Annotated in this window: 47 protein-coding genes, 1 other RNA gene, 1 pseudogene and 1 other annotated feature (1 of these 50 only partly in view); of the genes and pseudogenes, 19 read left to right on the forward strand and 30 right to left on the reverse strand. The window is 53.0% G+C overall.

The window, feature by feature from the left end; all coding sequences use genetic code 11:
• The 6 genes from nudI to AC0LWE_RS10795 all read right to left on the reverse strand — a co-directional run.
• Positions 1 to 204, reverse strand: partial view of a nucleoside triphosphatase NudI gene (nudI, locus tag AC0LWE_RS10770; RefSeq protein WP_202693773.1) — the start only. The gene continues 222 nt to the left of window position 1, outside the view; the window shows 204 of its 426 coding nt (coding positions 1-204); its start codon is at positions 202 to 204; its stop codon lies beyond the left edge, outside the window.
• 81 nt (positions 205 to 285) lie between these two features.
• Complete coding sequence (locus tag AC0LWE_RS10775) at positions 286 to 723, reverse strand: hypothetical protein (RefSeq protein WP_219347463.1); 438 nt, start codon at positions 721 to 723, stop codon at positions 286 to 288.
• A 768-nt stretch (positions 724 to 1,491) separates the two neighbouring features.
• Positions 1,492 to 2,661 (reverse strand): beta-barrel domain-containing protein, encoded by a 1,170-nt coding sequence (locus tag AC0LWE_RS10780; RefSeq protein WP_096759592.1) that lies wholly within the window; start codon positions 2,659 to 2,661, stop codon positions 1,492 to 1,494.
• A 10-nt stretch (positions 2,662 to 2,671) separates the two neighbouring features.
• The gene (locus AC0LWE_RS10785) at positions 2,672 to 4,864 is read right to left on the reverse strand and encodes a type I secretion system permease/ATPase (RefSeq protein ID WP_059177765.1); all 2,193 of its coding nucleotides are present in this window, start codon (positions 4,862 to 4,864) and stop codon (positions 2,672 to 2,674) included.
• Positions 4,861 to 6,264: a TolC family outer membrane protein gene (locus AC0LWE_RS10790; RefSeq protein ID WP_234592874.1), complete on the reverse strand. Its 1,404-nt coding sequence runs from the start codon at positions 6,262 to 6,264 to the stop codon at positions 4,861 to 4,863. The genes AC0LWE_RS10785 and AC0LWE_RS10790 overlap by 4 nt, the downstream gene beginning before the upstream one ends.
• A gap of 79 nt (positions 6,265 to 6,343) precedes the next feature.
• The gene (locus AC0LWE_RS10795) at positions 6,344 to 16,945 is read right to left on the reverse strand and encodes a BapA/Bap/LapF family large adhesin (protein ID WP_474265421.1); all 10,602 of its coding nucleotides are present in this window, start codon (positions 16,943 to 16,945) and stop codon (positions 6,344 to 6,346) included.
• Between the two features lie 774 nt (positions 16,946 to 17,719).
• Between AC0LWE_RS10795 and AC0LWE_RS10800 the strand changes: the two genes are divergently transcribed.
• From AC0LWE_RS10800 to AC0LWE_RS10810, 3 genes and pseudogenes are all read left to right on the forward strand, one after another.
• Positions 17,720 to 18,265 (forward strand): tetratricopeptide repeat protein, encoded by a 546-nt coding sequence (locus AC0LWE_RS10800; RefSeq protein ID WP_059177768.1) that lies wholly within the window; start codon positions 17,720 to 17,722, stop codon positions 18,263 to 18,265.
• A 59-nt stretch (positions 18,266 to 18,324) separates the two neighbouring features.
• Positions 18,325 to 18,801, forward strand: a pseudogene (locus AC0LWE_RS10805) (sigma-70 family RNA polymerase sigma factor).
• Entirely contained in the window at positions 18,798 to 19,586 is a 789-nt protein-coding gene (locus AC0LWE_RS10810) for an anti-sigma factor family protein (RefSeq protein ID WP_219347466.1), read from the forward strand. The pseudogene AC0LWE_RS10805 and the gene AC0LWE_RS10810 overlap by 4 nt, the downstream one beginning before the upstream one ends.
• On the opposite strand, the gene AC0LWE_RS10815 is transcribed toward AC0LWE_RS10810, so the two are convergent.
• From AC0LWE_RS10815 to smpB, 11 genes are all read right to left on the reverse strand, one after another.
• A complete protein-coding gene (locus tag AC0LWE_RS10815) occupies positions 19,581 to 20,132 on the reverse strand; it encodes a YceI family protein (RefSeq protein WP_219347467.1) in 552 nt (183 codons plus the stop codon). The genes AC0LWE_RS10810 and AC0LWE_RS10815 overlap by 6 nt on opposite strands.
• Before the next feature lie 119 nt (positions 20,133 to 20,251).
• The gene (locus tag AC0LWE_RS10820; RefSeq protein ID WP_059177772.1) at positions 20,252 to 20,608 is read right to left on the reverse strand and encodes a hypothetical protein; all 357 of its coding nucleotides are present in this window, start codon (positions 20,606 to 20,608) and stop codon (positions 20,252 to 20,254) included.
• Positions 20,609 to 20,737: 129 nt separating this feature from the next.
• The gene (locus AC0LWE_RS10825) at positions 20,738 to 20,893 is read right to left on the reverse strand and encodes a hypothetical protein (RefSeq protein WP_174343684.1); all 156 of its coding nucleotides are present in this window, start codon (positions 20,891 to 20,893) and stop codon (positions 20,738 to 20,740) included.
• Between the two features lie 154 nt (positions 20,894 to 21,047).
• Positions 21,048 to 21,902 (reverse strand): PA4780 family RIO1-like protein kinase, encoded by an 855-nt coding sequence (locus tag AC0LWE_RS10830; protein ID WP_059177773.1) that lies wholly within the window; start codon positions 21,900 to 21,902, stop codon positions 21,048 to 21,050.
• A 571-nt stretch (positions 21,903 to 22,473) separates the two neighbouring features.
• The gene (locus tag AC0LWE_RS10835) at positions 22,474 to 23,433 is read right to left on the reverse strand and encodes a reverse transcriptase family protein (protein ID WP_474265425.1); all 960 of its coding nucleotides are present in this window, start codon (positions 23,431 to 23,433) and stop codon (positions 22,474 to 22,476) included.
• 675 nt (positions 23,434 to 24,108) lie between these two features.
• Positions 24,109 to 24,447 (reverse strand): hypothetical protein, encoded by a 339-nt coding sequence (locus tag AC0LWE_RS10840; protein WP_248200792.1) that lies wholly within the window; start codon positions 24,445 to 24,447, stop codon positions 24,109 to 24,111.
• Positions 24,448 to 24,773: 326 nt separating this feature from the next.
• On the reverse strand, positions 24,774 to 25,352 hold the full coding sequence (locus AC0LWE_RS10845; protein WP_045366808.1) for a recombinase family protein: 579 nt from the start codon (positions 25,350 to 25,352) through the stop codon (positions 24,774 to 24,776).
• 541 nt (positions 25,353 to 25,893) lie between these two features.
• On the reverse strand, positions 25,894 to 26,955 hold the full coding sequence (locus tag AC0LWE_RS10850) for a hypothetical protein (RefSeq protein WP_313843451.1): 1,062 nt from the start codon (positions 26,953 to 26,955) through the stop codon (positions 25,894 to 25,896).
• Positions 26,956 to 26,957: 2 nt separating this feature from the next.
• Positions 26,958 to 28,658 (reverse strand): hypothetical protein, encoded by a 1,701-nt coding sequence (locus AC0LWE_RS10855; RefSeq protein ID WP_474265427.1) that lies wholly within the window; start codon positions 28,656 to 28,658, stop codon positions 26,958 to 26,960.
• Between the two features lie 82 nt (positions 28,659 to 28,740).
• Positions 28,741 to 29,103, reverse strand: a transfer-messenger RNA (tmRNA) gene (gene ssrA, locus AC0LWE_RS10860).
• 98 nt (positions 29,104 to 29,201) lie between these two features.
• Complete coding sequence (smpB, locus tag AC0LWE_RS10865) at positions 29,202 to 29,684, reverse strand: SsrA-binding protein SmpB (protein WP_059177783.1); 483 nt, start codon at positions 29,682 to 29,684, stop codon at positions 29,202 to 29,204.
• Positions 29,685 to 29,846: 162 nt separating this feature from the next.
• Between smpB and AC0LWE_RS10870 the strand changes: the two genes are divergently transcribed.
• On the forward strand, positions 29,847 to 30,284 hold the full coding sequence (locus tag AC0LWE_RS10870; RefSeq protein WP_041689497.1) for a type II toxin-antitoxin system RatA family toxin: 438 nt from the start codon (positions 29,847 to 29,849) through the stop codon (positions 30,282 to 30,284).
• On the forward strand, positions 30,274 to 30,561 hold the full coding sequence (locus AC0LWE_RS10875) for an RnfH family protein (protein ID WP_174343708.1): 288 nt from the start codon (positions 30,274 to 30,276) through the stop codon (positions 30,559 to 30,561). Before AC0LWE_RS10870 ends, AC0LWE_RS10875 begins: the two co-directional genes overlap by 11 nt.
• A gap of 80 nt (positions 30,562 to 30,641) precedes the next feature.
• Here AC0LWE_RS10875 and bamE read toward each other — a convergent pair whose 3' ends face one another.
• The 3 genes from bamE to nadK form a co-directional block, all read right to left on the reverse strand.
• Positions 30,642 to 30,983: an outer membrane protein assembly factor BamE gene (gene bamE / locus AC0LWE_RS10880; RefSeq protein ID WP_015960091.1), complete on the reverse strand. Its 342-nt coding sequence runs from the start codon at positions 30,981 to 30,983 to the stop codon at positions 30,642 to 30,644.
• Between the two features lie 138 nt (positions 30,984 to 31,121).
• A complete protein-coding gene (gene recN, locus AC0LWE_RS10885) occupies positions 31,122 to 32,783 on the reverse strand; it encodes a DNA repair protein RecN (protein ID WP_219347478.1) in 1,662 nt (553 codons plus the stop codon).
• A gap of 86 nt (positions 32,784 to 32,869) precedes the next feature.
• Positions 32,870 to 33,748, reverse strand: a complete 879-nt coding sequence (nadK, locus tag AC0LWE_RS10890) for an NAD(+) kinase (protein ID WP_219347479.1) — start codon at positions 33,746 to 33,748, stop codon at positions 32,870 to 32,872.
• Between the two features lie 122 nt (positions 33,749 to 33,870).
• Between nadK and grpE the strand changes: the two genes are divergently transcribed.
• On the forward strand, positions 33,871 to 34,464 hold the full coding sequence (grpE, locus tag AC0LWE_RS10895; RefSeq protein ID WP_059177786.1) for a nucleotide exchange factor GrpE: 594 nt from the start codon (positions 33,871 to 33,873) through the stop codon (positions 34,462 to 34,464).
• Positions 34,465 to 34,499: 35 nt separating this feature from the next.
• Here grpE and AC0LWE_RS10900 read toward each other — a convergent pair whose 3' ends face one another.
• Both AC0LWE_RS10900 and AC0LWE_RS10905 read right to left on the reverse strand, forming a co-directional pair.
• Positions 34,500 to 35,786 (reverse strand): HlyC/CorC family transporter, encoded by a 1,287-nt coding sequence (locus tag AC0LWE_RS10900; RefSeq protein WP_059177787.1) that lies wholly within the window; start codon positions 35,784 to 35,786, stop codon positions 34,500 to 34,502.
• A gap of 18 nt (positions 35,787 to 35,804) precedes the next feature.
• Positions 35,805 to 36,596 (reverse strand): cytochrome C assembly family protein, encoded by a 792-nt coding sequence (locus AC0LWE_RS10905; RefSeq protein WP_041689707.1) that lies wholly within the window; start codon positions 36,594 to 36,596, stop codon positions 35,805 to 35,807.
• A 166-nt stretch (positions 36,597 to 36,762) separates the two neighbouring features.
• Here AC0LWE_RS10905 and ffh point away from each other — a divergent pair, with 166 nt between their 5' ends.
• From ffh to AC0LWE_RS10940, 7 genes are all read left to right on the forward strand, one after another.
• The gene (gene ffh / locus AC0LWE_RS10910; RefSeq protein WP_059177788.1) at positions 36,763 to 38,124 is read left to right on the forward strand and encodes a signal recognition particle protein; all 1,362 of its coding nucleotides are present in this window, start codon (positions 36,763 to 36,765) and stop codon (positions 38,122 to 38,124) included.
• A gap of 247 nt (positions 38,125 to 38,371) precedes the next feature.
• Positions 38,372 to 38,620, forward strand: a complete 249-nt coding sequence (gene rpsP / locus AC0LWE_RS10915) for a 30S ribosomal protein S16 (protein WP_059177789.1) — start codon at positions 38,372 to 38,374, stop codon at positions 38,618 to 38,620.
• Between the two features lie 15 nt (positions 38,621 to 38,635).
• Positions 38,636 to 39,172, forward strand: coding sequence for a ribosome maturation factor RimM (gene rimM, locus AC0LWE_RS10920; protein WP_059177790.1), 537 nt, complete (start codon positions 38,636 to 38,638; stop codon positions 39,170 to 39,172).
• Between the two features lie 31 nt (positions 39,173 to 39,203).
• Positions 39,204 to 39,971 (forward strand): tRNA (guanosine(37)-N1)-methyltransferase TrmD, encoded by a 768-nt coding sequence (gene trmD / locus AC0LWE_RS10925; protein ID WP_219347480.1) that lies wholly within the window; start codon positions 39,204 to 39,206, stop codon positions 39,969 to 39,971.
• A 40-nt stretch (positions 39,972 to 40,011) separates the two neighbouring features.
• Entirely contained in the window at positions 40,012 to 40,362 is a 351-nt protein-coding gene (rplS, locus tag AC0LWE_RS10930; RefSeq protein ID WP_131489437.1) for a 50S ribosomal protein L19, read from the forward strand.
• Between the two features lie 120 nt (positions 40,363 to 40,482).
• Complete coding sequence (locus AC0LWE_RS10935; protein ID WP_131489436.1) at positions 40,483 to 40,890, forward strand: DUF2946 domain-containing protein; 408 nt, start codon at positions 40,483 to 40,485, stop codon at positions 40,888 to 40,890.
• Between the two features lie 60 nt (positions 40,891 to 40,950).
• Complete coding sequence (locus AC0LWE_RS10940) at positions 40,951 to 42,318, forward strand: PepSY-associated TM helix domain-containing protein (RefSeq protein ID WP_219347481.1); 1,368 nt, start codon at positions 40,951 to 40,953, stop codon at positions 42,316 to 42,318.
• 5 nt (positions 42,319 to 42,323) lie between these two features.
• On the opposite strand, the gene AC0LWE_RS10945 is transcribed toward AC0LWE_RS10940, so the two are convergent.
• From AC0LWE_RS10945 to AC0LWE_RS10960, 4 genes are all read right to left on the reverse strand, one after another.
• Positions 42,324 to 42,809 (reverse strand): OmpA family protein, encoded by a 486-nt coding sequence (locus tag AC0LWE_RS10945; RefSeq protein ID WP_219347482.1) that lies wholly within the window; start codon positions 42,807 to 42,809, stop codon positions 42,324 to 42,326.
• A gap of 13 nt (positions 42,810 to 42,822) precedes the next feature.
• On the reverse strand, positions 42,823 to 44,043 hold the full coding sequence (gene dgcN / locus AC0LWE_RS10950; protein ID WP_174343712.1) for a diguanylate cyclase DgcN/YfiN: 1,221 nt from the start codon (positions 44,041 to 44,043) through the stop codon (positions 42,823 to 42,825).
• Positions 44,036 to 44,569, reverse strand: coding sequence for a regulatory sequestration protein YfiR (gene yfiR / locus AC0LWE_RS10955; RefSeq protein WP_131489433.1), 534 nt, complete (start codon positions 44,567 to 44,569; stop codon positions 44,036 to 44,038). The genes dgcN and yfiR overlap by 8 nt, the downstream gene beginning before the upstream one ends.
• A gap of 149 nt (positions 44,570 to 44,718) precedes the next feature.
• Positions 44,719 to 45,093: a DUF2799 domain-containing protein gene (locus tag AC0LWE_RS10960; protein WP_059177796.1), complete on the reverse strand. Its 375-nt coding sequence runs from the start codon at positions 45,091 to 45,093 to the stop codon at positions 44,719 to 44,721.
• 212 nt (positions 45,094 to 45,305) lie between these two features.
• Between AC0LWE_RS10960 and aroF the strand changes: the two genes are divergently transcribed.
• The 3 genes from aroF to AC0LWE_RS10975 are packed head-to-tail and all read left to right on the forward strand — an operon-like array spanning position 45,306 to position 48,440.
• Entirely contained in the window at positions 45,306 to 46,376 is a 1,071-nt protein-coding gene (gene aroF, locus AC0LWE_RS10965) for a 3-deoxy-7-phosphoheptulonate synthase AroF (protein ID WP_202668610.1), read from the forward strand.
• A gap of 9 nt (positions 46,377 to 46,385) precedes the next feature.
• Positions 46,386 to 47,507, forward strand: coding sequence for a bifunctional chorismate mutase/prephenate dehydrogenase (gene tyrA / locus AC0LWE_RS10970; RefSeq protein ID WP_059177798.1), 1,122 nt, complete (start codon positions 46,386 to 46,388; stop codon positions 47,505 to 47,507).
• A 60-nt stretch (positions 47,508 to 47,567) separates the two neighbouring features.
• Positions 47,568 to 48,440, forward strand: a complete 873-nt coding sequence (locus tag AC0LWE_RS10975; RefSeq protein ID WP_219347484.1) for an SMP-30/gluconolactonase/LRE family protein — start codon at positions 47,568 to 47,570, stop codon at positions 48,438 to 48,440.
• On the opposite strand, the gene pheA is transcribed toward AC0LWE_RS10975, so the two are convergent.
• The 4 genes from pheA to bamD form a co-directional block, all read right to left on the reverse strand.
• Entirely contained in the window at positions 48,437 to 49,597 is a 1,161-nt protein-coding gene (pheA, locus tag AC0LWE_RS10980) for a bifunctional chorismate mutase/prephenate dehydratase (RefSeq protein WP_202693691.1), read from the reverse strand. The two genes, AC0LWE_RS10975 and pheA, sit on opposite strands and share 4 nt — an antisense overlap.
• Before the next feature lie 29 nt (positions 49,598 to 49,626).
• Positions 49,627 to 49,752, reverse strand: a sequence feature (Phe leader region).
• Positions 49,704 to 49,751, reverse strand: coding sequence for a pheA operon leader peptide PheL (gene pheL / locus AC0LWE_RS10985; RefSeq protein ID WP_106379811.1), 48 nt, complete (start codon positions 49,749 to 49,751; stop codon positions 49,704 to 49,706). Its footprint overlaps the feature before it by 48 nt.
• 103 nt (positions 49,753 to 49,855) lie before the next feature.
• On the reverse strand, positions 49,856 to 50,197 hold the full coding sequence (raiA, locus tag AC0LWE_RS10990; protein ID WP_059177801.1) for a ribosome-associated translation inhibitor RaiA: 342 nt from the start codon (positions 50,195 to 50,197) through the stop codon (positions 49,856 to 49,858).
• Between the two features lie 269 nt (positions 50,198 to 50,466).
• On the reverse strand, positions 50,467 to 51,204 hold the full coding sequence (gene bamD, locus AC0LWE_RS10995) for an outer membrane protein assembly factor BamD (RefSeq protein WP_131489430.1): 738 nt from the start codon (positions 51,202 to 51,204) through the stop codon (positions 50,467 to 50,469).
• 130 nt (positions 51,205 to 51,334) lie between these two features.
• Between bamD and rluD the strand changes: the two genes are divergently transcribed.
• The 3 genes from rluD (at position 51,335) to clpB (ending at position 55,746) form a co-directional block, all read left to right on the forward strand.
• Positions 51,335 to 52,315, forward strand: a complete 981-nt coding sequence (gene rluD / locus AC0LWE_RS11000) for a 23S rRNA pseudouridine(1911/1915/1917) synthase RluD (protein WP_059177803.1) — start codon at positions 51,335 to 51,337, stop codon at positions 52,313 to 52,315.
• Positions 52,312 to 53,043 carry a purine nucleoside phosphorylase YfiH gene (yfiH, locus tag AC0LWE_RS11005; protein WP_202713645.1) on the forward strand — a complete coding sequence of 244 codons (732 nt, stop codon included), beginning with the start codon at positions 52,312 to 52,314 and terminating at the stop codon, positions 53,041 to 53,043. The genes rluD and yfiH overlap by 4 nt, the downstream gene beginning before the upstream one ends.
• Before the next feature lie 129 nt (positions 53,044 to 53,172).
• Entirely contained in the window at positions 53,173 to 55,746 is a 2,574-nt protein-coding gene (gene clpB / locus AC0LWE_RS11010) for an ATP-dependent chaperone ClpB (RefSeq protein ID WP_059177805.1), read from the forward strand.
• The last annotated feature ends 208 nt before the right edge of the window (positions 55,747 to 55,954 follow it).

Here is a 55,954-nt window from a genome sequence, read left to right on the forward strand (position 1 = left end):
TTTGACGTCGGTAATCTCAAGCTGCTCGCCCAGCTCCTCGCGAATTTCACGTCGCAACGCCTCTTCCATGGTTTCGCCCGGCTCCATACCGCCACCCGACAGTGCCCACTGGCCGGGAAATACGCCGCGGTCGGACGCCATTTTGCACAGCAGATAGGCCCCGTCATTCTGGATAATCGGACAGACGATAGTGCGTTGACGCATGGTAACTCCCTGATTTTTATATTGGCGGTACGGTAGCAGAGTAAACAGCCGCACTGTGCGCAAGTGCGGCTGTGCTGTTTCTTAATTAATCGGATTTAAACCCGATTCTGAACGAACCCAGCGCGGGGCTTTCAGTCTGTCGGCAAAAAAGGTGGTCAGTTCACACAATAAGTCTTCCATCACGCTGGCGGCGCGAGGCGCGAGCGCGCCGCTGATGAGCAGGTGAGTAATTTCCTCACAGTAACGGCAAAGCTCCACCGGTTCGGGATCGAATAACGGCTCATACAACGGGTGTGAATCGACGGTCAGATATTCCACAAGATGCGCAGGAATCGGGTCGAGCAGCGTCGGGCGCAGCAGAGACAGACAGGTGGAAAGACGCCCACAAAGCGCCGCTTTCGCCACGGGGTCGGTCTCTTCCACTATCGCCTCGCCATAATTTTCGCAGTTGCTGGCCAGTTCAGTGAAATCGGTATGGTGATCGAATGGGGTGGTGATAAATGCGTTGCTGATATTCATATGACAGTTTCCATTAAGTGATTTGATGACCACCACCTGAAATGCCAATTTCATGGGTGGCGGGTCTGAACGGAGTTGGCATTACCGGCCTTAATGGACACCGGCGCGTCTTGCGACGCCCCCGTCCAGCCCACCATTGAGATGTTGCCAGACGCACGGCGCAACAAGATTTTCGCACCGCCATTAAGTTTACCGAGATGCCAATCCCGACGCCAGATTTTGCTGGCGTGTGAGGAACATACGCTTCGGCGAGGCAAGCGAAAAGGGGGGATCAGAACAGAAGTTACATCCTGCGAGGCTGCTTCAGGAAAAATGTACGGTGTTGCATTTTCCCCTCCCGCTCTCCCTAAAAGGGAGAGGGGACCGATCGCGTAGAGCGATGTGACACCGGTGATTTCACTCAGGCCCTATAGCGCTGTCCTTTTCCGGCTGTAAATCGCTAAGGCGTTGACTGACGGTAGGGGCGACGCACAGGGATGTGCGTCGAGGGCGCGACTTACAGGGATGTTACCTGCGCCCATCCCCGTGAGCCGGGAGGAAAAAGACGAAGGCACCGCGTAGCGGCGATTTTCTTGCCGGGAGCAGGGGTCGCCAGGGTGGTGGCGATCGAACCACCCTGGCACGTTCACGTGTTCCGGTGGCAACAGAGAAGCAAGAAACGTGAGGTGAACGGAACCACCGCTGGAGCAGCATGTTCTCCTCAACCTTAATCTTAACCCTCTCCCCAGAGGGGCGAGGCGATCGAATGTGCAAGCAATTGCCGCAATCTTACCGCTCTCGCATCGCCTCTTTCGCGCGGTTAAACGGTTTAATCATATAATCCATCACCGATTTCTCGCCGGTTTTGATATCCACCGTCGCGATCATCCCCGGCACGATCGAGAAATGCCTGCCCGCCTTATTAACCAGATAATCCTGGCTGGTGCGAATAAACACGCGGTAATAGAACACTTCGGGCTTGGCCTCATCCTGGATGGTGTCCGGCGAGATGGTTTCAACCACGCCCTGCAACCCGCCGTAGATGGCATAATCGTAAGCGGTGATCTTCACCAGCGCCTTTTGCGCAGGATGAATAAAGGCGATATCGCGCGGCGACAGGCGCGTTTCGATCAGCAGATGATCGTCCACCGGCACGATCTCCATCAGCTCACCGTTGGGGGGGATCACGCCGCCAATCGTTGTGACTTTGATATTTTTCACGATTCCGCGCACCGGGGAGCGCACGGTCAGGCGCGTCACCGAATCTTCGCGTCCTTTCAGCACCGCCGACACCATATCCACTTCCGCATTGGCTTTCGACAGCGCCTCGCGTGCCTGCACGTAATATTGCGAGCGCACGTCGGTGAGCTTCAGCTCCAGATCGCTTTTTTGCCGCTGGAGACGCAGCGCTTCTACCCGGCTGGCGGCACCGGTTTTGATCAGGCGTTGCGTAATATCCAGCTCTTTATTCGCCAGACTTAGCGCGGCTTTCAGCTCCCGCTGGGTGTCTTCCAACTGCGCCCGCCGGGATGTGTACAGCCGCGTTTCAGTGGCGATCAGGTCCGGCCATTTTTGCAGCGAAGCGGGAAACACCAGCGGCAGATCGTTGACTTCTGCGGTCAGGCGCACGCTGGAGGCCAGCGATGCCCGGTAGCGCGCCGCACTTTCACCGACATTTGATTCCGAACGGGTGGGATCGAGGCGCGCCAGCACTTGCCCCGCCTGCACCTGATCGCCTTCGTGGACGGTCAGCTCCGCCAGAATGCCTCCGTCGAGCGACTGCAATACCTGCTCGCGGGAGCTGGGGATCACTTTCCCCGTGCCCGTCGACACTTCATCCAGAATGCCGTACCACGCCCAGATGCCGACGACGATAAACAGCAGTAGGGAGAAAATGACAATACGTCGTGCGCCGGAGTAGCCGCTTTCGGAATCGAGTGCGTTATCCAGATCGTCCATCGCGGCGACGTCACGCTGACTGATTTTCATTTTTCCACTCCCGTCCATTTGCCTGCTGTTGCTGCTGCATCCGGCTGTTGTTCAGCGCCTGCGCTTTTGGTGCATCCATCACCAGCATGCCGTCTTTAAGCACCACCACGCGCTCCACCAGTTCCAGCACCGGCACGCGGTGCGTTGCCACAATCAGCGTCCGGTTGCCGAGCCAGTCATTCAGGCGCTGGATAAATTCGCGCTCGGTGTGTTCGTCGAGTGATGCGGTGGGTTCGTCCATCAGCACGATATTGGGATCGCGCAGGAACATACGCGCCAGTAAAATCGACTGGCGCTGCCCGCCCGACAGCCCGACGCCGTTTTCCATGATGGGATAATCCAGCCCTTTCGGCAGCTTTTGCACAAAGCTCGCCGCACCGCACATCTCCAGCACGGCGACGATCTCTTCATCGGTGGCGCGCGGCATGCCCAGCGTGATGTTTTCGCGCAGCGTGCCGTAAAACAGGCGCGCGTTTTGTGTCATAAAGCCGACGTTGCGCCGCACATCCGCCACGTCCAGGTGCGGCAGGCTGAGATTATCGAGGCGCAATTCGCCGCCCGCGAGATCCATTCCGCCCGCCAAAGCCTGCAGCAGGGTTGATTTACCCGCGCCGTTGCGCCCGAGGATCGCCACTTTTTCACCGGGTTTGATCTCCAGACGATTAATACGCAGCGCCATACGCGGATCCTCCGGGTGATAGCGGAACTGCGCCTGATCGAACAGATAGTGCCCACGCAGCACGTCCTGGCGGATCGGCGTCTCTTCCCGCTGATTTTCCGTCGGCAGCTGCATAATGCTGTCCAGCCCTTCTTTCGCCGCTTTCACCTGCTGCCAGCGCGCCAGCACGCCGCACAGCGTGGCCATCGGCGCAATCATTCGCGAGGCCAGCATTGAGGCAGCGACCACCGAACCGGTGGTGAGCGTGCCCTCAATCACCATCGGCGCGCCGACCACGATCACGCCCGCGTACACCAGACTTTGAATGGTCATGCCCCAGCTGATCAGGTTTTGCGTCAGTTCGCGGGTTTTCAGTCCCGATTCGGCGGTGATCTGGATATAGCTGTTCCACTGCTGCAAAAAGCGGTTTTCCGCCTGCATCAGCTTGATGTCTTCCAGCCCCTGTACGCTTTCGACCAGCACGGCGTTGCGCAGCGTCGATTCGTGGGCCGACTGTTTTGCCAGCGCCGCCAGTTTCTTTTGCAGCAGTAAACCGGGCAGCACCATCAGCACGGCGGCGACCGGAGCGATCCACGCCAGCTGCGGTGCGATGATCGCCAGCACGATCACAAACAGGAAAAAGAACGGTAAATCGACGATCGTTGAAATGGTCGACGAGGTGACCATCTCACGGATCTGCTCCAGCTCGCGTAGCTGCGAAATAAAGCTGCCGGTGGAGCGGGGGATCGCGCTGTTGCGCAGGCGCAGCGCGTGGCCAAACACGCGATCCGACACGCGCAGATCGGCGCGTTTCCCCAGTAGATCCATAATGTGCCCGCGCGCCATGCGCAGCACAAAGCCAAACAGCGTAGCGATCAGCACCCCGATCGTGAGCACGTAAAGCGTCGGGTAGGATTGCGCGGGGATCACCCGGTCATACACCTGCATCGAAAACAGGATCCCGGAAAGGGATAACACGTTGATAAACAGCGCCGCCAGCATCACCCAGGTGTACGGCCGCAAATCGCGCATCACCAGCCGATACAGCCAGTCCGGGCGGTATTTCGAGATATAGGCATCGACGCGGCTGTCTTTCAGCGCCGCCAGCGGACGCAAGGCGACGACGTGACGGATGGCGGGCAGGAGCGCGGTCATCGACACGCGGTTATTTTGCGGCGTGGCGTCGATAAAACAGATATCCAGCGTATCTTCGCCGTCAAAATGTTCAATCACGCCGATTTTGCCTTCGTTGAGTTCCACCACCACCGGCAGCCGCCAGCTATTGATGGACTGCTGCGTGGCGGTCAACAGTTGAAACGACAGTCCCGCTTCACGCGCCAGCTGTGTGAGCGCGGGCACCATCGGTTTGCCACGCAGCCACGGTGCGCTTGCGACCAGCGCGCCGGGGGAGCAGGCCACGCGGTAACGGCTGGCGACGTAGCCAAACGCCTGCGCCCAATGTTCCAGCAACTCCTCGGAGAGATGTTCACCCTGCGGAATATCGGTTGGCTTCATGGCTGGATCTCCACGGTCTGAATCGTGCGGTTCTCGAGATCGAACGAATGACGCAAACGACCCGTGTTATACAGGCAGCTCAGCTGGAGCTGATGCAGTTGCCCGAGGGTTTGCTGCTGCGCAAACCGCGCCTGATACACTTCCTGCTCGGCGTTGAGCACGTCCAGCAGCGGGCGAGTGCCGAGATCCAGATACTGCTGCTGATAGAGCTCACGGGTACGGGCGCTGAGTGCTTCCTGGCGACCCTGAATTTGCAGCGTGCTCAGCAGGCTCATCACCTGGCTGCGCGATTCCAGCAGCTTTTGCCGCACGTCGAGGCGCGTACGCTGGATAGTGGATTGCGCGGCGTCAACGGCGTGGCCGGCAGCATTGCGCCGCGCGCTCAATCCTCCGCCCTGATACAGCGGCATCTGGACTTTGACCCATGCGGAATACTGCGTGCGATCCAGCGTTTCGTTGCCCGCATAACGTTCGTTGAGATAATGGCGCACTTCCGGCTCCAGCGAGACGGTTGGCGTCATTTGCGCGTTCGCGTAATCGAGATTCGCCTGAGCCACGTTCGCCTGCGCCCAGGCGGAGAGCACCGCAGGCACCAGACGATCGTCCGGTTCGGCGATATCACAGCTGCGCTTTAGGTTATCGGGGAAATCGTTACTGATTTGATTCAGGTTATTCCAGCCGAGAAAACTCATCAGCGTGGCGCGGGAACTCTCAAGGCTGGCCGTATATTGCATTAGCTGAGCGCGCGCGCCTTCGATACGCGCACCGGTCTGAACCACATCGGAGAGCGAGGTGGCGCCTTCGTCGTTGCGCTGCCGGGTCAGCGACCCGATAGATGACAGCGCATCCAGCTGTTCTTTGGCGGTTTCCACCATTTGTTGCCAGGTTTGCACTTGCACCATCGCCAGCGCGGTATCGTGGGCGATGGTATCAATGCTCACCAGCACGTTGGCCTGCTGCTGGGCGACACCGGCGGTTTCGGCACGCACCTGACTCGCGACTTTGCCAAAGTCATACAGCATCTGGGAGAGCGACAAAACCAGTGACGGGGTAAAGTTGTTGCCGTCCCCGTTGTGGGTAAAGCCATTGTCCATACCTGCATTAATTTGCGGGTAATATTTGGATTTGGCGATATCGACGACTTCCGATTGTTCATACAGTTTGCCAACGGCTTCACTGATGGTTGGATGCCAGTTAACCGCGCGGTTGACGGCATCGCCAAGCTTGAGCGTACCCGGCGCCGCTTTGCCGGGTACGGGGGCGATCCGGCCATTCAGTGAGGGTAATTCCTGTTCTTCGCTGAGCACGCCGGGATTGATGACCGACGCTGGATTTGCCGCGAGAACAGGGACAGATATCAGGCAGCACGAGAGCCACCAGTAAGGCATCTTTATTCCCATTCTTTGTCCCTAATAAAAAAATGCTGCCTAATGCCTGCGCCCGGGCGCTGAACGCCCGGGTCGTTTCTGACTTTTGCTATCAGGTAATGATGCTGTGATGCTGATTCACTAACTCGTCATAGGTGGCCTGGACGTTGTCCAGCGTAACAAGCGTGGTATTAGTGTAGGCACTCCCTGCGCCATCGCGGTCGATTGAGATCACCGTGTTGTTACCGTTTTGCGTGACGTGGACGTAATTACCCAGCGTTGAGGCCTGTCCATTCCAGCCCACCAGCAGATCGCCGATGTCAATTTTATCCCCCTGACTTACCGAGAAATTGGTCCAGTGATCCCCGGTGCTGTTGCCCGCCGTGGCATTCCCCACGGTGTTGTTCAGCACCTGGTAAATCAGGGTGTCACCGTAAGCCGTCCCGGTAATGAGATCGTTATGCTCCGAGCTGATAAACTGCGGCGCCATATTGATGGTCAGTGAGGCGGTGTCCGTTTTGCCCGCCGCATCGGTCAAGGTGTAGTTAAAGACCTCTTTCGATGTGATGCTGGAGAGCGAAACCCCGGTGTTGAGCGTGTAGGTGTAATGACCGTCAGCGCCGATTGAGAGCGTGCCGTAATGGCCCTGAATAGTTGCCGTCGCGGTGCCAGCGGTATAGGGATCAAGCGTCGTCACCACGCCGTTGTAGCCGGTGACGCTCAGACGCGTATCCACCGAATGCAGCTGATCCGACGCCCCCTGCGAGTCGCTACCGTCAAAGATATTGCCATTAACCGTATGCCCGCTGGTGGAATCGAACTGGCTCAGCGAATAAGCCGTCCCCGTGACGCTTGGGGTAATGACGATGCCGCCCACGCTCAACCCCGGCACGTTGCCGGTGAAGTTCAGCGTGTAGGTTCCGGCATCCAGATCCAGTCCGGCAAGATTGATATCGATTTTTCCGCCCAGCAGCGCACCGCCGGCAAACGAACCGCTGCGGATAACCGTTGAGCCATTACTGATCGACCAGTTTACCGTCAATCCACCCAGCGCCAGCAGCGATGCGACGTTGAAGTGCAGCGCCACGTTATGCAGCGCCGTGTTGGCATCCACCACAAATGTGCCGCTGCCGGTACCCTGAGTAGGGGCTAATAGCGCTGTGGTCCAGCTTGCCGTTCCCACGGTGGTATCGGAATACGCAGCGGTGTGGTGCAGGGAGGTCACGTCCATCACGGTGCTGATGTCGTTCACCGCATCCAGCGCCCGCGCGGTTGGGGTGATATTCAGCGACGCCGTGTCTTTATCCCCGTTTGGCGCAGTAATGGTGTAGACGAAGGTATCCGGCGTTTTGATGTGATCCGCGCCGATGCCGCTGCGCAGCGTGTAGGTGTAGTTCCCCTGAGCATTAATCGTGAGCGTACCGTATTCACCCTGAATCACGGTCACGCCCGTGGCGTTAACCGCCACGCCGTTGACCTCGGTGACCAGCGTGCCCTGCGGCGCAATATCGTCCGCCAGCACGTCGCCCGTTGTCGAGGCTCCCACGCTCGCCACGTTATAAACATGGTCCTCCAGCACGTTAAGGGTATAACCCGTGAGCACCGTGATCCCCGCCGCGGTGTTCAGCAGGAACAGGTATTCCCCCGCCGGCAGATTCAGCGTCAGCGTACCCGAGGTCCCCCCCAGCAGCGGCGCGCGCAGCCAGCCCGGCTGAACGCGCATCTGCTCGAAGGTCTGCGTCGCATCGTTGAATTTATAGATGTACAGATCAAATACCGAGGCCAGTGCCACGCCCCCGACCGAGGCCTGGATCGTCATGGTGCGGGTGGTGCCTTCCTGCACGCTGTAAATGATCGGATTGCTCAGATCGTCGAGCAGGTTCAGCCCCAGCGTGCTGCCAAGATTGATGCCAGCGACGGTGAATCCGCCTTGTGAAGAAGGACCGTTATTGATCGCGTGCACGCTGGTGTCATAGGTCAGCGACGCCGTATCGTCTACCGCCGTGACGCTATTGACCACGGTATTTGCGCCCAGTGAGATCACCAGTTTGGCTGAGGCGGTGGCACCGTTATGCCCGATGGTATAGGTGAAGCTTTCGGTACGACCCAACACGGCGGCGCTGGTGTTGGTCAGCGTGTAGGTGTAACTGCCGTTCAGGTTGATGGTCAGCGTGCCGTACTGCCCCTGGATAATCGTTCCGTCCGCCGTCACGTTGACCGTATTCCCTTGCGCGTCGGTCACTGCCGTGATGCGGGTCCCCGCAGGCGCGTTATCGCTGCCCGCCGTCGAGTCCTGGTCATAAATGACGTTGCCGCTTTGGGTTGGGATCCCGGTGATGGTCCCGGCGCTGGTTTCAGTCACATCCACATCGAGACTGGTGTAAGACCCCGTGGCCAGCAGGTTGGTGTTGTAGCTCAAGACGCGATACTGGCCGTTTTCCAGGCCGGTCATGTTGAGCGTCACGCCGCTCGCCCCGAGCGTAAGCAGGTTAGCAAACTGCGGCAGGCCAGTATCGACCACCGTCGTCCAGGTGTTATTAACGCTGTCCCAGCGTTGAACCACTACCTCCAGCGTGTTGAGCAGCGAGAGCACCACGCCCGTGGCGTTTGCGTTGATCGAGATATCTGCATTGCCGCCATCGGAGACCACGAATCCTACCTGCGCCGTGTCATTGCCCAGCAGCGTCAGCACGTTACCGAGTGCGCCAACCAGCAGGAAACCGTAATCGCTGTACTGAGCGTTGGTGACCGTGGCCGTGGTGCTGATATCCAGCTCCTCAACGTTATTGCTGGCCGACAGCGGAACCACCGGTGACAGCACCGTTCCTGGCGCTGAGGTGTTCCCGGCGGCATCGGTGGCGGTGATTTGCAGAGCGTTGCCTTCGGTCTGTTTGTTGATGAAGGTGTAGCTGTACGTACCGTTGCTGTTGGCGACGGTCGTGACCGTTGAATTGTCAGGCAAGCGAATCGTCACCGTGCTGCCCGCTTCGGCGCTGCCGGTCAAGACGCTACCGTCGGCGTTAAAGGTTCCGTTCGGGGCATTCGGCGCGACGGTATCAACAATAATGGTTGTGGGGGTGGATACCGGACCGACGCCGCCCACCACGTTGGTCGCTGTGGCGGTAAAGGCATGTGAACCCTGACTTAAAACCGGTGTGGTAAACGACCAGTCACCGTTGATGTCGGTGGTCGCGGTCCCCATCGCCACGCCGTTGTTATACAGCGTGACGGTGGAGTTTGGCTGCGCGGTGCCGGTCAGCGTCGGGGTGGTGTCGTCGGTCGCTTTCCCGTTGGTCAAATTGCCGGTCAGAGTGCCGACATTATCGTCAATCGTGACGATCACCGGTGCGTTTGGCAGGTTGGTAAACGGCGCAACCACCGAGGCGCTGCCGCCGACGTTACCGGCCTTATCGGTGGCAAACGCCAGCAGGGATTCGCCGTTGGTTTGCGGCGGAGAAATAGTGACGTTAAAGCTCCCTGTACCATCCGCCGTTGCGGTTCCGAGCACGGTTCCGCCGCTGGTGGTAATCGTCACGGTGCTGCCCGCTTCGGCAATACCCGTGACGTGCGTCCCGTTGGTGATCACCGCGAGCGTGGTCGGCAGGTTAGGGGCAAGGGTATCCACCACGACCGAGGAGATAGACGACGGTGCGCTGGTGTTGCCTGCCGTATCCGTGGCGGTTGCCGTAAAGTTGTGCTGGCCGTTGGTCAAAATGGTAGAGGTTTGCGGCAGCGTCCAGTTGCCATTGGCATCGGCGGTGACCGTGCCGACCAGCGTATTGCCGTCGTAAATGTGCACCACTGCGTTGGCTTCTGCGGTACCGTTCAGCGTCGGTTGTGTATCGTTGGTTGGCGTGCCCCCGGCGATCGTCCCCAGGTTCGGGACGACGTCATCGACAATAGACGTGATGATCGGTGCATTTGGTGGCGTGGCATCCAGATTGAGCACAAACGGCGTCGTCGGATCGCTGGTATTGCCCGACGCATCGGTTGCGGTGATCGTCAGCGGATGTTGGCCGTCGGCTAACGCTGGCGTTGGCGTAAAGCTCCAGGTGCCGTCTGCGGCGGTAACACTGCCGATTTGCACGCCGTTATCGTAGATTTTAATCGTTGAACCGGCCTCAGCCGTCCCACTGAGGGTGGGCTGCGCGTCATTGGTTATCTGCCCGCTGGCGATCGTGGTCGTGGTACCCACGTCATCTACCACGTTCACCAGCACCGGAATGGCAGGCGGCGTGAGGTCAATGTTCAGGCTGAACGGTGACGACGGATCGCTGGTGTTGCCCGCCGCATCGGTCGCCCGCGCCACGAACTGATGCGGCCCTTCAGGGAAGGTGGTGTTGAGCGTGACGGCCCAATTACCGCTGGCATCGGCGGTGGTTGTGCCGACGAGCGTAATGCCCTCATAAATGTTGATGGTGGCGTTAGGCTCGCTGGTGCCGACCAGGCGCGGCAAGGGGTCATCGGTGGTTTGCCCATTACTCAATGGTCCGGTGACGGTACCGACGTCGTCGATCGCCTGCGTAATCACCGGGGCCAGCGGCGCGGTGGTATCGACAATGACCGTGAAGCCTGGCGAGGCCACGCTGACGTTACCCGCCGCGTCTGTCGCGGTGGCGGTCCAGGTATGACTCCCGTTGCTCAACGCGCTGCCCGGCGTAAAGCTCCATTCACCTGATGCGTTGGCCTGAGCCGTGCCGACCTGCACGCCGTTTTCATAAATGATCACCGTTGCGTTGCCCGCCGCCGTCCCGTTCAGCGTCGGCGTGGTGTCATCGGTGGTTTTTCCGTCAGTCACCGGAATCAGTACGCTTCCGACATTATCGGTAGCGTTAATAATGACCGGTGCGGAGGGGGCGAAGGTATCGACCGTCAGTTCGAACGAGCTGGTGTTGCTGGTATTGCCCGCAACGTCTGTCGCGCTAACGGTAATGGTGTGCGTGCCTTCGGTCAGCGGCGCGGTCGGGGTGAATGTCCAGTTCCCCTGAGCGTTGACGACGGCGGTGCCGAACGGTTGTCCATCATTCAGCAGAGTAATGGTTGCCCCGATTTCGCCCGTGCCGTTAAAGGTCGGGCGATTATCGTTGGTGGTGTCACCGCTGTTGATTTCCCCAATCACCGGGCCGACGTCATCCAGTACAGTGAGCACAGTCGGCGTCGCGGGTGGTGTGGTGTCGACGGTGAACGAGAAGACTGGCGAATTCGCGGACACGTTGCCCGCCGCGTCGCTGGCGTTGACCCTGATGTTGTAAGGGCCGTCGGGGAGATTCGCAGGCGGCGTGAAATTCCACGCGCCGTTGACGACGGTGGCCGTGCCGATTTCAATGCCGTTATTGAGAATATGGATCGTGCTGCCCGTCACGCCCGTGCCGCTCAGCGTTGGGGTCGCGTCATTGGTCACCTGTCCCGGGGTTAAATTACCGAACGCGCCGCCGGCGACGTTGTCGTTAACCGTGTTCAGCACCGGGACCGCTGGAGGGGTGATGTCGATGACGACCGTGTACGCATTGGATGCAATGCTGACGTTACCCTGCGGATCGGTCGCTTTAACGGTGAAGGTGTGCGAGCCTTCGCTCAGGGCGGCGGTAGGGGTGAATGTCCACGCGCCGCTGCTGTTGGCAGTAGCGGTGCCAATCTGCGTTGCACCTTCGAAAATGGCGATGATGCTGTTGGCTTCCGCCGTGCCGGAGAGCGTCGGTGTGGTGTCGTTGGTGACGCCGTTAGTCGGAATATTTTCTATTGTACCGACGTTATCTTCCGCGCCGACAATCACTGGGGTGGTGGAGATCGTATCGACCACAATAGTGAATGCCGGAGAGTCGCCGCTCTGATTGCCCGCCGGATCGGTGGCGCGGATCGTTAAGGCGTTACTCCCCTCAGCCAGGGCACTCGGCGGGGTAAAGCTCCAGGTGCCTGTTGACCCAACCAACACGCTACCGAGCAGCACGCCGCTGCTGTAAACGGAAATGGTATCGCCCGCCGTCGCGGTTCCGCTTAACGTTGGCTGATTGTCATTGGTGATTTGGCCGGTGGTGAGCGGGCCGGTGCCGGGTCCCACATCATCAGTGACGGTGCCAATGGTCGGCGCGTTTGGTGCGGTTAAATCGATAGTCACCGTTGCCGCGGCAGAAAGGCCGCTGGTCGCCGCCCCGACGCTAGCCGTGGCGGTGAAGTTATAGACCCCTTCCGCCAGGGCGCTGCCGGCAGGAACGGTGTAACTCCAGGTGGTTTGCCCTGCACCCAGCACAATGGTGGTGATCTCAACACCGTTCTGATACAGGGTGATGGTGCTGTTTTCTGGACCGGTGCCGCTGATCGTCGGCGTCGTGTCGTCAGAACTGGCGCCTTTGACCTCGACGTTGCCTGCGCCGTTATCATCAACGATTGAGGTGATGACCGGCACATCCGGCAGATCGGGTGCATCCACGACGTTAAAGCTGGTCGGATCGCTCACGTTACCCGCCGCGTCTTTCGCCACGATCGTGAGGGTGGTTTCGTTGGTTTGCGCAGGTGAAAGGGCGATGGAGAAGTTACCGCCCACGGCAATGCCGCGACCCAGCTCAATAGTGGTGCCGCCAGGACCAGGGCCGGTGATAATCACCAGCGATCCCGCTTCAGCCGTACCGGTGATCGGCGTCCCTTCAATAGCCAGAGAGGTGACCGCCGGAGCTGCTGGTGGATCGGTGTCGATAGTCACGTTGGTGGTGGACGTGCCCGAGGTGTTACCCGCCGCATCGCTGGAGATGACGGTGATGACGTGCGGGGCGTCGTTCAGCGGCGTACCCGATGTCCAGCTCCAGCTGCCGTCAGGCTGTACCGTGGCGGTAACGGGTGACGCGTTGCCGTCGATAGAGACGGTAATTTTCGTGCCCGGTTCGCCAGTACCGCTCAGGGTTGGGGTGTTATCGTTGCTGTACAGCACGCCGTTTGTGAGGGTGCTGTCAGAGACGGCCTCAATTTGCGGCGTGGTCGGCGCGATGGTATCGACGGTGACGGTATAAACCGGGCTCAGGGGGCTGACGTTACCTGCTTTGTCTACTTCTGCTGCCGTCAGGTTGTGCGCCCCTTCGCTAAGCGCGGTGACCGGCGTAAAGCTCCACACACCACCCGAGACACTGGCTGTGCCAATCTGCACGCCATTGTTATAAATAATGATGGTATCGCCATCCGCCCCTGTTCCTGAAATGGTTGGGGTATTGTCCTGCGTGGCACCGCCGTTGCCTACACCCCCCGCTGCCGTGATGGCCGGAGCCAACGGCGCATCGGTATCGACGGTCACGGTGATCGAGCCTGATGTCCCCGACACGTTGCCCGCTTCATCGGTTGCGGTGGTGGTGAACGCGTGCGACGTTTGCGTCAGGGGCGTATCCGGTCGCCAGCTCCAGTTGCCCTGGGCGTCAACGGTCACGCGACCGACTTCCACTTTTGCGGCGCCGTTAATGCTGTCATAAATGATGATCACATCGTTCGCCGTACCCGTGCCGCTCAGCACCGGACGCGGATCGTTGGTGCTGCCGTTATTGCTGACAGGGCCGGTTATCTCAGTGACGTTATCCGTAACCACCGGAATGCCCGGCGTGGCCGGTGCATCGGTATCAATCACGATGGTTACCGGCTGCGACGGGGCGCTCTCATTGCCCGCGCCGTCTTTGTTGGTCACGGTTAATGCGATGTCATACGTGCCATTGACCAGCGGCGGTACAGGCGACCAGCTCCATTTATTGTCACTATTGACGATGACCACATCGGGTTGTTTGACGCCATCAATGTAAATCGTGACCGTATCACCCGCATTCCCGGTGCCGCTCAACGTTGGCGAGGTATCGCGCGTCGCTTCTCCGGGATTAAGCTGAGTACCGGTGGGGGCATTGTCCGGGTTGACGGTAATCTCTGGTGAATCAGGCGTGGCGGGTGCGACGGTATCGACCACCAGCGTAAACGAGCCAGAAGGGGTGGAGGTTCCTGCGGCATTTGTCGCCACCGCCGTTAATACGTGCGTGCCGTCCGTCAGCGTATTGGGCGGGGTAAAGCTCCAGCCGCCGTTGCCATCGAGCACGGCAGGCCCCAGCAGCGTCGTGCCGTCGTAAATGGCAATTGTGGTGCCCGCGGGAGCCGTGCCTTGCATCACTGGATGGGTTTCGTCCGTCGCTGAGCCGCTGGTGAGGGCTCCCTGTACGTCACCGGTATTATCCGTGACCGTGGTAATGGACGGCGGCGGCGGCGCTGTCGTATCCACCGTGAAGGTAAATCCGCCAGACACTGTACTCACGTTGCCTGCTTTATCAATGGCGGCTGCGGTCAGGGTGTGTTGCCCGTTTGGGATCACAATGGTCGGGGTGAACGTCCAGGCCCCGCCATCATTGACCACCGCCGTGCCGATCTGCGAGCCGTCAAGACGAATGCTGATGGTTGTACCAGGTTCACCCGTGCCGTTAAGCGTTGGACGGTTATCGTTAGTGGTTTCGTTGATATTGAGCGCGCCGGTTCGGCCCGGCACGTCATCGATCAGTTGGGTAATGACCGGGGCCGCAGGCGCGAGGCTATCGACGGTAATACTCCAGCTGTTTGACGTTTCACTGCGGTTGAGCGCATCGTCCACGGCGACGGCAGTTAAAACATGTCCGCCTTCCGGTAAATGCACAACTGGCGTAAACGACCAGCTCCCGTTGGAGAGCACGTTAGCGGTACCTATTTGGGTGTCACCGCTGTAGATATAAACAAGCGTTCCCGGTTCGCCGGTGCCGGTGATGGTTGGCGTATTGTCGTTGGTCAGCCCGTTTTGCGGAACAGGACCGGTCACGTTAGCGGCATTGTCTTCCACGGAGACTATCGTCGGCGTCTGTGCAGGCGTGATGTCCGGGGCGGTGGCATTCGCCGTGGGTCCCGTGTTCCCGGCTTTATCGGCGGCCTCGGCGGTGAGCGTTTCGCCGTTCAGTTTTGGCGGAGCGATCGTCACGCTAAAGTTGCCCTGATCGTCCGCTTTGCCTTCGCCAATTTTTACGCCATCTTCGCGGATGGTCACGGTGCTGCCCGGTTCCGCGGTCCCGGTGACTTTGGTTCCGTCACCAGAAACGACGGGATTATCGGGTGCTAACGGTTTGGTGGTGTCAGGCGCATCAGCCTGTCCTGGCAGACTGGTGTTGCTCGACGCATCGGTGGCAACCACCTGTAAAACTTCGCCATTCGTTTGTGGCGGACTGATGGGAACGGTGAATTTCCCGTCGCTGCCCGCGGGGCCCTCACCAATCACATCGCCATTAGGCGCTTTTATCGTAACGGTGCTGTTCGGTTCAGCCGTACCCGAGACGCTATTCCCACCGTTATTCACGACAAGGTCGCCCGGTATCGCCGGTGCGGTGCTGTCAGTCGCGATGGCGGTGGCTGGAGGGCTCTTGTTACCGGCCTCGTCAGAGGCAACCGCCGAAATCGTCTGGCCGTCAATTTGGGGCGGCGATAAGGTAATGGTGAAGTTACCGTTGCCATCGGCTTTGCCGCTGCCAATCGGCTGACCGTTGCTGGTGAGGGTAATGGTGCTGTTTGGCTCTGCGGTCCCGCTGACCTGAGTGCCCGCAGGGTTGAGCGTGATTACCGGTGCGTTCGGCGCGACGGTATCCACCATCAGGGTAAATGCACCGGATGGCACACTGACATGACCCACCGCATCGGTTGCGGTAAAGGTCAGGGAGTGATTGCCCTCAGAAAGAGCCGTGCCGGGCGTAAATGACCAGCTGCCGTTAGCGCCGACCTTGGTCGTGCCGATTTGCACGTCTTTATCGTAAATCGTAATGAGGGTGCCGGGTTCACCGATACCGCTCAGCGTCGGACGGGCATCGTCAGTGACCTGGTTTTGAGTGAGAGGGCCGGTAATGCTCCCGACATCATCGTTCACAAGAACAAGGGTAGGGGCATCAGGCGTCACCAGATCGGGCGCGGTGACGTGGCCGTCTTGACTGATGTTTCCAGCGGCATCGGTTGCCGTTGCGGTGATTTGCTCACCGTTAATCAGCGGCGCGCCCAATTCGATGGTGAATTTCCCGTCGCTGCCGGTTTTTCCTGTTCCGACTAAATTGCCGTTGGCATCCCTGAGCGTAATGATACTGTTGGGTTCAGCCGTACCGGTAACAATTTTACCGTCTGCCGAGAAGGCGAGATTTGTCGGTGCGTTGGGTGGTGTTGTATCCGGGGTTCCCGGATTCCCCGGATTGCCGGGATTTCCTGGGTTGCCAGGATTACCCGGATTGCCTGGGTTAGTCGTGTTCCCGTCGTCGCCACCGCCATTACCACCGCCGCCTCCGCCGCTACTCGCCGCCACGGCAATACCCCCTGCGACAGCCGCGCCACCGAGTACCCAAGGCCAAATAGCGGCACCGCCGAACGCTTCACCCCCTGATGCCGCCATAAGAGCGTCAATTGATGAAATAGCTTCGTAATGCTCCACTGCGGTTGGGTCTTCAATCCACCACAATGCACCGTTGCCTTCTTCCAGCACCAGCATGCTTGCGCCCTGCGCATCGCCGACGTAAAAGTTTTTAAGCGTAATGGTTTCGCCGGAGTTCAGGCTGACGACAAGGTCATTTCCGTTACGGGTGTAGTGCGAAATATCCGCTCTACCCACGTGGAGCTTAACAATTGAGGATTGACTCAGTGAGACTTGCTGACCTTCCGTGGTGGTTTCCACGCCAGTGAGTTTCGAAATGACAGAGATTTGGCTCATATATAATGACTCCTGACAGTTTTTTAATGGCGTGTAAGATGAAGCCTGCTTTTTGCGGGTAATGAGCGCCCCCGGCGGAGTCGCTATTTATTGAAATAGTGCTCACCGTCATTTTTTTAGAGCGATCGATGCCCGCCAGCATATCGAGTGGCTACATCAGATTATTCAAAGGATGTACTGTAGATAATGTCTATTTTTGCTTTGTTATCTGTTATTTAAAATCCTGTATTTTATAGCGGTATTATTTTGGGGTGCCTGAAAATGATATAGCTATAAATATCGAATTAAGCAAATTAAGCGCCATTGATATCGCAGTTAAGTCTATCTGAAGTGACTGTTTACGTACGAGGATTCATCAACCTTTTCGCTGCTGATGCGCCCTGCATAAGGCTTTTCTCGCAGGATGTTTACAGCGCTGGGAATTTAAAGGTCGTATTGGTCTATGAATATATTTTTCGGGAGGTTATGTAAATATTAAGTCAATTTAGAGGGGCTAAAGTTTTAGTTTAGGAGTGGTGTATAATAGAGTTTAAGATATATTATGTTTACGCCCGTCGTTTGAAATAACACTGGCAATATATAAATGCTGTGCTAGTTAAATAGGGTAATTAAGCTGTCGTTAATCTTTATTTAATTTAATACCCGGCGCTTGCGTGAGGAATACGCAATCAGCATGATTTTTATATCGGTAAAAAATTTCATTTTCTTCGAATAGAACGGGAGGCTCAGGCGTTTACACCTTGTTCGCCTGACCAACACCCACAGGAGTAGAAAATGAAAGTCAAATCGCCACTTTTTAACCCCCGTTCTCTGGCTATCCCAATGCTGTTATTTTGCTTACAGGCACCGCAGGCATTGGCGATGGGGGATAACAGTACCGAGAGCAAAACGCCCGATTGCCCGAAAGGCCAGGTCTACGACAGCACGACGAAACAGTGTGTGCCGGAGAAATCGACCCGCCTTAGCGATCGGGATAAAACCAACTATGCCTATCATCTTGCGAAAAAAGGTGAGTATCAGGCCGCGTTGAATTTGCTGGATACGCTGAAAAATGCCAATACTGCTGAGGCGTGGAATTATCGCGGGTACGCGACGCGTAAGCTCGGGCGCACGGACGAGGGAATCGGTTACTACCAGCGTTCGCTTGCCCTTGAACCGAATTACGCCAAAGCCCGCGAATATCTGGGTGAAGCCTGGATAGTGAAAGGCCGCCCGGATCTGGCAAAAGAACAGCTGCAGGTTATCGCCGGAATTTGCGGCCAACACTGCGAAGAGTATCGCGATCTGCAGAGCGCGATTAACGGGCATCCGGAATCCTGACCCTTACAGGAGCGCTAAAAATTACCACCAGTGATGTTCGCCAACATCTTGCAGCCCATCTGACGCGCCTCTGGCGCTATGGCTTGGTGCTGTCTCGCAATCGGGATCTTGCTGAAGAGCTGGTTCAGTCCACCTGCGTGCGCGCGCTTGAAAGGAGCGCGCAATACTCTCCTGGCACGCGTATCGACCGATGGTTGTTCTCGATTCTTCATTCGATTTGGATTTCCGATCTCCGCGCTCGCCACGTCAGAATGGGGCAGGGATTCGTGCCCAGCGACGAGCTTATCGCCCCGGATACGCATGGGCAGGATGAAGATCGTATGCATTACCAAAAAATTATGCAGAGCGTGAACGGCCTCCCGTAAGCGCAGCGTAATGCGGTGTTTTTAGTGTATGTCGAGGGCTTTACCTATCAGGAAGCGGCAGACACGCTGTCGGTGCCGATTGGCACGATAATGAGCCGACTGGCAACGGCACGGGCAACGCTTGCGAAATCAGCAGCCGTGCGGCCTGTGGCAAAGGAGAAACGATCTTGAACTCGCTACGTTTTACTCCCCCCTATGACGATGATGCGATAGTCGCCTGGCTTGACGGCGAAATGGAAAATGCTGACGCTCAGGCCTTTGAAAAGCAGCTAAACAGCGACGAATCCCTCGCTGCACGTACCGCTGAGCTGATGAAAAGCACCCAGGATTATCCGCGCGCTTTTGCGCCTTTACTGGACGATGCACCGTCCGCGCGAATGCAGGCAAAACTGGACGCTTATCTGGACGCCCCGTCGACGAAACGCGCAGGCGTGAGCCGCCGGGCAATGATCGCCGCGTCGCTCAGTTTCCTGGTTATCGGGTCGGGATTGGGTTATCTGGTGCGCCCGTCCGGTGAGAACCGTGACGAAAATGGCCATATTCGCGATCTCGAAGCCCAATACATGTCGCTCTATAGCGCTGAGACGCTGCTCGATTTGGACAGCTCACCGTCAATCCTTCAGAAAGGGCTGACGCGGACTGCCCAGGATATTGGGCTAAACCTCCAGGAACAGCAACTCGCATTGCAGAGCGCGGAGCTGAAAATGGTCCGCATCCTGCGCTACGAGAGCACATCTATTGCGCAGATAGCCTGGATTCATGCAGATTACGGCCCGATGGCGCTCTGCATTTCTCCGCTGGAGCAGCAGAGTCGCACGGACATCACCCGTGAAACGCGACACGGCATGAACGTCGCGTGGTGGAATAATCGGGGCTATCAATTTGTGCTTATCGGACGTAATCCTGCCGAGCAGTTGCATGAAAGCGCACGGCAATTACACTCTGCGCTGTCATGATTTGGCATGGATATCAATTTTGATATTGATGCGATCGTCGACCACCATGGCGAATTTATCCATGTGCCAGGCGGAACGTGATATGGCGGTCGTCGCCTGAAGGGAGATTTCATCGGTCACTTTGCTACCTTCCAGCACCGCCTCAAGGATCACCGGACGCTGAACATCTTTAACCTGTAACGAACCAAATACCCTGAAACGACCGTTCCCGAGTGACACCACTCGGGTGCTGCTGAACACAATATTGGGGTAGCGCGCAGCATCGAAAAACATGTCACTTTTAAGCTGCCAGGTCAGCAGGCTGTTAGAGGCGACCAGCGTCGAGATGGGGATTTTCACGTTGATGCGATCGGCAAATTCATTTTCGGGATCTAACGTCACATTTCCCGTCGCGCTGTCGAGATTAGCCCAGGAAAGAATGCCGCCGAACGCGTGCCAGGAGAGGGTGATAGGTGTGCTATGCGTATCAATGACATAGCTGACAGGCATTGCGCGTAGGCTCGGGCACAGCATCAGCGTAAACAAAAGGAGTGTCAGGCGAGTCATTGTGGGATCTCCATTAAGCGACAGGGTGTAAACGCATGGAGTCGAAAAGTTATTCGAAAAATTTTTAGGCGGGCAATAAAAAAGGCCGCGAGGCGGCCTTTGGAAGGGGAGAAAAGGGATTATTCAGTGACTTTCTTTTCAAGCGTCGCTGCGCCTTCTTTGGTCTTATTCCAGCCTTTCTCTGTACCTTCTTTAGTGGCATCCCACCCTTTCTCGGTACCTTCTTTGGTTTTATGCCAGGCTTTCTGCGAGTCTTCACTCACTTTACTGCCAAAGCTTTCGCTTTTGCCTTCCGCGGCATGTTCAGATTTCAGCTTCAGCTGTTCACCTTTGTGCTGCTCTTCATGCAGTTTTTGCTTTGCGTTGTTCGCGTTTTCATTCGCGGCGGCAACGGTATCGTCGGTTGCATGTGTGGTTGCGGCAAAAACAGGCGTCGCCAGCAGAAGTGCAGATAATGCAATAATTGTCTTTTTCATAATATCCTCAACTAACGTTATTCATGTTATGAGCGTGTTAAGGATGGCACGAGCGAAGCGGCACGGCTCTAGGAAAAAACTGTAAGTGGATCAGTGGGCTTTGAAGCGTGGAAGCGTTTAAAGGAGATTTTACAGCGACAGACCTATTACTGCGTTGACCACTGAGGAGATCATAAACACGCCGCCGGTTATCAAAAAAGCACGCTCTTTACGCGTAGCCGCAAGCGCGAGCATGACGATCGCCACGGCGAAGAAGGGGATGGCGATGATGCTGAACGTGTTCATAAGGGGGCCTGTGAATAATAGAGGTCAGAGTTAACAAAACATCCTAATGTGAAACGCGCCGATGGATAAGCCGTGAAAGTTAATAGGGTGGTTAGACTGTTTGCATGCTGTTTTATACGACATAAGTCTGGCAACAACCCCTCCCTTTCCACCGCTATTGATCGTCGCGTTCCTGGGCTGCGCGCTGCCGATCGTAGTACTCATCTTCTGCCGCAATAATTTCATCCATCAGTGAGCCCATATCGACATCCTGAAGTTCTTCGACAAAGAGGCCGGTCAGCGGGGATTCTGGGGTCAACTTCCCGTCTTCATATAACGCCCAAATTTCTTTCGCATAACGCGTTTGCAATAGTTGCGGGGCGAACTGGCCGTAGTAGGCGGTAATGTTGCCCACGTCACGTTCAAACATGGATTCTGCGTGGTTGTTCGCGGCGGCATCGACGGCCTGCGGGAGATCGATAATCACCGGGCCTTGGGCATCCAGTAATACGTTAAATTCAGATAAGTCGCCGTGCACGATGCCAACGCATAACATGCGAACGATATTGCGGATCATGGTGTGGAAATCCGCAACGGCGCTTTCTTCCGTTAACGTCACATCGCTCAGGCGCGGCGCGACCATGCCTTCTGCATCAGTGACCAGCTCCATCAATAACACGCCATCAATACACATATAGGGTTGTGGGACGCGCACCCCGGCGTTCGCGAGACGGAACAGCGCATCGACCTCGGCCATTTGCCAGGTTTCTTCTTGCTGCTTGCGTCCGAACTTTGAGCCTTTTTGCATGGCGCGCGAATTACGCGTGTTACGGACTTTGCGCCCTTCCTGATAATGCACGGCCTGTTTAAAGCTGCGCTGCGAGGCTTCTTTGTACACTTTGGCACACTGGATTTTGTCGCCACACATGACAGTGTAAACGTCGGCTTCTTTGCCGCTTTTCAGGCGCTGAAGCACATCGTCTACCAGACCGTCATCGATCAGGGGTTGGATTCTGTTTGGAATTTTCATGCCGCTTTATACCTTATTTCAGGTGCTTTTCGTACTAATAATACAGGCGGTGATACTGAAAATGAAGGCTGCGACAGACCGATGTGAATGTCAGGGTAGGGAAGGCACTTAACCCCGTTCAGATTTGCCAGTGAGGCGCACATTGTTATAGCAGAAGGGCTCGTTTTGTCGCGTTTGGCATTAGGTCAAAAAACGCATTGGCATGGGGGCAGCACTCAGTGAAAGTCATTCGGTGCCTGCGAGAGGTGCTGTATTGGGTCTATCACCGCACGAAAGGGGATATGATTAAGGTACGTTTTGCCATCTCCCTAAAACTTCGCCCACTAGCACAGGATGAAGATGCATTATCTTGGACAACTATGGACAAATTGAGGGCACAAAAAAGCCCGCAGGGCTTGCGCTGTGCGGGCTCTTAGGACTTCATCGGATGACTCTGGTAATCACCGATGGAGAATTTTGGTGGAGCTGGATGAAAGCGACACCAAATACTAACTATCTGATTCTTTGAGCAATGTAGCGGGAATCAATGTCACAGCAGTATGGCACATCCAACTAGTTACGAGCAATAGCCCTAACTGTCCTGAGTTGATTGCTTTTTGGCTGCTCTGAGTTGCTGAGTGAAGAAGCGAGCTCTATCTTTCTGTCTGAAGTCAACTTGACCGGCCGCATGCAGCTTACCTGCTAGCTTTTCTAGATGGATTATTTTTGCAGCATTGTCTGTTGCTTCAGCCAAAGTGGCGAATTCTTTTCTGATTGAATCACTGTGTGCCCAACGTACCTTAAGTTCTCCATCCTGAATAACAATCCCTGTAAGCAGCTTCCCTTCTGATGACGGATAAAATCGCTCTTTCTTGTCTTTAGAGGTGAGGCCATGAGAACAAATACACTTTTTAGCTTGGGCAGCAAATCCTTTTGGGATTTTCGAACCAGAGAACGCTACATCGTCAACATATGCCGTAAATACTAAGCTGTTTGAGGTCGCAAGGTTGCTAAGCTCGTCGAACATATCTCTGTTTGCCCAAAACGCCATGGCCATACTTATCGGGCTGCCTGTGGGCACTTTTCCTGCAAAGGTTGCAAGGTTGGTCATTACATAAGCTACATCGGGTGACATCTCAAATTTCTCAACAAATGCCTTGTAAACCTTTGCTGCCCGAGTCGAGGGGAAAAATTTGTGAATGTCGAGCTTCAGAAGTTCAGTTGCTTGCTTATGTGCTTTTGCATTAGTTAGCGTGGAATGCTTCTTCCGACCGGAGTGAAGATATGGGGGCAATTCGATTCTGCTTAACAAAACGCCGATCTTCTTGTGAACCGCCTTGAGCTGAGGAATTGGTTCTTGAATCTTTCTTCCAGCATCGTTTTCGAATTCTTTATACGCAGAATCTAGCATGAGTTTATCAGCTTGAGCTTTCGATAACCCAATGATTTCTAGCAGCTTCTTTTTTGATTTCAATTTGAAAAGAGGGGATTGGTTCAAAGGGTAAAGCTTGGGGGAATTGTGAAGACTAGAGGAACGTTTTGTGTTTATCATCGTAGCTGGTCCTATCTTTTAAGGCCTCCATTGGATTAAATCCATAATGGATGACCAGACGGAAGCAACTCCTTCAGAATGAAAGACCTCCGAAAGGATTTCGCGGAAGAATTGACCGAGTAGAAACTTGGCCACACCCTTGAAAACACCTTTGGAACGGTCGTTCCCACAAAACGTTTGCTGAACACTAGTCCGGTACTTCTTACGTGTCTTGCGACTCATAATTACATCTCCTTTTCAGTTCCCGATGACCAACATGGTCACCAGTCTCGCCTGAACTGACAGGAATAAGAGATGTTCAGCAATTAACCCCAGTTTTCGACGTCACAGCGTGACGTCCTCTCGCCACAAATCCAGCAATCCCAGCTGTCCCGGTAAGAACCAGAGCGTCGGTGATGCGTAGCATCGTAACGTTGGAACATCGAGCAAGCGTGGCATACGTCGTGTGGGGGAGAGATTAGAGGCCGAAACCTCCACGATGGCTGACAAGCAGACCATCAAGCTTTTGCGAGAAATTCTCTCCTAGGTACTAGCAGGGACATTTTATGATCATATTCATGCAGTTAGCAATAGCGTGGTAAGAGATTTGTTTCGAAATGTGAGTGAAGATGAAGGGTATAATTAGGATGCGAATTCAACTCCCTAACTGGAAGCGGAATTCGCGTCTTGTTATTGCTACTGCCAGTCGCAAGACTTCCAGCCGCCTTGATCCCACAGATAGAAGTGAATGACGTTATCCTTGACCCATGTCTGAATTTTGGCTCTCACATCGCCATTACTGAACGTGAGTACTGCTTGTTCCCGGTTTTGTTGTTCAAAGGATCTTAAGGCCAGAACTCCAAAGCCCCGAACAGAGAAATAGCCATCCTCCCAAGAATTATTCATGTGAAGTGTGCCTCTGACATTGCTTGGACAACTCAGATCAATGACTTGATCTTCCAAAGATGATGCCGTGGCTATATTGGATGCTGAGAGCAATAGTGCAATTGTCAAAGCCCGTGTCGGTGTTCTCATAGTATTTTCCTTAAAGTGGGGCAGTTAGGGTATTTTTGTCGCTATACATGGAGCCCATCTACCATCCATGTCTCTGAGATAGAATGCTGGTCCTCTATATCTGATTTGTACTTTTGCTTCAGTATGAGCGTCGGAGAAGACCAACGTTATCTGTTGGTCGGTTTCGTTTTCCGTGTGCTCAAATGGCAGTGTCATCACTCCCTCGGCAGTCAGTACGTCATCTTTAATCGTTGCATGAATGCCATTAGCACAACGGAGCCAGACATTGATGGTAGGTTCTGCGAAGGCATTCACGTTATAAAGTAAGGCCATCAGTAAGCATCCCTTTAGTCGCTGCAATGCTTGTTCTCCAGTAAGTCGGGTCTATTAGCCCGGACGATGCGATAAATGCTAGTAATGCCTATTCCTAACTGATGGGATATTTCCGGCTTACTCAGCCCCTTTTCTAGAAGCTCAATAACTTCCAGTGCTTTACTGCGAGCAGTTGCTTTGCGGCCTTTGTACTTGCCCTTGAGCTTTGCCAGAGCTATACCCTCAGCCTGACGTTCCAACATCATTTCACGCTCGAATGTGGCAATAGCCCCGATCATCGTCAGCATCAGCTTCCCTGTAGGTGTGGCTGTGTTGATGCCAATATTGAGGATATTCAGGGCCACTCCTTTACCCTGAAGGTATTCGGAGACTTCCAGTAGATGGCGGGTATTACGGGCAAGGCGATCCAGTTTTGTTACCTGTACCACATCGCCCTCACGAACAAACTCCAGCATTGCCTGTAGTTCTGGACGGTCATCTTTTGCCCCGCTGATTTTCTCCCTGAATATCTTTTCGCAACCGGATAGCGCTTCGAGTTGTGTATCCAGACTTTGCCCGGTAGTAGACACACGGGCGTAGCCAACTGTAGCCATATGAGCTCCTTACCCTGCCAATAGGCCATGCTATGCTGCAAAGGCCTGCCAAAATGCCAAAACCACCCTGTGGCATGTCCTTAACGGGCATTCCATTGTTGTGCTGGTGGCAGATCTTTAGGGCATGGTTATTGGCAGGGGAAAAGTGGTTGGTTAGATTGCGGAAACGTCCGGTGGTGTGAACATTTTGATGATTGATTCAAGTAATGCTGTGGCAAAGGCAACCAAGCCAGTTACCAGTGCCGGGATGATTACATCACGTATAAACATAGTGTCTCCTGTGGGTTGTTAACACGATGCTTATACCGGCCAAATAAAGGAGTGTTGAACATGCAGGGTGACACTTTTTCGATGGTGTTAGATCTGTCAAAAAGGTTGATGTGGTCGGCCATTACTTTGAAATTAATCACCTCTGACAACTGAATCCCTATACATTTATAGAGGCTATAGGGCTGTGTTGCGGTAGGTTTTGGGGGTTACGGCGTTTGGACATACCGCAATCCCCGTAGTATCAACGCTTCTATGCAACTTTCTGGAAACGTCAGTCTGGTTTAAGGTTTTGAAGGACGTATTCAGCGGCGCTATCAGGCAACCAACGGTATAGTGAAGAGCTTAACGACTCCAGCGATACTCTCAGTTGTCTGCTTGTTTTTGAACGTGCTTTTTCATAGTGAATGCCACATCGTTTTAACGCTTCTTCGATCCCTCTCAACGGCTGTTTCTCATAGTTTAGCAACCAAGCACTCTGGTTTTTGATGTCGTCGTAAGCATTCTTGGCGGACTTTGAATCAATGATAATTTTGTCGCCATCAGCACCACGGCTTGCAGCAGAAATACCTGATAAAAGAGCTGCTTCAAAGCTAATTAGCCCATTGTTGTTACGTACTAGTTCAAACCAGTCATCACTCTCATCATGTTTTACCCTGATGATGGTAGCTTGTGGCTCTTGCCTTTTGATCTCAGAGTCCCTGATTGAATCCGCTGCCTGATTTGGAGCCAATGCGTGCTCTTCTTCGTCAAATTCAATGAGGTAAAGGTAATATTTTGAGCTATCTTCGTTACCGTTCCAGTAATGCTTGACTGCAAAATCGACGTAGAACTTCCCATTGCACATTCGCTGTTGAGTTTTCAGCTCGTAGTCACCATAGGTGATGTCTACAAGCTCTTTATCAATGAATTCATGCAGCTTGCGACCAAAAACCGCTTCTCTTCGACTCAGGCCCTTATGACGAGGGAGGGTGATACCAGTATATCGCTCAACCCATTGAGTTACTTCTAGATGCTTGTGATTTAGGGAGCCGTAAGTCAGTAAAACGAGTGCTGAACTGGCAGTAATCAATGTGTTCCTGTCAATTTCGTCATGAAAAACAGCACCAATCTCACGAATTTCTCTTCCAAAGATGTCTGCCGGTAGTTTTTGAACCATATTTTGACTGGTTTTATACCAAATGGCTCTCGAACCCCGTGGTTTGGGGAGTTTTTTGAACAACATATAGAGATTGATTTGCCATTTATCGTCTTCCGTATGGCGGAACATCCCATGACGAGGCAGGGTACAGTCAACTGGCTTAGATGGGCGAAGCTGGCTAATGTTCTGAGACATGTTTACGCCCTCCCTTTGAGCTGATGGAACATGCTCAATGATGTGTAGGGCCGAACATTAGAAGTGATCCCACTAAAATCGATTGAATTTACTAATCCCTGCATTACTTGCTGATCCGCCAGCAAGGAATTGCCATAGCTGTTGGTTTGATGTCCCATTAAACGACAAATCCGTTCATCGGAGTCTGTCAGATTCACCAGCTTATCTCTGAACATGTGTCGAAATCCGTGCAAAGTGACATGTGATGGTTGATCCAAGGCATCACGGAAATTACGAATAAACCACTCGCTGGGTTTGGCAGAGTAGCTATCTTGAATTAAAGGAATGTTGTTAAATAACCGAGCGTCTCCTTGAGTGATATCTTTCAAGTCATTAATAAATAATAAGAATCCTAGTCTGATTAGTTCTTTATGTACAGGAACAAAGCGTTTGGCATTTGGGGTCTTTAGCCATTGATCATCACGGCGTTTATCAACAAGAAAACAGTGCACCCCATTGACCTCAACAATATCGTCAATGTATAGCTGTGATACTTCGCCAGCCCGCATTCCTGTGAACAAGCAGATTAAGGGCAAGAAAAAGTGATGTGGGTGCTGAACCAATTTGGTTTTGATACCAATGTGATGACTGAATAAGGCATGGCTAAAAACTAGCTTGGCTTCAGTATCACTAATGGCCGCTCTATCATCTTTATGATTTTTCTTGGGCATTGGAATACCAACGCTTGGAAATGGGCTTGAAGCAATGTGTTTTTTGTCCACGACCCACTCAAAGAAATGATTAATCTTCCCATGATGGCCGTTTGCTGTTACTACATTGATTGTTTTTCCGGTGTTGTTATCGATCAACTGACTTAACTTTGAGGCTAATAAAACTTCCTTTTGCAGCCCGACCGGTAAATTTGTGATGTTGTCGTAAAATTCTCTACCCATCGCTCCGGTAATAGTGTGGACTGGAACATCCCCAAAAGAACTGAGAAGTAGAGCTCCATACCATTCGTACTTTTTTTTAGTGCGCTTGGAATGACCTTTCGCTTTGTTATGTTCTGTATACAGATCAAGCAGCTTGGAGATAGTCAGGGTATCTATCGGCTCCTCTGTAACGCTTGGCTCGGTTGTTTGCGACGATGAAAGCCAGCCAGCATCTCCACCAAGAATGATTGAGCGAGTATCTTGCAACGATTTGACCTTAGCTTGTGCCACCATACGAGCAATGACCTGATAATCATATTCACTGAGAGTGGCTTTAAGGTGTGGCAGTTCGTCCAGAACTGTATTTGCTTCGGCCCGGTGCAGGGATGGCTTATCATCGTAAGCGATGCGTTCTTTCAAATCAGAGACAACCATATCTAATGTCTCAAGATAATCGTTCAGATCGCCTTCATTACGTGTAGAGCCGCAGAACCAATGTTCCGTTTCCTCGGCGGTCCATTCGGCAATTTTGGCTCGAAGTTTTGCTCTGATTTGCTCTTGTGCTGATTTGTCCATCACGCCATTCTTCAGTTTCTTGGGGGCCCCCAAAGAAGCAACCATCTGTTGGCAAAGTGTCTGTAAACGCAGGGCAAGAAGACGAGCACGCTGAAAGCTTGCTGTTTGCAGGCTCAGTCTGTATTCGATTGCATTGCCCTCAGATACGAAACGCTTCCTGAACCACCAGGTGTGGTTACGCTTATAGAGGTAATGGGGGATGTTGTTTGATGGCATATGGTACACTCCTGAGTCACAGTTGTGCCACACGCCCAAAGAAAAACGGCCTGAAACTCTAAGAGAATCAGGCCGTTATATTTGGTGGAGCTGGGGGGATTTGAACCCCCGTCCGAAATTACTACATCCTCGGTACTACATGCTTAGTCAGTCTTTACATTCGCACGCCAGCTGCGGACAGACACGCCACTAACGAACTAGCCTGATTAGTTTTAGCACTTCAGCCCCAGGCAGGACATCCGCGCGATCTCTTTTGGGTTTGACCTCTCTTTATCCCCGTCTTAAGAGCGGAAGCTAGGGAGAGAGGGCTCTTAGCAGGGTATTAAGCTGCTAAAGCGTAGTTTTCGTCGTTTGCGACTATTTTTTTGCGGCTTTTTACGAGGCAAACCGCCCCTCGGCATGCACCTTGGGTTTCGCAAATCCCGTCGAATCCAGAATCAGCCCCAATGTGTTGAACTCAGTATACCAGAATTGCGAACGGAGACGCCAGTCCGGAAGGTCAAGTTCTTAAATTACTGTAATCTGTATAAAATTTACGCGGGATTATCGCCCTGCGTGTTTCATGATTCGTGCTTTATCGACCTGCCATTCGCGATCCTTCAGATCTGAACGTTTGTCATGCTGTTTCTTACCTTTTGCCACGCCAATTTTGACTTTGCACCAGGCGTTCTTCCAGTACAGCGAGAGCGCAACGACGGTGTAGCCTTCACGGTTAATGCGTCCGTAAAGGGATTCCAGCTCGCGCTGATTCAGCAGCAGCTTACGGGTGCGAATCGGGTCGCAAACGTAGTGGGAAGAGGCGACAGCCAGCGGCGTAAAGTTCGCGCCGAACAAGAAGGCTTCGCCATCCATCAGAATCACATAACTGTCGCTGATATTGGCTTTCCCCGCACGCAGGGATTTCACTTCCCAGCCCTGTAAGGAGAGACCAGCTTCGAATTCTTCTTCAATGAAATATTCATGGCGGGCACGCTTGTTGAGCGCAATGGTAGCCGAGCCAGGTTTATGTACTTTTTTCTTCGTCATAAGTGTCGTAAAACCATAGGTAATCTGATTTCAAAAAGTAACCTCATTGCGACTGCGTCCTGTGAGGTCTAACGCGCTATCTTAGCACGAGATGAGGCCTGCCGTTTTTTTAACAAGGGATAAATGTTATTATTTGTTGGTTGTGTGACCATGGAAAATGCTATGCCTCAGATTAGCCGTACTGCGCTTGTTCCTTTTAGCGTGGAGCAAATGTACCAGTTAGTGAACGACGTTAAGTCCTATCCACAGTTTATTCCGGGATGCACCGGAAGCCGAGTGCTGGAAGCCGGTCCGACTCAGATGACGGCGGCAGTGGATGTCTCGAAAGCGGGGATCAGTAAAACGTTTACTACCCGTAACACGTTGACCGATAACCAGAGCATTTTGATGCATCTGGTTGATGGCCCGTTCAAAAAGCTGATGGGTGGCTGGAAGTTTACGCCACTGAGTGCTGACGCGTGTCGCATTGAATTTCATCTGGACTTCGAATTTACCAATAAGCTGATTGAGCTGGCGTTCGGCCGGATTTTCAAGGAGCTGGCTGCGAATATGGTTCAGGCGTTCACTGTCCGTGCGAAAGAGGTTTACAGTGTCGCGTAAGATCGCTGTCGAAGTCGCTTACGCATTACCTGAAAAGCAGTATCTGCAGCAGGTAAAATTGGATGAGGGCGCAACCGTTGAAGACGCGATCCGGGCATCCGGTTTGCTGGAACTTCGTCGCGACATCGACCTGGCTAAGAATAAAGTGGGTATTTACAGCCGGCCCGTTAAGCTTGGCGATGTGGTGAATGATGGCGATCGCGTTGAGATTTATCGTCCGCTGATTGCTGATCCGAAAGAATTGCGTCGTCAGCGCGCGGAGAAGGCAGGGAAGTAGAAACTTCTCTCGCTGGCTTCAGAAGAGGTAATAAAAAAGGTGCTCAATGAGCACCTTTTTGCATTTCTCAATTCTGAAACTTACTCTTTGGTGAGAGCAGGTTTGTTGTCAATGTTCGTTAATACACCGCTGCTGTTAAAGGTCAGCGTGAGCGTCTGCTGCGTTACGCCTTCATGACCAGGCTGCTGGCGGAAAACGTAGAACCAGGTATTGGTGCCGAATGGATCGGACATCATCGGGGTTCCCAGTGCATAAGCGACCTGCTGTTGTGTCATACCGACACGAACTTTTGACACATCGTTAGGTGTGAGGTAGTTCCCCTGGTTGATGTCAGGACGGTAAACCACTCGCTCCAGAGTGGAACAACCTGCGGTCAACATCAGAAGAACCGCTGCGACAGCGGTCAGCGTTTTACAGCGCATAGTGATTTGATTCCTTTTCGGGCCCGAGCAATACGCGGCTCATATGTTATATGCCGATGATAATAGACCTTGTCCCACTTTGAAACCGGTCTGACGGCGTTTTTGTTGTTCTGTATGACCCTGAGATCCCGAAAAAGTTTATGCAGCCAGCAGTTCTTTGGCATTTGCGAGCGTATTTCGTGTGACTTCACTACCGCCCAGCAGTCGTGCCAGCTCCTGCAGACGCGCACGTTTATCAAGCGGCTGCATATGGGTTTCTGTCATTTCGCCATCCGTTTCTTTACTCACGAAGAAATGATGGTGCCCACAACCTGCCACCTGCGGAAGGTGAGTGACGCACATCACCTGGGTAGATTCACCCAACTGGCGTAATAATTTGCCCACAACGGCAGCGGTTGGGCCGCTGATCCCGACATCCACTTCATCGAAGATCAGTGCAGGTGTTTCCATTTTACGTGCAGTAATCACCTGGATGGCCAGAGCGATACGGGAAAGCTCACCGCCCGAAGCCACTTTCGAGATCGCCTGTAAAGGCTGCCCTGGGTTAGTAGTTACACGGAACTCAACGCGATCTGCACCGTCGGCGGTGACATGTTGTTCTTCAAATTTGACGTCGATTGCAAAGACGCCGTGTGGCATTGATAATACATGCATGCTTTCAGTAATGTGCTGACTCAATTCCTGAGCGTACTGCTGGCGTACCCCATGAAGCTGCTTGGCTGTGGTCAGCGCTTGCTGATGGTGAATATTCGCCGCCAGTGCAAGGGTTTCCAGAGAGTCGGCTTGATCGTCAAGCTGCTGCTGCTCATCCAGTAAAGACTGATGATAATTGGGTAGCTCTTCCGGCGTGACATGGTGTTTACGTGCCAGAGAAATCTGTTTTGAGATGCGTTGTTCAAGTTCAAACAAACGATTCGGATCAAGATCCAGACGCTCACAATAATGGCGCAGCTCCTCACTCGCTTCAGAAATCTGTATCGCCGCTTCTTCAAGCATATCCATTACGCTTGAAAGTTTACTGTCCAGTCCCACCAGCTCAGTCACCTGTTGGCGAACGCTATACAGCTGGCTTTGCAGGTTGACGTCTTCACCATCTGCCAGCAGATTTAAGGCGTGCTGGCTTGTTGAAATCAGGTGGCCGCTGTTCGCCAGGCGTTTGTACTCTTCGTCGATTTGTTCGAATTCGCCTGGCTGTGGCTGAAATTCATTGAGTTCTTTAAGCTGATACTCCAGCAGTTCGGCACGCGCTAAACGTTCCTGACTTTGCTGTTGTTGCTGGGCCAGCTCGCGGCAGCTTTGGTGCCACTGACGATAATGCTCAGCCATCAGTTGAGTGAGCGCATACTCACCTGCATAGCCGTCGAGAAGGGACTTTTGTTGTTCAGGCTTAATCAATTGCTGATGGGCATGTTGGCCGTGGATTTGGATCAGCAACTGACCCAGTTCCCGAAGTTGGGACAGAGGAACCGCAGTACCGTTGATAAAGCCGCGAGAACGACCATCGCTACTGATCACGCGACGAAGTAAACACTCACGTCCATCTTCTAGCTGGTTCGCCTCAAGCCATCGCAGGGCGGCAGGGGTGTCTTTAAGGGAGAAACGTGCGCAGAGATCGGCGCGGTTTGCGCCTGAGCGTACGATATCGCCTTCGGCACGACCGCCAAGGCACAAGCCGAGCGCATCAATGGCAATAGATTTACCCGCACCGGTTTCACCGGTAATGGCCGTCATTCCGCTCAGGAAGTCGATCTCAAGTTCACGAACAATGGCGAAGTTGCTGATGGTCAGTTGTGCCAGCATAATTGTTTTCCTGTATGAAAAACCATAACTGTATTTTCATACAGTATAAACTGGTTTTTTATACAGTAAAGTACTGGATGCAAAAATTAGAACAATTTTTTCGACCAGCCGAGTTTTGAACTTAATGTATTGAAATAGCTGTAGTCTTTTGGATGGATCAGATTTAAATGGTAGTCGCAACGACGGATTAACACGTCTTCACCTTCCTGGATAGGCAGGGCAATCTGGCTGTCGCAGCTAATTTCGAGATCGTTACGACGATGTGAAAAGCGCAGTCGGATCGTGCTGCTGCTGTTAATCACCAGCGGACGAGCTGAGAGTGTGTGCGGGAACATGGGAACTAGCGTGATCGCGTCCAGAGACGGAGTCAGAATCGGTCCGCCCGCGGAAAGGGAATATGCCGTTGAGCCGGTGGGTGTCGAAATGATTAACCCATCAGAGCGCTGTGAAAAGGCGAAAACTTCGTCGATATAGACTTCAAATTCAATCATATGTGCGACTTTTCCAGGGTGCAGCACAACTTCATTAATCGCCGTACTGATGCGCTTCTGGCAGTCTTGCTGGCATACCTGCGCTTCCAGCAGAAAGCGTTTTTCGCTGATATAATGACCATCGAGTACATCAGCAAGCTGCTGATGGGCGTTGTCAGGGTCGAGATCGGTCAGGAAACCCAGGTTGCCGCGATTGATACCAATGACCTTAATATCGTAGCGCGCCAGCGTTCGTGCGGCACCCAGCATGTTGCCGTCACCGCCGACCACGACCGCGAGATCGGCCTGCTGTCCGATTTCCGCTAGCGTGCCGGTTTTCACATTTTTGAGCTGTAATTCCTGGGAAATTTGCTGCTCAACCATCACTTCATAACCTTTCGCGCACAGCCAGCGATACAGCATTTCATGTGTCGTCAGCGCGGTTGGATGACGTGGATGTCCGACAATTCCAATACACTTGAAATGATTATTCATTTTCTGGAGGTCCTTGTGCCGAATGATGGTGACAATGTGCTTTGTTCCCTTGAATCCCGGAAACTGATCCCCATAATAAGCGAAGTTAGCGAGATGAATGCAGAAAAAACGCGGAGAAATTCATGAGTAGTAAAGAACAGAAAACGCCTGAGGGGCAAGCCCCTGAAGAAATTATCACGGAACAGCATGAAGAAGTTGAGGCTGTAGAGCCAGACGCTTCTGCTGAGCAGGTGGACCCGCGCGATGAAAAAATTGCGAATCTGGAAGCTCAGTTAACTGAAGCGCAGAATCGCGAGCGCGAAGGTGTGCTGCGTGTTAAAGCTGAAATGGAAAACCTGCGTCGCCGTACTGAGCTCGACGTTGAGAAAGCGCATAAATTTGCGCTGGAGAAATTCGTCAATGAGCTGCTGCCGGTGATTGATAGCCTGGATCGCGCGCTGGAAGTAGCAGACAAAGCGAATCCGGATATGACGGCGATGGTTGAAGGTCTTGAACTGACGCTGAAATCCATGCTGGATGTGGTGCGTAAGTTCGGCGTTGAAGTGGTTGCAGAGACTAACGTTGCGCTGGACCCGAACGTTCACCAGGCCATTGCGATGGTTGAGTCAGAAGACGTTACTGCCGGTAACGTGCTGGCCGTGATGCAGAAAGGCTATACGCTGAATGGCCGTACAATTCGTGCTGCCATGGTCACTGTCGCGAAAGCGAAGGGCTAATTCCGTTTCCCCTCTCCCAAGGGAGAGGGGATTTCTCATTCTGCGACGCTGTCCCGCAGCGGTTTAACCGGAATGACTTTCACCTGCTTAATCATATTTTCCTGCACATCCAGAATATCAATATCGTACTGGCTGATACGCACGCGCGTTCCGGCAGCCGGGATCTCTTCCAGCACTTCCAGAATCATACCGTTAATCGTGCGTGCGTCATCTTCCGGCAGGTGCCAGTTAAATGCTTTATTGAGTTCGCGAACGTTAGTGCTGCCATCAATCAGCACGGAGCCGTCGTTTTGCGGCGTGACTTCCTCTGCCAGTGACGGCGACATTGACGTTGTAAAATCGCCGACAATCTCTTCCAGAATGTCTTCTACGGTGACCAGCCCCTGAATATCGCCATATTCATCCACCACCAGACCGGCTTTCTTTTTATTCCGCTGGAATTTGACCAGTTGGGTACTGAGCGGCGTGCCTTCAGGTATTACGTAAATCTCATCGGCCGCACGCAGCATCACCTCTTTGGTGAACTCTTTCTTTTCTTGCATGAGTCGCCAGGCTTCGCGCACGCGCAGCATGCTGATGGCGTCATCCAGCGAATCACGATACAGCACGATACGTCCGTGAGGCGAGTGCGTGAGCTGGCGGACAATCGCTTTCCAGTCATCGTTGATGTCGATACCGACAATTTCATTGCGCGGAACCATGATGTCATTGACGCTGATCTTTTCCAGGTCCAGTACCGAGAGCAGCATGTCCTGGTGGCGGCGGGAAATTTGCGAGCGTGATTCGTTCACCAACGTGCGCAGTTCGTCTTTGCTGAGTGCGCTGCTGATGGTGACATCCGCTTTAATGCCCATTAAGCGCATCAGCAGACGTGTCACTTTGTTGAGCAACCAGACCAGCGGCATCATCAGGATCAGCAATGGCCCCAACAGAAAACTGCTTGGATAGGCCACCTTTTCGGGATAGAGCGCAGCGATGGTTTTTGGCAATACTTCGGCGAAAACCAGCACCACAAACGTCAGTACGCCGGTGGCAATTGCCACGCCTGCGTTGCCGTAAAGGCGCATCCCAACGATGGTGCCCAGCGCAGAAGCCAGAATGTTGACCAGGTTATTACCGATCAAGACCAGGCTAATCAGGCGGTCAGGCTTGCGGAGCAGCTTTTCAACGCGGCGTGCGGCACGGTTGCCTTGCTTAGCGCGATGACGTAACCGGTAGCGGTTTAGCGTCATCATGCCGGTTTCCGAGCCAGAGAAGTAGGCGGAGATGACCACCATGACGATCAGCGTAACGATCAGCGTGGTGGTTGAGATGTGTTCCAGGGGGAACTCCTTTATTGCTTAGCTGACAAACTGCTGTATGACGCGGCTACCGAAATAGGCCAGGGTCAAAATGCCAGCGCCTGCGACGTTAAACCAGACAACGCGACGACCGCGCCAGCCCTTGTGATAATGTCCCCACAACAGGACAACATAAACAAACCACGCGATGATAGAGAGCACGGCTTTATCGATGTTCTCAACGCTGAATAAATTCTGCATATAAAACAGACCGGTGCACAGCGTCAGGGTGAGCAGCACCACGCCAATCTGGGTGATGTGAAACATCTTGCGCTCTATAACCATCAGCGGTGGCATTTCCTGGTTGAATACCAGCTTTTTGTTTTTTAGCTGGTAGTCAATCCACGCCAGCTGCATTGCATACAATGCGGCAATAATCAGCGTCGCGTAGGAGAAAAGCGACAGCCCAATGTGTACCATCATGCCGGGTGTGGTTTCCAGATGCGTGATGAACTCGTTTGGCACAAAAGTCGCGAAAGCCAGATTGATGAGCGCGAACGCATAAACAATTGGCAGCAATAACCAGCCGCGATTTTTAGAGGCGACGATGGTCATCACCGTACAAATCATCAGGCTCACCAGCGAACCGACGTTCAGCACGCTCAAATTCTGTACGCTGCCATCGCCTGGAATAATACGCGATTCCAGGGCAAACGCATGGCTCACCAGTGCGATCACTGCCGACAAAATAGCCATCCGTCGCCAGCCGCTGTTTTTTTGCAACAGGCCAGGAATGATCAGCGCAAGGCTGAAAGAGTAGGCAACAAGGGCGATCAGTGCGAAAACAGGCATATAGGCGTCGACAGTTGTCTGAATAAGAAAGATAAGCAGTATAACGTTACGTGACGCGTGCTCCAACCGTTGCATAACAACAAAGACGCCTTCATGTTATACTCCGGCAAAATTCTGTGTATGTGTCGCTGTGGCGACCCAACGTTTCTACATCAGGCGAGAGACAATGTTTGATAATTTAACCGATCGTTTGTCGCGCTCGCTGCGCAACATCAGCGGCCGTGGACGACTTACCGAAGACAATGTTAAAGAGACGCTGCGCGAAGTGCGCATGGCGTTACTCGAAGCCGACGTGGCGCTGCCGGTCGTGCGTGAATTCATCAACCGTGTGAAAGAAAAAGCGGTTGGTCATGAAGTGAATAAGAGCCTGACGCCGGGTCAGGAGTTCGTCAAAATCGTGCGTAACGAGCTGGTTGCGGCGATGGGCGAAGAAAATCAGGTTCTAAACCTGGCCGCGCAACCGCCAGCGGTCGTTCTGATGGCCGGTCTGCAGGGGGCGGGTAAAACCACCAGTGTCGGTAAGCTGGGTAAATTCCTGCGCGAAAAGCACAAAAAGAAAGTGCTGGTTGTTTCTGCCGACGTTTATCGCCCTGCGGCGATCAAGCAGCTAGAAACCCTGGCGCAGCAGGTTGAGGTCGATTTCTTCCCTTCCGACGTGGCGCAAAAACCGGTTGATATCGTCAATGCCGCGTTGAAAGAAGCCAAACTGAAGTTTTACGACGTGCTGCTGGTGGATACCGCCGGTCGTTTGCACGTTGATGAAGCGATGATGGATGAAATCAAACAAGTTCATGCCGCGATCAATCCGGTAGAAACGCTGTTTGTTGTCGACGCCATGACGGGCCAGGATGCGGCAAATACCGCAAAAGCGTTTAACGAAGCGCTGCCGCTGACCGGCGTTGTACTGACCAAAGTGGACGGCGACGCCCGTGGCGGTGCAGCGCTCTCTATTCGTCATATCACCGGTAAGCCGATTAAGTTCCTCGGCGTGGGCGAGAAGACCGACGCGCTGGAGCCATTCCACCCGGATCGTATTGCTTCGCGTATTCTCGGTATGGGCGACGTGCTGTCGCTTATCGAAGATATCGAGAGCAAGGTTGACCGTGCGCAGGCTGAGAAACTGGCGAGCAAGCTGAAAAAAGGCGACGGTTTTGATTTGACCGACTTCCTGGAACAGCTGCGTCAGATGAAAAACATGGGCGGCATGGCGAGCCTGATGGGCAAACTGCCGGGCATGGGCCAGATTCCTGACAACGTGAAAGCGCAGATGGATGACAAAGTGCTGGTGCGTATGGAAGCGATCATCAACTCGATGACGCTGAAAGAGCGCGCAAAACCAGAAATCATCAAAGGCTCACGCAAACGCCGTATTGCTGCCGGTTGCGGTATGCAGGTGCAGGACGTTAACCGTCTTCTGAAACAGTTCGACGACATGCAGCGCATGATGAAGAAAATGAAGAAGGGCGGTATGGCGAAAATGATGCGTGGCATGAAGGGCATGATGCCGCCAGGCTTCCCTGGCCGCTGATCGACCTGGCTTGTTTGCCATTTTGGCACTGGAGTGTGCTCGCCATCCTCACGTACTACATGTACGCTCCGGTGGCTGTGCGCACGCCAGCACCAAACTGGCTGCACCGCTGACGGTCTTTCGTATCAGACTTATCAAGTGTTGATTGCATTTTCTCCAGAAATCAGTAAAATTTTCGGGCTTTTAATATGACACTGGGCTCCGTTCCTCGATGGGGCCCAGTGTTTTATTCACACAAGAGGATGTTATGGTAACTATTCGTTTAGCACGTCACGGCGCGAAAAAGCGTCCGTTCTACCAGGTTGTTGTTACTGACAGCCGTAATGCACGCAACGGTCGCTTCATCGAGCGCGTTGGTTTCTTCAACCCGCTGGCTAGCGGTGCAGAAGAAGAAACGCGTCTGGATCTGGATCGTGTCGCTCACTGGGTTGGCCTGGGCGCGACTGTTTCCGATCGCGTTGCAGCGCTTATCAAAGCAGCAAACAAAGCAGCTTAATCTGTCACGGTGGTCATGATGAGCAATAAAGCACCTGTTGAACCGATCGTATTGGGAAAAATGGGTTCTTGCTACGGTATCCGTGGTTGGCTCAGAGTGTTTTCCTCCACTGAAGACGCTGAAAGCATTTTTGATTACCAGCCCTGGTTTATCCAGAAAGGCGGTAAGTGGGAAGAGGTCGAGCTGGAAAGCTGGCGTCGCCACAATCAGGATATCGTGATCAAGCTGAAAGGCGTTGACGATCGCGATGCTGCGAATCTCCTGACGAATTGCGAAATTGTCGTTGATTCATCGCAGTTGCCACAGCTTGACGATGGCTACTACTGGAAAGACCTTATGGGTTGCCAGGTAGTGACCACGGAAGGATACGAGCTCGGTAAAGTCATTGATATGATGGAAACTGGCTCAAATGACGTTCTCGTCATTAAGGCAAACCTGAAAGATGCATTTGGCATCAAGGAGCGGTTGGTTCCGTTCCTCGATGGACAGGTTATCAAGAAAGTCGATCTCACTACTCGTACGATTGAAGTAGATTGGGATCCTGGTTTTTAAATTCTCCGGATAAACGGTAAAAGACGGCGCTATGTGGATTGGCATTATCAGCCTGTTTCCTGAAATGTTCCGCGCGATTACTGATTACGGGGTAACTAGCCGGGCAGTAAAAAAAGGCCTGCTGAACATCCAGAGCTGGAGTCCTCGCGACTTCGCGCATGACCGGCACCGTACCGTGGACGAACGTCCTTACGGCGGCGGACCGGGGATGTTAATGATGGTGCAACCCTTACGGGACGCGATTCATACAGCAAAAGCCGCGGCAGGTGAAGGCGCAAAGGTGATTTATCTGTCACCTCAGGGACGCAAGCTTGATCAAGCGGGCGTGAGCGAACTGGCAACGAATCAGAAACTGATTCTGGTCTGTGGTCGCTACGAAGGGATAGATGAGCGTGTAATTCAGACCGAGATTGATGAAGAATGGTCTATCGGCGATTACGTTCTCAGCGGTGGTGAGTTACCGGCAATGACGCTGATTGACTCCGTAGCCCGGTTCATTCCGGGTGTACTGGGCCATGAAGCATCGGCAACAGAAGATTCTTTTGCCGATGGATTGCTGGACTGTCCACACTATACTCGTCCTGAAGTGTTAGAAGGGATGGAGGTACCGGCGGTCTTACTGTCAGGTAACCATGCCGAGATACGTCGCTGGCGTTTGAAGCAGTCGCTGGGCCGCACCTGGCTTAGAAGACCTGAACTTCTGGAAAACCTGGCTCTGACTGAAGAGCAAGCAAAGTTGCTGGCCGAGTTCAAAAAAGAACACGCACACCAGCAGCATAAACATGATGGGATGGCGTAAGCCCCCAAATATCAGTTTACCCAGGATAAGAGATTAAATTATGAGCAACATTATTAAGCAAATTGAACAAGAGCAGATGAAGCAGGACGTACCTTCATTCCGTCCGGGTGATTCCGTGGAAGTGAAAGTATGGGTTGTTGAAGGTACCAAAAAACGTCTGCAGGCATTCGAGGGCGTGGTTATCGCTATTCGTAACCGCGGTCTGCATTCTGCATTCACTGTTCGCAAAATTTCCAACGGCGAAGGCGTTGAGCGTGTCTTCCAGACTCACTCTCCTGTTATTGACAGCATTACTGTTAAACGTCGTGGTGCCGTTCGTAAAGCTAAACTGTACTACCTGCGTGAGCGTACTGGTAAGTCAGCTCGTATCAAAGAGCGTCTTGGCGCTTAAGCGACATCCGTGTTAAAAAGGGCTGGCCGCAAGGCCGGCCCTTTTTTATGCAAATGACTTCACGATGTTAACCATCTTTTCATAAATCATTTACAATGCCTCCTCTTCAATGGAGGGCAATTGGATAACGCATTGCATCATTCAGCCTTGAAACGCGCAGCGGCATGGACCGCGCTGTTTGCGATCTTGCTGATCGTGGTCGCTCCTCTTATCTCCATCTCGCTGCAAAAAGATCCCATGAGCACCCTGCCTGGCATGCATCACGACATGAGTGCTATGCCAATGGATGATCATCATGGTGATACCACCACACACTCAATGCCTGTCGATCATGCGGAGGCATGCGGGTACTGTGTGCTGATGGCGCATGTTCCAGGGATGATTTTAGCCCTGGTGGTGCTGCTCAGTGCCGTCTTGCAGAGGCTTAGCATAAAACTGCCACGCCCGGTGGCGAGCCATTGGCACTATTTCCCCTGGTTATATCCTGATACCCGCGCGCCGCCGCAGTGGGCAGCTTTTTCCCGTTAAAAATAAAACGCACACCTCATTGGGTGTGCCGATAACTTTTTACCTGCACAAAGGAAAAGTATGACCACCTGTACTCCGCGCGCAGCATGGGGGAACCTGCTACGTCGCCTGCATTTTTATATTGGGCTATTTGTCGGCCCGTTTATCTTTTTTGCCGCGCTTACCGGAACCTTGTACGTCGCGACGCCGCAGCTTGAGACTTACATTTACCAGCATGCGCTGTACGGCGAAGTGACTGGTGAACCGCAGTCTTTGGCTAAACAAATTGCAGTGGCTGAAAAAGCAGTGGGTAATGACTTACGTCTCCATGCCGTACGGCCGGGCTTGGCGAGCGATGAAACCACTCGCGTGATGTTTACCGATCCACAACTTGGGCCGTCGGAACATCGGGCTATTTTTATCGATCCCGTCAGTCTTGCGGTACGTGGCGATATGACGGTATATGGAACCAGCGGGATTTTGCCGCTACGCCAGACCATCGATTATCTGCACAGCTCACTGATGCTGGGAGATGTTGGCCGTTTATACAGCGAGCTGGCAGCGTCATGGATGTGGATTGCCGCACTGGGTGGGATTGCGCTGTGGTTTTACACTCGTCCAAAACGGCGCATCAACAATCGATTCCAGAACCGTCGTCGCGTACATGCGTCGTTAGGTTGGGTGCTCCTGGGGGGCATGCTGCTGTTTTCCGCCACCGGGCTCACCTGGTCCCAATGGGCGGGGGGAAATGTCGATAAGTTGCGCGCAGAAATGGATTGGTTAACGCCTCAGGTCAATACCAAACTGCAGGGCGCGGCGGAAGAGGTCGATCCTCACGCTGAACATCGCGGGCATCACAGTGCGATGATGATGCCTGAGACGGCAATGGATCTGACGCTTTTCGACAACAGTCTGCGTGCTGCGCGAGCAGCAGGAATTGATGCCAGAAAGCTGGAGATTCGACCGGCAAAAATGGCCGATCAGGCGTGGACCGTGACGGAAATTGATCGTGGCTGGCCGACACAGGTTGATGCGGTCGCTATTGATCCGCATTCCATGCAAATTATTGATCGCACGCGTTTTGCTGATTTCCCGCTGATGGCGAAGCTGACCCGCTGGGGTGTCGATTTCCATATGGGGATTCTCTTTGGGCTGGCGAATCAGCTGGTGCTGATCGCTTTCGGTATCGCACTGTGCGTGCTGATTGTCTGGGGGTATCGAATGTGGTGGATGCGACGCCCGGCGCAGTCGGCAAGCAACCCTGTACTCACCCTTTGTCAGTGCTGGCTGGCGTTGCCAGTGAGCGGACGGATTGTCTCGCTCATGGTAAGCATTGTGCTGGGGCTGGCAATGCCAGTGATGGGATGCAGTCTGCTGCTTTTTGTGGTGATTGACTGGTTGCGCTGGCGCGCGCAGTCGACGCTATCACTGGCTGAATCAGCAAAATAATCGTTTTAAGGCGTGCTGATCACCACCGCAACACGGCGGTTTTCAGCGCGTCCTTGCGACGTGCCGTTGCTGGCGACCGGATATTTTTTACCTAATCCCTGCGTAGTGAGATTGCTGCGCGGGATATTTGCCCCTTTAGCCCAGGCATCAGCCACCACGTTTGCCCGCTTTAACGACAGGGATTCGTTGTAACTATCCTCACCGTAGTTATCGGTATGCCCATCCATTCGGGCGTGGGTTAATCCCGTTCCCGCCAGGCGCGTAGCCATCGACTGAATTTGCTGCTCGCTCTCCGCTCTGAGTTGCGACTCATTTTTGCCGAATAAAATTTTGTCAGAGAGACCGAGTGACCAGTCACCGTTCATTTCATTGAAGCCGTAAGACTTCATCGCAGCGATTTGTTCTGGCGTAAATTTTCCCTGAGGGGGAGTATGACAGCCCGCCAGAATTGTTGATGCTAATAAAACCGGAGCGAGATATCGCCTGAACATAACGTATTCCTTTTTAAGATATTATTTTTGTACGCTGATTTTTCACCAGATACATATTACGGTCGGCTTGCTCCAGTAATGCCTCTACTGAGGTATTTTCCCACGTAAGAGCAAAGCCAATGCTGAGTGACATGTTTGCGGTGTTCCCGTTATGAAGATCGTACGGACGGAGGAATTGCTGCGAAAGGGCTGCACAAAGTTGTTGGACGTCTGTTGCCGAATGGACGCCGTAAAGAATCATGGCAAACTCATCTCCACCCAGACGATACGATTGATGACGTTTCGCGCCAAACTCGACCATGCGGTTCGCCACTTCAATCAACACACAATCCCCGGCCGCATGGCCCCAGGTGTCGTTGATGAGCTTAAAGTCATCGCCATCAAGGAACAGCAGCGCGGAATTGGTTTGTGCAGAAGAGTCTTTCATCAGCGCCGCAATGCTGTTGCGGAAGGCGGCACGATTTGCAAGACCGGTCAGGGGGTCATGCATCGCGGTTCGCATCAACTGCGCATTTCTCGCCTGTAGCTTAAGCTGCCACTCTTCCATTTCATCCAGCAGGCTATTAAAGTCCTGGCCGAAGCGATGAAATTCTTCAATACGCTCTTCTTCCACCCGACGTGAAAAGTTGCGATTCGATTTAACGTCATGCACAACATCAGTGATGTTTTGTAGTGCGTTGACTATCCCGTTATGCAGAGACTGCGTGATGGACAGTGCAACAAAGGCAGCGAACAGGATACATCCCGTCAGAACGGCGAAAGACATCCAGATAAAGTGGCTGATCAGGCTGTCGCGCGCAGTAATACGCACTTCACCAATAGCATGACCGTTGTGTAAAACGGGCTGAACCGCGGGCGTGGGGAATAACCGGCGGCTGACCAGCGTTCCCAGCGCGTCAGGATTATCGTTGGGATTCCACGACCAGTGCGCAAAACGTTTACCCTGTGCGTCGAGCACTTCGGCTACGGCAAACTGCCCCTGTTTGCCCAGCATAGCAAGCGTTTCGGTGGCGGCTGCTGCGTCGTTGAACACCAGCGAAGCCTCAAGACTGCGGCTCATGGTGGCACTGGTTAATTCGAGATTTTTTTGCGCATATTGTTTTAGCGTGACAACGGAGGCAATCGATAATAACAGCCATATCAGGGTCATAGTGATAACGACGCTAATCATACTGATACGTCTTAACGTTCTTTTAAATGTTGGTCGTGACGTTGAAGTGGATTCCTTATTCATGCTTCTTATTCCGGGCAAGCATTAACACTTCTGGATTAACCCTGACACCACTGCGCGAAAGTGCATCCAGATTTATAGAAAATCGAACTGCGTCTTCATTAATTATCAAGCAGAATGCGCTGCCAATAACACATTCAGTGTTTTGTTCGGCGATTAATAGCAACGCTCTTCCCTGATAACGATTTATTAATTCAAGCTGGCTTGCGGGGGATTCGTTGCCAAAATAAATAGCATCGCAAGTGGCATTGAGTGCTTCAGCGTCGTTATGAACAATCAGCGGAGTATAGGGTAAGGGAACTGACCCACTTTCACTGAGCGCTTGAGCATAGCGTGAAGAGGCAAAAATACAGAGCTTGGGCTGACCAGAGAGCGATGGCCAGCGGGTATAACTGACGATACCAGAGACGATCGCGCGGACTGACTTATCCGTAGGCGTCTGCGTTGCGGCGAGCGTTTCCCCTCCGACAGTCAGAAGTATTAGCGCCAGTGTCAGTTGGCATAAAGAGATCGAAAAATAATGTCTCACACGAAACCGCCACACCGCTCTGAAATATATCTCTCAATATTATCAGCAGAATATCATTTTTTACCGGAGTCGTCATTATGTGAAATTGTTGTTCACTTGACTTAAGTAAAATCTAAAGCTGCATTGAATGCAGTCGCTATGCGATAAAGTCAATTAAGTCTGGAAGCGCGTAAGCCTTCATCCATCCCTTTTTGCCAGGCGTGACGCAATAAGTCCGAATTTTCTGCTGTATCGCAACTGGCTGGGAATATTTTCCCCGAGAGACCCCACGCATAGACAAAATCTTCAGTACATATTCTTTTCTGGCCATCCGCATAGCCGCGAAGATATTCACTACGATTGACATCGGGATCGTTAAAGTTATCGGCTAGCGTTTCATTGCTTTTTACCGACGCACCGTTCATGGCATCTTCTTTGCCGGCAGTAAACCAGCTGGTGCCGGTCCAGGTTGGCTGGAAGGTATAGGGATTGATTTGACAGCCTGTCAATAGCAGTGCCAGCAGGGCGAAAACCAGTGGGCGCATAATTATTCTCCTTTTCGTTCAGCATAGCCTGGCGTTTAGAAATGCGACTGTAATTTTATTTTTACAGTTTTGGCGAGATTATTTTGCCGAAACATATCAATTGTAAACTAAAATTTACGGATTTTGGATTGAAATCTTTACTTCTTGTGGTATTGTGAGTTCACCTCATTGAGGAAAACACTATCGCAAACGAGCATTACAGGATCGCCATCATGCAAAAAGACGCGCTGAACAACGTACATATTACCGACGAGCAGGTTTTGATCACTCCGGATCAGTTAAAGCGGGAATTCCCACTGAGTTCTGAGCAAGAAGCGCAAATCGAGCAGTCGCGCCAGACCATCTCAGACATTATTGCTGGTCGCGATCCGCGCCTGCTGGTGGTGTGTGGCCCTTGCTCAATTCACGATCCTGAAACCGCGATTGAATATGCTCGTCGATTTAAAGTGTTAGCCGAAGAGGTCAGCGATAGCCTCTACCTGGTTATGCGTGTCTATTTTGAAAAACCTCGTACCACCGTGGGCTGGAAGGGTTTGATCAACGACCCGCATATGGATGGCTCGTTTGATGTGGAATCCGGCCTGAAGATTGCGCGTCATCTGCTGGTTGAACTGGTCAGCATGGGGCTGCCACTGGCGACTGAAGCGCTCGATCCGAATAGCCCGCAATACCTTGGCGATCTGTTTAGCTGGTCTGCGATTGGTGCACGTACAACTGAATCACAAACCCACCGCGAGATGGCTTCTGGCCTGTCGATGCCGGTTGGTTTTAAAAATGGCACCGACGGCAGTCTGGCCACCGCGATCAACGCCATGCGTGCTGCTGCCATGCCGCACCGCTTTGTCGGGATTAACCAGGCCGGGCAGGTTTGCCTGCTGCAAACTCAGGGTAACCCGGATGGGCATGTGATTTTGCGTGGCGGTAAAGCACCGAACTACAGTCCCGCTGATGTGGCGCAGTGTGAAAAAGAGATGGAACAGGCGGGACTGCGTCCTGCTCTGATGGTAGATTGCAGCCATGGTAATTCGAACAAAGATTACCGTCGCCAGCCTGCGGTTGCGGAATCCGTAGTCGCACAAATTAAAGATGGTAACCGTTCTATTATTGGTCTGATGATTGAGAGCAATATCCACGAAGGTAATCAGTCGTCTGAACAGCCGCGCAGTGCGATGAAACACGGTGTGTCCGTTACGGATGCCTGCATCAGTTGGGAAGCGACAGACGCCTTGCTGCGTGAGATCCACAAAGATTTGAACGGTCAACTGGCGACGCGTCTGGCTTAAGAGGTTTTTATGGTTGCAGAATTGACCGCACTGCGCGATCAAATTGATGAAGTGGACAAGGCGCTGCTGGATCTTCTGGCACGCCGCATGTCGCTGGTCGCTGAAGTCGGTGAAGTGAAAAGCAAATACGGTTTGCCGATTTATGTGCCAGAGCGTGAGGCGTCAATGCTGGCGTCGCGACGTGATGAAGCGCAGTCCATGGGGCTCTCCCCTGATTTAATTGAAGATATACTGCGCCGCGTGATGCGTGAGTCTTACTCCAGCGAGAACGACAAAGGCTTTAAAACCCTGTGTCCGTCGTTGCGCCCGGTGGTGATTGTGGGTGGCGGTGGCCAGATGGGGCGTCTGTTTGAGAAAATGCTGACGCTTTCTGGCTATCAAGTGCGGATTCTTGAAAAAGAGGATTGGGCGCGTGCGGCAGATTTGCTGGCTGATGCGGGCATGGTTATCGTCAGCGTGCCGATTCATGTCACTGAGCAGATTATTGCCAGGCTCCCACCGCTCCCGGATGACTGCATTCTGGTTGATCTGGCGTCCGTGAAAAATGGTCCACTCCAGGCGATGATGAAGGCGCACAAAGGCCCGGTATTGGGGTTACACCCTATGTTTGGCCCGGACAGCGGCAGTCTGGCGAAACAGGTGGTCGTATACTGCGATGGTCGTCAGCCCGAAACCTACCAGTGGTTCCTTGAACAGATTCAGGTATGGGGCGCACGCTTACATCGCATTAGCGCTGTAGAACACGATCAGAACATGGCGTTTATTCAGGCGCTGCGCCACTTTGCGACCTTTGCCTATGGCTTGCATCTGGCGGAAGAGAACGTTCAGCTTGAGCAGTTGTTGGCGCTCTCGTCACCGATCTACCGTCTCGAACTGGCCATGGTGGGGCGTCTGTTTGCGCAGGATCCGCAGCTTTACGCGGATATTATTATGTCGTCAGAGAATAATCTGGCGCTGATCAAACGTTATTATCAGCGTTTTGGTGAGGCTATCGCGTTACTCGAACAAGGCAATAAGCAGGCGTTTATCGACAGTTTCCGTAAGGTCGAGCACTGGTTTGGGGATTACGCGAAACGTTTCCAGAACGAAAGCCGTACCTTGTTGCGCCAGGCGAACGATAGTCGCCAGTAGCCCAGTGATGTATATACTAAAAGCCAGCTAAGCTGGCTTTTTTCATTTTGGGGATGGGTCATGGTTGAACCGCACGTTTTGTTTGATTACACCGGGCATTTACCTGAATGCCCTACCTGGAGTGAGTGCGAGAATGCACTCTATTGGGCGGATATTCTGGAAGGTGAGATTCATCGGTATCATCTCCCGACGGCTGCTCACTCTGTGCTGTCTTTCCACGAAGAAGTCGGGTGTTTTGCATTACGCGAAAAGGGCGGTTTTATCGTGGCAATGCGTAATGCTATCTGGCTTGCTGACAAACAAGGTTTGCTCCAGCGCAAAGTTTGCGACAACCCCTCCAACCCTCAGCTGGCACGCTTTAATGATGGCGGGACCGATCATCTTGGGCGTTTTTATGCGGGGACATTTTGGGGGCCCGGGGATTATAACGGCGCAATACTAATGCGTATTGATAACGACCTGACCCCTCACGTTATTCAGTGTGATATCCACGGGCATAATGGCCTGGCGTTTAGCCCGGACCACCACTGGATGTTTACCTCGGATACGCCCAATAGCGTGATTTACCGTACGCCGTTAAATGAACACGGTGAACCGGGGACGCGTGAAGACTTTCGCCGGTTTGAAAAGGGAGAGGGAATACCTGACGGTGCGGCGATGGACGTTGAAGGGTGCTACTGGAGTGCGCTGTTCGACGGCTGGCGTATTGCCCGTTTTTCACCCCAGGGTGAACAGCTGGAAGAATATCGACTGCCGGTGCGTTGTCCGACGATGGTCTGCTTTGGTGGGGATGACATGAAAACGCTGTTTGTCACGACGACGCGGGAGAATATGGACGCTGAAGAGGTGGCCCAATATCCACTTTCTGGCGCGATCTTCACCCTGCCAGTCAACGTGGCAGGAATGAAGAAAAGCCGCTTTATCGAATGTTAAACGGGATCGACCGGCACCACGTTTTCGCCTGGATAACAGCCCAACACCTTCATTGAACGGGTGATTTCACCCAGTTCACGCAGGGCTTTCTGCATGGACGCGGACTCCAGGTTGGCCTGGATATCGAGATAAAACATCTCTTCCCACGGATTTCCGTTGATTGGACGGGACTCCAGCTTGGTCATGATCAGATTGTGGTTACGCAGAACCAGCAGCGCTTCAACCAACGCGCCGGCTTGCTGACCCGTTGCCATGAGCAGCGTCGTTTTGGCTGGCACCTGTTCGGATACGTTGATGGCTTTGCGCGCCAGAACCACGAAGCGGGTGATGTTTTGCGTTTGATTTGCCAGGTTCCGCTCCAGTACCTGCAATCCATACAGCGCACCGCCGGCTTCGCTGCCCAACGCCGCAACGGTTGGCGAATTAGCCTGCGCGACTTTTTCCATCGCTGCTGAGGTACTTTCGGTGTACTCAATTTTCCAGTTCGGATAGCGATTCAGGAACTGACTGCACTGCTGGAACGGCTGCGGGTGGCTGTAGACCGTGGTGATCTGGCTGAGATCGGTTGAACCCGAAACCAGAACGCAATGGTCAATAGGGATATTCAGTTCGCCAACCAGCGACAGACTGGTGTGCTGGAGCAGATCGTAGACATCGTTTATCGCCCCTGAGCTGGTGTTTTCAATCGGGACGACGGCGTAATCAGCTTGGCCAGTTTCGACCTGATTGAAAATATCGGCGAATTTTGCGCAACCGCTCTCAATGAACTCTTCGAAATGACGCGCCGCATACTGGCGTGCAGCAAGATGGGAATACGAACCTTTTGGACCAAGGAAGGCCACGCGCGCTGAGTGCGGGTTAGTTTGATTCAAATGCTGTTGCAGCAACGCCTGCTGGGTGAGAACGGAATCTTCGATGATGAGCTGAAAAAGGCGAGTGATGTAGTGCGCATCAAGATGATGGGCTTTACCAAGCTGAATCAGGCGTTCCAGCAAATCACGCTCGCGATCGATGTCTCGCACCGGGCGGTGGGAATCCAGCTTGGCTTTACCCACGTCGACTGCAAGCGCACGGCGTTCTGCCAGCAGTGCCAGTAGTTTCTCGTCCAGCGCGCTGATTTTTACTCGCAGATCCAGTAACGGGTTTTCCGATGTCATAGCGTTGCCTATTTCGTTTATTGTTATCATAAAAAAAGGCCTCCCGGTTTGGGAGGCCTTGTTGTTCGTCTTCGCATTCTTTATCACACGACGAAACGCCTCCCATTCAGGGGAAGGTAAAAAAGAATGCGAAGAAAAACGGGGTATATTTCATGAATTCATCCTGTGAGTGATAGCTCTAAAGTACCCGTACTGTTTTCATTCTGTCAATAAAAAACGCGCCCGAAGGCGCGTTGGCGGTACACTCAATTTAAAGGATTACTCTTCTTCAACTTCTTCCGCTAAGCTTGCGTCTTTCACCGATGTAGCGGCGCGACGGGCTTCGCCTTTGTGTTGCACTTTATTGAGCTGCCGTTCCAGCTTGTTGATCAAATCGTTGATAGCCGTGTACATATCTTCGTGTTTAGCGCTGGCGACCAGATGGCCGTTAGGAGTATTGATAGTTGCATCAGCGGTAAAACCCTTCGGTTCCTTAGACAGAATGATATGTGGGTTAATCAGGTGTGTTTGCCATTTATCCAGTTTGGCGAGACGGTCTGCGACGTGCTGGCGGATTGCCGGAGTAATTTCCATTTGTTTACTGGTAATGTTCACTGTCATAAAAGTTACCTCTTGTCTTTCCGTCTTAGTGATTCCAGCATACCTTTCCCAATGTCAAAATGTGTGATCTAAATCACGTATTTTTGTCACTTTTTGTCAGGGAACCTTTTTTGTGAGGCTCGACAGGAACACGCGTCTTTTTGCTTGTCGAAGTGATGATTTGCAGCCATAGTTGATAGGATTGGTCGGGGCTAGAGCGCCCCAACAAGCGATGAAATGATTAAAAAAACGGCAGCCCATGGGCTGCCGTTTTGCATGGCGTAAAGAAATCAGGTATTGCTGCTGTTCGCGGCAATGATCTTCGCCACTTTCTCTGCCTGAGCGTTCATCTGCATCTGGCGATAGGCATTTTCCATCAGCTTCAGTGCGTCGCGGGTCGCCTGAGTATCAGGGTAATCACGCAGCATTCCTTCTACGCGGTTCACCACTGCCACCCATGCACCACGGCGGGTATAGTATTCGGCTACGGAGTATTCATACTTAGCCAGACGATCTTTCAGGAACACCAGACGCTTGGTCGCATCGGTGATGTACTGGCTGTTTGGATATCCGCGTACCAGTTTTGAGAAATCGTTGAAGGCATCGCGTGCGTGCTGCGGGTCGCGGTCAGAACGATCCACACCGAAGAAACCTTGCAGGGCACTGTCATCCAGCGCCATGTTGGTTAGGCCACGCATATACATGACGTAATCAATGTTAGGATGAGTCGGATTCAGACGCATGAAGCGATCAATTGTTGCCTGAGCCAGCGGCAGATCGGCGTTTTTGTAGTAGGCGTAGATAAGATCTAACTGTACCTGCTGGGAATAAGGACCAAATGGATAACGATTATCCAGCGCTTCCAGTTGCGTTATGGCCTGTTTCCAGTTACCGTCCTGGAGTTTTTGCTGAGCAGTCGCATAGATTTCATTCGGCGGATTGTCAGGGACCTGTTCATTTGAACCGGAGCAGCCCACCAAAGCCAGGCTCAACGTGGCCGCTGCCACCAGATATTTCATGCGCGTCATGACGTTTTGACTTTCCTCAAATGTTTGTCCGGGAGAATCTCTTTCCTGCTCCCGATTAAGACCAGCTACAATAGCACACTATATTATACGGCAAAGCCGTAAAACCCAACGTTAAACGAAGAAGCAGTCTATGGCACAACGAGTAGAACTCACCGCAACAGTCTCCGAAAATCAGCTCGGTCAACGCTTAGATCAAGCTTTGGCCGAAATGTTCCCTGATTATTCGCGTTCACGCATAAAAGAATGGATTCTTGACCAGCGCGTGCTGGTTAACGGCAAAGTTTGGGACAAGCCAAAAGAGAAAGTGTTAGGTGGGGAAGTGGTCGCCATCAATGCTGAAATTGATGAAGAAGTGCGTTTTGAAGCACAAGATATCCCGCTGACGATTGTCTATGAAGATGATGACATTCTGGTGATCAACAAGCCTCGCGGCCTGGTTGTCCACCCGGGTGCTGGCAATCCTGATGGTACAGTGCTGAATGCGCTGCTCCATTACTATCCGCCGATTACCGATGTACCGCGCGCAGGCATCGTGCATCGTCTGGATAAAGACACAACCGGTTTGATGGTCGTCGCAAAAACTGTTCCCGCGCAGACGCGTCTGGTGGAATCATTGCAGCTGCGTGAAATCACCCGTGAATATGAAGCGGTCGCGATTGGTCACATGACCTCAGGCGGTACGGTAGAAGAACCGATTAGCCGTCACCCGACCAAACGCACCCATATGTCAGTGCACCCGATGGGGAAACCCGCGGTAACGCATTACCGCATTATGGAACATTTCCGCATTCATACGCGTTTGCGTCTGCGTCTGGAAACGGGCCGTACTCACCAGATCCGTGTGCACATGTCACACATTACGCATCCGCTGGTGGGCGATCAGGTTTATGGCGGGCGCCCGCGCCCACCGAAAGGGGCTTCTGAAGAGTTTATCAGCACGCTGCGTAAATTTGATCGTCAGGCTTTGCACGCCACGATGCTGCGTCTATATCACCCAATTACGGGCATCGAGATGGAATGGCATGCGCCAATTCCTCAGGATATGGTCGAGCTCATCGAAGCGATGCGTGCAGACTTTGAAGAGCATAAGGATAAAGTGGACTGGTTATGACCAAACTCATTGTCCCGGAGTGGCCGCTACCTAAGGGTGTGGCTGCCTGTAGTTCTACCCGAATCGGCGGTGTGAGTCAGGATGCGTGGGAGTCACTGAATTTAGGTGCGCACTGCGGCGATAACCTTGACCATGTTGACGAAAACCGCAAGCGGATGTTTGCGGCGGGGCATCTGCCTTCAAAACCGGTTTGGCTTGAGCAGGTGCATGGCACTGACGTATTGACGTTAACGGGCGAGCCCTATACCTCAAAACGTGCGGATGCTTCATACAGCAATACTCCCGGGACAGTGTGTGCCGTTATGACTGCGGACTGTTTGCCCGTTCTGTTGTGCAATCAAGCCGGTACAGAAGTTGCAGCAGCGCATGCCGGATGGCGTGGGCTGTGTGCGGGCGTTCTGGAAGAGACCGTGGCATGTTTTGCAGATCGTCCGGAGAACATCATTGCCTGGCTTGGTCCGGCAATCGGTCCACTGGCCTTTGAAGTCGGCCCTGAAGTGCGGGACGCTTTCATTGCAGAAGATGCGCAGGCGGCGAGTGCGTTTCAGGTAAAAGGTAATAAATATCTGGCTGATATTTATCAACTAGCTCGCCAGCGCTTAAACAATGTCGGCATCACGCAAATCTTCGGCGGCGACCGGTGTACCTTCACAGAAAAGGGTGATTTTTTCTCTTATCGTCGCGACAACACCACGGGTCGTATGGCAAGTTTCATTTGGCTGATATAACCTAGAGAATCAAGACGATCCGGCACGCGCCGTTTTCTTTTCGCATAATTCAGGTCATTAACCTTGAATAATTGAGGGATGACCTCATTTAATCTCCAGTAGCAAATTTGACCTGTTATGGGAGGAGTTATGCGTCTGGATCGTCTTACCAATAAATTCCAGCTTGCTCTCGCCGACGCCCAGTCACTCGCACTGGGGCGCGACAACCAATTTATCGAACCTCTTCATTTAATGAGTGCCTTGCTGAATCAGGAAGGGGGATCGATACGTCCTTTACTTACGTCTGCTGGCATTAATGCTGGCCAGTTACGCACAGCCATCGATCAGGCACTGAGTCGTTTGCCGCAGGTAGAAGGTACCGGTGGTGACGTACAGCCATCACAGGACCTGGTGCGTGTACTGAATCTTTGCGACAAGCTGGCGCAAAAACGTGGGGACAACTTTATTTCGTCAGAACTTTTCGTTCTGGCTGCGCTTGAATCACGCGGCACCCTGACCGATCTGTTGAAATCGGCCGGAGCCACAACCGCCAACGTGAGTCAGGCGATTGATCAAATGCGTGGAGGTGATAGCGTGAACGACCAGGGAGCCGAAGACCAACGTCAGGCTTTGAAGAAATTTACCATTGATCTGACCGAACGTGCCGAGCAGGGCAAACTCGATCCGGTCATTGGTCGTGATGAAGAGATTCGTCGAACCATTCAGGTGCTGCAACGCCGCACCAAAAATAACCCGGTGCTGATCGGTGAGCCAGGTGTGGGTAAAACCGCCATCGTCGAAGGTTTGGCGCAGCGAATTGTTAACGGTGAAGTGCCAGAGGGCTTGAAAGGTCGGCGTGTTTTAGCGTTGGACATGGGGTCGCTGGTGGCCGGTGCGAAATACCGCGGTGAGTTTGAAGAGCGTCTGAAAGGAGTTCTAAACGATCTGTCGAAACAGGAAGGCAATGTCATTCTGTTTATAGATGAACTGCACACAATGGTCGGGGCAGGTAAAGCCGATGGCGCCATGGATGCGGGTAATATGCTGAAACCCGCTCTGGCACGCGGTGAATTGCACTGCGTGGGGGCCACCACGCTTGACGAGTACCGTCAGTACATCGAAAAAGATGCAGCACTTGAGCGTCGTTTCCAGAAGGTATTTGTCGCCGAGCCGACAGTTGAAGACACCATTGCTATTCTGCGTGGCCTGAAAGAGCGCTATGAGCTGCACCATCATGTGCAGATTACTGACCCGGCAATTGTCGCGGCGGCAACGTTGTCGCACCGCTATATTGCCGACAGACAGCTGCCAGATAAAGCCATCGACCTGATTGATGAAGCCGCATCCAGTATTCGTATGCAGATAGACTCGAAACCGGAAGAGCTCGACAGGCTGGATCGCCGAATCATTCAGCTCAAGCTTGAACAGCAGGCGCTGAAGAAAGAGTCTGATGACGCGAGTAAAAAACGCCTTGATATGCTTAATGAGGAACTGGACGACAAAGAGCGCCAGTACTCCGAGTTAGAAGAGGAGTGGAAAGCGGAGAAAGCGTCACTTTCTGGAACGCAGACTATCAAGGCTGAGCTTGAGCAGGCGAAAATTGCAATCGAACAGGCTCGTCGCGTAGGCGATCTGGGACGAATGTCAGAGTTGCAGTACGGCAAAATTCCTGAGCTGGAAAAACAGCTTGAGTTTGCCATGCAGTCTGAAGGTAAAACGATGCGGCTGCTGCGTAACAAAGTGACCGATGTCGAAATTGCCGACGTGCTGGCTCGTTGGACCGGCATTCCTGTCGCCCGCATGCTCGAAGGTGAACGCGATAAACTGCTGCGTATGGAGCATGACCTGCATCATCGCGTGATTGGTCAGAATGAAGCTGTCGAAGCGGTATCGAATGCTATTCGCCGTAGCCGCGCGGGATTGTCTGATCCGAATCGTCCTATTGGTTCGTTCCTGTTCCTTGGACCTACGGGGGTGGGTAAAACGGAACTGTGTAAAGCGCTGGCGAACTTTATGTTTGATAGCGATGACGCGATGGTGCGTATCGATATGTCGGAGTTTATGGAGAAACATTCCGTCTCGCGTTTGGTTGGGGCGCCTCCGGGATATGTGGGTTATGAAGAAGGCGGTTATCTGACAGAAGCTGTGCGTCGTCGCCCTTATTCCGTCATCCTGCTGGATGAAGTGGAAAAGGCACATCCGGATGTCTTCAATATCCTGTTGCAGGTATTGGACGATGGTCGACTGACGGATGGGCAGGGGAGAACGGTCGATTTCCGTAATACGGTTATCATTATGACCTCGAACCTGGGTTCCGATTTGATTCAGGAACGATTCGGCGAACTTGATTACGGCCATATGAAAGATCTGGTGATGGGCGTGGTGAGCCACAGTTTCCGTCCAGAATTCATTAACCGTATAGATGAAGTCGTGGTCTTCCACCCTCTGGGTGAGAAACACATTGCTTCTATTGCTCAGATCCAGTTGCAGCGTTTGTATAAACGTCTTGAAGATCGTGGCTATGAAATCCACATCTCTGACGATGCGCTGAAGCTGCTAAGCGAAAATGGTTACGATCCGGTGTATGGTGCTCGACCTTTGAAACGGGCTATCCAGCAGCAGATTGAAAACCCATTGGCACAACAGCTTCTTTCCGGGGAGCTGGTCCCAGGGAAAATCATCCGTCTGGAAGTGAACGAAGACCGAATCGTTGCAGTACAGTAAGCCGTGAAACAGCAAAACGAGCCCTTAGGGGCTCGTTTTTGTTTGGAAATTGAGCTGGGTTGTTTGTTTAAAAATCAAATTGCCTGGAAAATAGACGCTTGAAAAATAATTTTCACTTTATACTTGCGGCCTCAGAATAACTCCCTATAATGCGCCTCCACTGACACGGAACAACGGAACACAAGCCGCCGGGTCAGCGGAGTTCAGT

This window comes from Lelliottia sp. RD5 (assembly GCF_056032945.1).

What these genes read in the sequence shown, in the direction of transcription:
- nadK (WP_219347479.1), bottom strand. Translation starts at nt 33,748, where the DNA reads ATGAATAATCATTTCAAGTGTATTGGAATTGTCGGACATCCACGTCAT.
- AC0LWE_RS10795 (WP_474265421.1), bottom strand. Translation starts at nt 16,945, where the DNA reads ATGAGCCAAATCTCTGTCATTTCGAAACTCACTGGCGTGGAAACCACC.
- rimM (WP_059177790.1), top strand. Translation starts at nt 38,636, where the DNA reads ATGATGAGCAATAAAGCACCTGTTGAACCGATCGTATTGGGAAAAATG.
- grpE (WP_059177786.1), top strand. Translation starts at nt 33,871, where the DNA reads ATGAGTAGTAAAGAACAGAAAACGCCTGAGGGGCAAGCCCCTGAAGAA.
- AC0LWE_RS10940 (WP_219347481.1), top strand. Translation starts at nt 40,951, where the DNA reads ATGACCACCTGTACTCCGCGCGCAGCATGGGGGAACCTGCTACGTCGC.
- AC0LWE_RS10780 (WP_096759592.1), bottom strand. Translation starts at nt 2,661, where the DNA reads ATGGACGATCTGGATAACGCACTCGATTCCGAAAGCGGCTACTCCGGC.
- pheA (WP_202693691.1), bottom strand. Translation starts at nt 49,597, where the DNA reads ATGACATCGGAAAACCCGTTACTGGATCTGCGAGTAAAAATCAGCGCG.
- trmD (WP_219347480.1), top strand. Translation starts at nt 39,204, where the DNA reads ATGTGGATTGGCATTATCAGCCTGTTTCCTGAAATGTTCCGCGCGATT.
- AC0LWE_RS10845 (WP_045366808.1), bottom strand. Translation starts at nt 25,352, where the DNA reads ATGGCTACAGTTGGCTACGCCCGTGTGTCTACTACCGGGCAAAGTCTG.
- rluD (WP_059177803.1), top strand. Translation starts at nt 51,335, where the DNA reads ATGGCACAACGAGTAGAACTCACCGCAACAGTCTCCGAAAATCAGCTC.
- AC0LWE_RS10835 (WP_474265425.1), bottom strand. Translation starts at nt 23,433, where the DNA reads ATGATAAACACAAAACGTTCCTCTAGTCTTCACAATTCCCCCAAGCTT.
- AC0LWE_RS10855 (WP_474265427.1), bottom strand. Translation starts at nt 28,658, where the DNA reads ATGCCATCAAACAACATCCCCCATTACCTCTATAAGCGTAACCACACC.
- AC0LWE_RS10790 (WP_234592874.1), bottom strand. Translation starts at nt 6,264, where the DNA reads ATGGGAATAAAGATGCCTTACTGGTGGCTCTCGTGCTGCCTGATATCT.
- smpB (WP_059177783.1), bottom strand. Translation starts at nt 29,684, where the DNA reads ATGACGAAGAAAAAAGTACATAAACCTGGCTCGGCTACCATTGCGCTC.
- AC0LWE_RS10945 (WP_219347482.1), bottom strand. Translation starts at nt 42,809, where the DNA reads ATGTTCAGGCGATATCTCGCTCCGGTTTTATTAGCATCAACAATTCTG.
- bamE (WP_015960091.1), bottom strand. Translation starts at nt 30,983, where the DNA reads ATGCGCTGTAAAACGCTGACCGCTGTCGCAGCGGTTCTTCTGATGTTG.
- AC0LWE_RS10830 (WP_059177773.1), bottom strand. Translation starts at nt 21,902, where the DNA reads ATGAAAATTCCAAACAGAATCCAACCCCTGATCGATGACGGTCTGGTA.
- rpsP (WP_059177789.1), top strand. Translation starts at nt 38,372, where the DNA reads ATGGTAACTATTCGTTTAGCACGTCACGGCGCGAAAAAGCGTCCGTTC.
- AC0LWE_RS10820 (WP_059177772.1), bottom strand. Translation starts at nt 20,608, where the DNA reads ATGAAAAAGACAATTATTGCATTATCTGCACTTCTGCTGGCGACGCCT.
- AC0LWE_RS10960 (WP_059177796.1), bottom strand. Translation starts at nt 45,093, where the DNA reads ATGCGCCCACTGGTTTTCGCCCTGCTGGCACTGCTATTGACAGGCTGT.
- AC0LWE_RS10825 (WP_174343684.1), bottom strand. Translation starts at nt 20,893, where the DNA reads ATGAACACGTTCAGCATCATCGCCATCCCCTTCTTCGCCGTGGCGATC.
- dgcN (WP_174343712.1), bottom strand. Translation starts at nt 44,043, where the DNA reads ATGAATAAGGAATCCACTTCAACGTCACGACCAACATTTAAAAGAACG.
- tyrA (WP_059177798.1), top strand. Translation starts at nt 46,386, where the DNA reads ATGGTTGCAGAATTGACCGCACTGCGCGATCAAATTGATGAAGTGGAC.
- AC0LWE_RS10870 (WP_041689497.1), top strand. Translation starts at nt 29,847, where the DNA reads ATGCCTCAGATTAGCCGTACTGCGCTTGTTCCTTTTAGCGTGGAGCAA.
- AC0LWE_RS10785 (WP_059177765.1), bottom strand. Translation starts at nt 4,864, where the DNA reads ATGAAGCCAACCGATATTCCGCAGGGTGAACATCTCTCCGAGGAGTTG.
- bamD (WP_131489430.1), bottom strand. Translation starts at nt 51,204, where the DNA reads ATGACGCGCATGAAATATCTGGTGGCAGCGGCCACGTTGAGCCTGGCT.
- AC0LWE_RS10905 (WP_041689707.1), bottom strand. Translation starts at nt 36,596, where the DNA reads ATGCCTGTTTTCGCACTGATCGCCCTTGTTGCCTACTCTTTCAGCCTT.
- clpB (WP_059177805.1), top strand. Translation starts at nt 53,173, where the DNA reads ATGCGTCTGGATCGTCTTACCAATAAATTCCAGCTTGCTCTCGCCGAC.
- raiA (WP_059177801.1), bottom strand. Translation starts at nt 50,197, where the DNA reads ATGACAGTGAACATTACCAGTAAACAAATGGAAATTACTCCGGCAATC.
- AC0LWE_RS10975 (WP_219347484.1), top strand. Translation starts at nt 47,568, where the DNA reads ATGGTTGAACCGCACGTTTTGTTTGATTACACCGGGCATTTACCTGAA.
- AC0LWE_RS10850 (WP_313843451.1), bottom strand. Translation starts at nt 26,955, where the DNA reads ATGTCTCAGAACATTAGCCAGCTTCGCCCATCTAAGCCAGTTGACTGT.
- AC0LWE_RS10815 (WP_219347467.1), bottom strand. Translation starts at nt 20,132, where the DNA reads ATGACTCGCCTGACACTCCTTTTGTTTACGCTGATGCTGTGCCCGAGC.
- aroF (WP_202668610.1), top strand. Translation starts at nt 45,306, where the DNA reads ATGCAAAAAGACGCGCTGAACAACGTACATATTACCGACGAGCAGGTT.
- AC0LWE_RS10800 (WP_059177768.1), top strand. Translation starts at nt 17,720, where the DNA reads ATGAAAGTCAAATCGCCACTTTTTAACCCCCGTTCTCTGGCTATCCCA.
- AC0LWE_RS10775 (WP_219347463.1), bottom strand. Translation starts at nt 723, where the DNA reads ATGAATATCAGCAACGCATTTATCACCACCCCATTCGATCACCATACC.
- yfiH (WP_202713645.1), top strand. Translation starts at nt 52,312, where the DNA reads ATGACCAAACTCATTGTCCCGGAGTGGCCGCTACCTAAGGGTGTGGCT.
- AC0LWE_RS10840 (WP_248200792.1), bottom strand. Translation starts at nt 24,447, where the DNA reads ATGAGAACACCGACACGGGCTTTGACAATTGCACTATTGCTCTCAGCA.
- rplS (WP_131489437.1), top strand. Translation starts at nt 40,012, where the DNA reads ATGAGCAACATTATTAAGCAAATTGAACAAGAGCAGATGAAGCAGGAC.
- recN (WP_219347478.1), bottom strand. Translation starts at nt 32,783, where the DNA reads ATGCTGGCACAACTGACCATCAGCAACTTCGCCATTGTTCGTGAACTT.
- ffh (WP_059177788.1), top strand. Translation starts at nt 36,763, where the DNA reads ATGTTTGATAATTTAACCGATCGTTTGTCGCGCTCGCTGCGCAACATC.